This window comes from Idiomarina aminovorans (assembly GCF_023155095.1).
Lineage (GTDB): Bacteria > Pseudomonadota > Gammaproteobacteria > Enterobacterales > Alteromonadaceae > Idiomarina > Idiomarina aminovorans.
In genome coordinates this window covers 1-57671 of sequence record NZ_JAKNDA010000007.1, presented here as the reverse complement: position 1 = coordinate 57671, position 57671 = coordinate 1, and the positions used below count along the sequence as shown (strand labels likewise).

Below are 57671 nucleotides of genomic sequence, written 5' to 3'. Positions count from 1 at the left end.
TAATCCCGTATAATGTTGGTCGGCAGATAAAGTTGAGTGTTTTAGTCAAGTATTTTATACTAGTCACAGTATCGGGCGAAATTCCCATCCGCAGCTTTTAAAGTGGGTAAATCATGAGTGAACAAATTGATCAGGCGCTTGCGCGCAAATACGATGCAGGCTTCGTTTCAGAAATAGAGTCAGAAACTTTTCCAATTGGCTTGGATGAAGACGTTATTGCTCGTCTATCCGCCATCAAGGGCGAACCTGAATGGATGCTCGAATGGCGTCTAAAGGCTTATCGTACTTGGTTAAAAATGGATGAGCCGGACTGGGCACACGTTGATTATCCCAAAGTTGATTACCAGTCTATTTCCTATTACTCCGCGCCCAAGAGCATGAGTGATAAACCTCAGTCATTAGAAGAGGTAGATCCCGAGCTACTACGCACCTATGAAAAGTTGGGTATTCCTCTGCATGAACAAGAAATGCTGGCCGGTGTAGCCGTTGATGCCGTCTTTGATTCAGTTTCCGTGGTAACGACCTTCCGCGAGAAACTCGAGGAAGCCGGTGTCATATTCTGCCCGATTTCTGAAGCCCTTCATAAATACCCTGAGTTAGTAAAAAAATACTTAGGTACGGTAGTTCCCCGTGGCGATAACTTCTTTGCCGCACTAAACAGCGCAGTCTTTACTGATGGTTCCTTTGTTTATATTCCTAAGGGTGTTCGCTGCCCTATGGAGCTCTCTACGTATTTTCGTATTAATGAACAAAACACCGGTCAGTTTGAACGTACACTGATAGTTGCCGAGGAAGGCAGTCACGTCAGTTATCTGGAAGGCTGTACTGCACCGCAACGCGATGAAAACCAATTGCACGCAGCGGTAGTCGAGCTGGTCGCACTGGACGATGCTGAAATCAAATACTCTACGGTGCAAAACTGGTACCCGGGCGATGAAGACGGCAAAGGTGGTATCTACAACTTTGTAACCAAGCGTGGGCTTTGTGAAAAGAACGCTAAAATTTCCTGGACTCAGGTAGAAACCGGTTCAGCGGTCACCTGGAAGTACCCAAGCTGTATTCTAAAAGGCGACAACAGCGTCGGCGAATTCTATTCCGTAGCATTAACCCGCGGCAGACAACAAGCCGACACCGGCACCAAAATGATTCACTTAGGTAAAAATACCAAGTCGACCATCATTTCCAAAGGTATCTCCGCCGGACGCAGTGACAATGCATACCGAGGGCTGGTCCGTATGGGGCCTGGCGCTGAAGGCGCACGAAACTTTACCGAATGTGATTCGCTGCTTATTGGCGACCAGTGCGGTGCACACACATTCCCGTATATTGAAAGCAGCAATCCAACCGCGATTGTTGAGCACGAAGCCACCACCTCTAAGGTGAGTGACGATCAATTATTCTTATGTCGGCAACGAGGCCTGGACCCTGAAAAAGCAGTCTCAATGATTGTCAATGGCTTCTGTAAAGAAGTATTCCGCGAGCTGCCAATGGAGTTTGCGGTGGAAGCCGGTAAGTTGCTTGAAATCAGTCTTGAAGGTTCAGTGGGGTAAACAATGCTATCTATTAACGACCTACACGCACGTGTAGAAGACACAACAATTTTGAAAGGCCTGGATCTGGAAATAAAACCCGGCGAAGTGCACGCCATTATGGGACCTAATGGTGCTGGCAAAAGTACTTTAGGTTACGTTTTATCGGGTCGCGACGGCTACGAAGTTGAAAGCGGCAGCGTTGAAATGAACGGTAAAGACTTACTGGACATGGAAGTAGAAGAGCGCGCACAGGCAGGTATATTTCTGGCTTTCCAGTACCCGGTCGAAATTCCCGGCGTGAGCAATATGGAATTCATGAAGGAATCCGTGAATGCCATACGTGAAGCTCGTGGCGAAAACGCGCTAAGCTCTGCAGAATTTTTGAAGAAAGCCAAAGATGCCTGTAAACAAGTTGAATTACCGTTAGATTTCTTAAAACGTGGTGTCAATGAAGGCTTTTCCGGCGGTGAGAAAAAGCGTAACGAAATTATGCAGTTGATCATGCTGGAACCTAAACTGGCCATACTTGATGAGTCCGATTCCGGTCTGGACGTCGATGCGTTACAAGTTGTTGCAAAAGGCGTAAATAGCCAACGTGACGGCGAGCGCAGCTTCATTGTCGTTACCCACTATCAGCGCCTGCTGGATTACATTCAGCCGGACTATGTGCATATTATTTCAAACGGCAAAATTGTGAAAAGCGGCGGCCCTGAACTGGCTAAAGAAGTCGAAGCGTCAGGTTATGCCTGGTTAGCTGAAGCAGAAGGAGTGGATGCATGAGCCAATGGTTAAACCACGTTTTAGAGCGTGCCTCGACCGTTGACGATTGGCTATCTCCGGTCCGGGCACAAGCCTTGGACACTTTAAAACAGCAGCAATGGCCTACCCGCCGTACTGAAGCCTGGCGCTATACGTCATTGCATCCGGTCGCTGACTTAGAACTCAAGGCAGCCAGCGTTAATGCTACCGCTGAAGCCCCTTTAATTGAGGGATTGAATAGTCTGGATCTGGTCTTTGTCGATGGGCAGCTCAACACCGACATCAGTCAGCTTAAGCTGCCTGAAGGTGTCACTATTAGTGAGCTTTCAGCGCCCAGCCAAACCGCAGAAGCGCTGTTTGCACAAGTAAAACCCAGCCGCCATCTGTTTGGTCTGGTTAACGACGTGCTGGCGCAGCAAGGTGTTGTTATTGATATTGCAGCCGGTGCTAAAGTTGAGCAGCCCATTCGTATCGTTAACTTTGCCTCGGCAGGTATCGAGTCGCATCAGCGTACCCTGGTACGTGTTGGCGAAAACGCACAGGCAACCATTATCGAGCATGGCAGCGGCTCAGGTAACAGTCTGAACACAGCGTTTGCCGAGTACGACATTGCGGAAAAAGCACGTCTGGAGCATTACCGTTTTGCTTTGCACGAAGGCGAAGCCATTCATATTGGCGGCAGCCACTTTAAATTGCATGATCACGCTAAACTCAACAGTACCTTAATAGGTTATGGCAGCCAGCTAACTCGCCTGGACGTGGATATTGAACACGCTGGTGAGCATGCGTTTGCTAAGTTTAATAATGTGTATTTACTGGCACCGCGTCAGCACTTTGATTTACACAGCACTATTGAACACGCATCCCCCAACGGTACTACCGAGGAAAACGCTCGTGGCATTATTGGTGACCGGGCAAAAGCGGTATTTAACGGGCGTATTCATATTCATCGTCATGCGCAGAAAACGCTGGCTGAATTGAACAACCGCAATTTGTTATTGACTCGCGGCGCACAAATCAATACCAAACCAGAACTTGAGATATACGCGGATGACGTTCAATGCGCACACGGGGCAACCGTTGCTGAGATTGATGAAGACGCCTTGTATTACATGCTGACCCGCGGCATAGATAAGCAGCAGGCACTGGTGATGCTGAACTTTGGTTTTGTTCAGGAAATGGTCTCCCAGATGCCTAACAAAGCGTTGGCAGACTGGTTACAGCCTATTTTGAAAACTCGCTTTGAAAGTATGATGGAGCAGCAATGAACCTGAACGTTGCACAAATACGTGAGCAGTTTCCCATACTGCATCGCGAAGTTAATGGTAAACCGTTAGTTTATCTGGATAACGCTGCCACCACGCAAAAGCCACAAGCGGTCATCGATGCGCTGACGGATTACTATACTCAATGCAACGCCAACGTTCATCGAGGCGCTCATTATCTTTCCGATGAAGCAACCCGTCGTTATGAAGCGGCACGTAAAACAGTGGCTGACTACATACATGCTAACCGTCAGGAAGAAGTTATCTGGACCAGCGGTACAACCGAAGGCATTAACCGGGTCGCCAATGGCGTTGCCCAGCGACTAAAAGCCGGTGATGAAGTGCTGGTTACTGAGATGGAGCATCATGCTAACCTGGTAACCTGGCAACAGGCATGCAAGCGCTCTGGCGCGAGCCTAAAAGTTGTCCCCATAAACGAAGACGGTTCACTGAATATCGAACAGTTTCATTCTCTTTTAAGTGACAACACGGTTTTCGTTTCTATGCCGCATATTTCTAATGCGCTTGGCACCATTAACCCTGTTAAAGAGCTCACTGCAGCAGCCAAGGCCAAAGATGCATTGGTCATGATTGACGGTGCACAGGGCGTTGCGCACGGTGCTATTGATGTGCAGGACATTGGCTGTGATTTCTATGCTTTTTCCGGACACAAGCTATTTGGACCGACCGGTATTGGAGTACTCTGGGGCAGCTACGAAGTATTGCAAGACTGGCCGGTCTGGCTAGTCGGTGGTGAAATGATTGCCACCGTCAGTTATCAGGACGCCACCTGGGGTGAGTTACCGAACCGCCTGGAGGCTGGCACTCCCAATATTGCCGGCGCTATTGGTTTAGCTGCGGCAATTGATTGGTTACAACAATTTGATGCCGCCGATATTTTAGCGCACGAGCAAGCCTTGCTGGCCAAAGCAACCAAGCTGGCTGAACAAACCGACGGATTAACCATTGTTGGTCACGCCGACAATAAAATTGGCGTGCTAAGCTTTATTTTAGACGGTGCCCACCCCGCCGATATTGGTTTTTTGCTGGATAAACAAGGTATTGCCATTCGTACCGGCGACCATTGCGCCCAACCATTAATGAAACGCCTGAAGGTTCCGGGGACTGCGCGCGCGTCGTTTACCATTTACAATACATTAGACGAGGTTGATAAGCTGTTCGAAGGCATCAACAAAGCTCGTCTAATGCTAGCCTGATGGCAGGAGGAGACTCATGTCTGTAGAAACATTTGTACCATCATCGTCGTTAATTTCGATGACAGAAAGCGCCATACACTATTTTGAAACGCGCTTAAAAGATCAGCCGGGCAAATTTATTCGCCTGTCAACTAAGCAGAGCGGTTGCACCGGTTATGCCTATGTACTCGATTCAGTCGACGCGTTGGAAGACGCTGATGAAGTGGTGGACATTAACGATAACCTGAAAGTTGCTATTGCCTCTAATGCGCTGGAACTGGTGCGTAATACGGAAATCGATTACGTAAAAGAAGGCATTAACGGTATCGTTAAATTTAATAACCCCAATGTTGTCAATGAGTGTGGTTGCGGCGAAAGCTTCAACGTGCAGTAACGGAAGTTTAATCTATGCAGCAGAAAATGGTGTCCACCACCCGAGAGGTTAAAGCGCGTCGCGTGCCAACGGGTGAGCCCCAAGTTATTTCTAAAGGCGAGTTTGTGACTATTACTCAGGATTTAGGCGGTAACTATACCGTCACCTTTCAGGGGAACATGCTGCGCATAGATGGTACGGACGCGGATGCCATTGGTCGTAAGCCAGAGAAACTCGACTTCGAACCACCGGCCAACGGAAAAGTTTCGGAAGAACAAATCTGGGAAGCCTTAGAAACCGTATTCGACCCGGAAATTCCGATTAACCTGGTATCGCTGGGGCTTATCTACAAAGTTGTCGTTGATGAAGACTCTGGCACCGTTACAATTGATATGACGCTTACCGCGCCAGGCTGCGGCATGGGTCCGGTTTTAGTTGGTGATGTTGAATACCGCGTGTCATTGGTTCCGCACGTTAAAACCGTGAACGTTGATTTGGTTTTTGACCCACCCTGGTCGCGCGATATGATGAGCGAAGAAGCTCAACTTGAAGCCGGTGTCTTCTTTTAACATAAGTGACTCTTTTAACTTGTAACCAAAGGTTATTGCACAGCATGAATCTACCCAATACAGACGAAATTATCGATGACCTGGAGTTCTTAGACAACTGGGAGCAACGATACCAGTACATCATTGATTTAGGTAAAGCATTACCCGGCTTACCGGAAAGCCAGCATAAAGAAGAGTATCTGGTGCGCGGTTGCCAAAGTAATGTATGGCTCATTAGCGAAGAAAAAGACGATAAGCTGCTGTTACATGTGGATAGCGATGCAGTGATTGTTCAGGGCTTATTAACACTGGTCATGGCCGCTTACCACGACAAAACGCCCGAACAAATACTGGCGTTTGATATCGACAATTATTTTGCTCAGTTGGATTTAGAAAACCACATTACCCCAACTCGCGGCAACGGTTTGCGGGCTATTGTCGGGAAGGTTCAGCAGTTAGCCAAACACAGTCAGGCTTAAATCGTATTGAATAACTCCTGAACATTATAGGAGACCTGTCTGTAAGTTCTTAATAAGCGCGGTTCAATTTTATCGACCCGCTCTTTCATCTGAACAAACCGCTCCAGTTTAAGCGCAATATTTAAACATCGTCCCATTGGTCCGGCACAGTCGTCAACCGCCGCCTTAGTTTGTTCAGACAAGGGCAACTTTTCAAAGAAACACGCTTTGTCCACGCCCAACATAATGTCGATACCAGACAACAAACCCACGAAGTAGCATTGATCCGGGTCTAAATCGGGAGAATCTTGCCTTTTCGCTAATTCATAACACATTTGCGCCCGCACTAAGACCATTCGCGAGGCTTCCTGGCTACTGGCTGATACCGAACTAATTAACGCAATCCAACGCCTTAGATTTTCAATACCCAAGCGCATGATCACGTCCTTAACACGAGTAACAGGGCTTACCGTTGGGTATAAAGGGCTGTTCACTATTTTCAGCAAACTGACCGACAGCTTAGGATCTTCCGATATGAGGTTAGACAATTCAGTTAAGTCTGGCTCGTCTTCAAAGCAATGCGTAAGAACTTTTGTCAGCTGCAACGAGGACGGTTCCAGCCGTGTTCCATAAACCACTTTAGGCTTTGCAAAATAATAACCCTGAAACAGCTCAAAACCTAAAGCTTCGTAAGCTTCTTTAGTAACTTCATCCTCAACACGCTCGGCCAGCCATTTACCTTTAAAGCCGCTTAGCTTTTGTTTGAAAGTCTTAGCTTGTTCCAACGTTAGTGTCGATACATCCACCTTAATGTAAGACGCGTACTTAAGCAGCGGCTCCCACGCAGGGTCAAATTCAAAGTCATCCAGCGCAAAGCGAAAGCCTTTTTTATGCCAGCGCGCCACCGCATTGATTATCGCTTTGGTGGGCTTAATGCGCTCAACCAACTCAATAACCACTTTGTCAGGTTCAATCGGCAAAAAGCTTTGTGAAACCAGAAACTCGCTGGAAACGTTAATAAAAGCTGTAGCATCATATTGCTCAGTTTGCCTGGTAATGCCGGCGCATAGATTGAAGATGACTTCGCTGGTAGCTGCCGTATCACCTACCGTTTCGGCCGTTAAATTGACCGCGCTACGATAAAGCAGCTCAACCGCATAAAACTGGTTTCTAATGTCATAAATGGGCTGGGCGGCCAGCAGAGGAAAGGTTTCAGTCATTTTTTTTAGTGTCTTTAGCGGCTTCCATTGCGCTTAAAATATCCGATGATAATGAATCCAGTTGCCCGGTCGGCTGTGGTAGCATAATGACCTTGCTGGCTGCTGTATCGAAAGACCCCAGTACATCGACATAGTTGGTAAATTTCAGCAAGTCGATAACGTCTTTAGAGGTAATATCATTCGCCTGGTCTGTGACCATAGCAATAGAGTCCCGTAAACCTTCAGCAATGGCAAGGCGCTGACCGGCTATTCCCTGACCTTGTAAAATTTTAGACTCTTTATCGGCCTCGGCCTGTTTGACTAACATGATTTTCTCAGCTTCCGCTTTATGTTCAGCGGCGCGACGTTCCCTTTCCGCTGCATTAATTTGGTTCATGGAATCTTTAACCGACTGATCAGGATCGATATCCGTCACCAGTGAGGCGATGATTTCAAAACCATAGTCTTCCATAGTGTCGCGCAGTTGCCCTTTTACGTCCTTAGATATGGAGTCTTTATTATCAAATACGGCATCCAGGTTTTGCTTGGGAATTTGCGCACGCACCGTATCAAACACATAGGACTGCATTTGCCATTCGGGGTTTTCCAGCTGGTAGAACGCATTGTAAACCGAGGTTTCATTACTGACCCGATACTGCACCGAAACCCGGACAACCACAAAGACGTTGTCATTCGTCTTAGTTTCCACGTCGACATCGAGCTGCCGGGTTCTCATTGACTGTTTATGAGCAACTTGTTCAATAAGAGGAATGATAAAGTTAAGGCCCGGTGTCAGCATTCGCCGATAGCGTCCGAATAGCTCAACTAAGTACACACTTTGCTGCGGCACAATGCGCACTGATGCTATAAGCAGCAATAGAACAACCACAGCACCAACTACCCACATCATATTAAAATCGCTCGTCATCGTAGAATCCTCACTATTAGCGAATGATATAATAAAAAGATTAACGGGAAACGTGAAAAATAGCGAACGAATGACGCAAAAGTTTCGCTGTTTATAACGAAACCTTTGCGTTTTGGTGGTTATTCAGGAAGCTGTTCAAACCCCATGTGGTAGAAAGTGAACCCGAAAATATCAGAATACTGTTCAATGGTTTTTGAAACCGGTGTACCAGCACCATGACCCGCATTGGTTTCAATACGGATCAGCTGAGGGTTGTCACCGCCCGCTTTGTCCTGCAGCTCTGCTGCAAACTTAAAGGAGTGAGCAGGAACTACACGGTCATCATGATCACCCGTAGTGATCAACGTAGCCGGATAAGCAACACCTTCTTCCACGTTATGTACCGGTGAGTAACCCAGCAAGTATTCGAACATTTCTTTGCTGTCATCTGCTGTGCCGTAGTCGTATGCCCAGCCAGCGCCCGCGGTAAAGGTGTGATAACGAAGCATGTCCAGCACCCCAACCGCTGGTAAAGCAACCGCAAACAGCTCTGGCCGCTGAGTCATTACCGCACCCACTAACAAACCACCATTTGAACCGCCACGCACTGCCAATTGCTCAGACGAGGTGTATTTTTCATCAATCAAGTACTCAGCGGCGGCAATAAAGTCATCAAAAACGTTTTGTTTTTGCATTTTAGTGCCAGCCTTATGCCAGTCTTTACCGTATTCACCACCACCGCGTAAGTTAGCAACGGCATAAACACCACCCATTTCTAACCAGGCTGCATTCGCAATGCTAAACGACGGTGTCAGGCTAATATTAAAACCACCGTAACCGTACAAAATGGTTGGGTTAGAGCCGTCGAGCTCCGTGCCCTTTTTGTAGGTGATGATCATGGGCACTTTGGTGCCGTCTTTCGAGGTATAAAACACCTGCTTTGATTCATAGTTGGCGGATTCAAAATCAGCACCTGACTCAGCATAAACGTCAGAGCCGCCTTGGTCTGGATCAAACTTATAAATGGTCGATGGCGTACTATAATTAGTAAAGGTGTAATACAAATCTTCCTGTTCTTTTTTACCTGAAAAGCCACCAATACTGCCGACACCCGGAAGCTGCACTTCACGCACCATGTCACCGTTATAAGCGTATTGTTTTACCTGAGCGACAGCATCCACCATGTACTCGGCAAAAATATAGCCCGCACCGGTTGAAACGCTTAATACGTTCTCAGTTTCCGGAATAAAGTCTTCCCAGTTATCCGCTGTTGGATTACTGGCATCAACGGTGACAACGCGCTGATTTGGCGCGTCCAGATTAGTCACCAGGTAAAGTTTTGAGCCATTATTATCCAATACGCGGGTATCGGAATCGGTATGGTTCAGAACCGTGACAAGCTCACTGTTGTCTTTGCTCAGGTCTTTAATAAAGAGCTTATTACCGGAGGTAGAGTTTGCCGCTGAAATCAACAGGTATTGGTCGTCATCGGTAACGTAACCGCCAACATAACGATGTTTCTCGGCATCGGTTCCGCCAAACACCAGCTTGTCGTCTGACTGGTCTGTGCCCAGCTCGTGGTAATACAGCTTGTGCTGGTCGGTTTTTGCCGAAAGCTCGCTGCCTTCTGGCTTGTCATAGCTGGAATAGTAAAAACCTTCATTGCCAAGCCAGGAAACGCCGCTGAACTTAACGTCCACTAACGGATCTTCCAATTGTTCTTTGGTTTCGGCGTCAATGACAATGACTTTACGCCAGTCACTGCCGCCTTCAGAAATTGAATAAGCGGCTAACGAGCCATCGTCAGAGAAAGCTAACTGCGCCAGCGAGGTTGTACCGTCTTCACTAAAAGTATTGGGTTCCAGAAATACTTCCGGCTCTTCATCGTCTTTTTGACGGTAAACCACATATTGGTTCTGCAATCCGTCATTTTTATAGAAGTAAGTGTAATCACCTTCTTTAAACGGCGCGCTGATTTTTTCGTAATTCCATAACTCGGTCAGACGCTTTTCTATCTTTTCACGATATGGAATAGACTCAAGATGCGCGAAAGTCATTTCATTCTGTGCTTCAACCCAGTTTTCGGTTTCTTCACTGCGGTCATCTTCTAACCAGCGATACGGGTCTGCGACTTCAGTACCAAAATAAGTATCGACCACATCACCTTTGCGCGTTTCCGGATACGACATAGATTGCGTATTCGCCTCTTGTTCTGTTTCAGTATTTTGTGAGCAGGCGGTCAGCAAACTGACCGCAACCGCTCCCAGTAGATATTTCATTGTTATTGTCCTTATCAACGTTCTCTGGTGAGTTCTTATAAACGACTCTTTAATTTAGCAAAGTATCCAATTAGAAAGTAGCACAAATACGTATCAATATGTGTACAAACACCAACGCTTTTCAGTCAATTGCTCCAACCAAAAACGAAGCTCACCTTCTAGCGCTCGGTCTTCGTTTACCGGAGCAAACTCTTTTTCAATGTCGTTGAGCATATTTTCTACGTCTATCGATAAAGATTCCGGTGCACTCTCCATTTTTTGCCTCAGCCGACCCCCTTGGCAAGAGGCCAAAAGAGTTGCAGTGACAACCTGTGCGGTTAATTCCAAAACCCTCACACAATCCCTCGCAGCAATGGTGCCCATGCTGACTTTATCCTGATTATGGCACTCAGTAGAGCGAGAGAATACACTGGCGGGCATGGTCAGTTTCAGTGCTTCTGCGGTCCAGGCCGAACAACCAATTTGAACCGCTTTAAACCCATGATTAACCGAGGCTCTGCTGCTATCGGCTCCTGATAAGTTTGCCGGTAAACCATTATTCACTTTCTGATCCATCAACAGAGCCATTTGTCTGTCGTGTAAATCGGCCAGATTGGCGACCTGCGTTTTTAAGGTGTCCATGGCCATAGCAATATGACCACCATAAAAATGACCACCGTGCAGAACCTGTTCTCGTTCAGCATCAATAATGGGGTTGTCATTGGCACTATTTAACTCATTTTCTATTGTTTCCCGAAGCCAGGGTAAAGCATCTTTTAGGGCACCGACAATATGCGGAGCACAGCGAATAGAGTACCGGTCCTGCAAGCGCGCAGAGTTTCTTTCAGCCGGTATTTCTCCTAAATCGTGACGTATCCACTGAGCAACCTGCTGTTGTCCCGCGTGGGGTTTAACCTGAAATAAATGCTCATCAAAATGTTGGGCGTTGCCACCCAGTGCATAACACGCCAAAGACGTAATACGGCTCGACAGACGACTGAAATAATCCGCTTTATCAAAGTTCAGGCAAGCCACAGCTGTCATAACGGCGGTGCCATTCATTAAAGCCAAAGCTTCTTTGGGTCTGAGGTGATAAGGTTGGAACCCTAAGCGGTTAAACGCTTCCTGACTTGAAATAATCTGCCCGCGAAAATGCACTCTATTTTCACCCACAAGAGCACTGGCAATATAGGATAAAGGCGTTAAGTCGCCACTGGCGCCAACGCTTCCCTCCTCAGGAATAAGAGGCAATATATCCTCATTCAGCATTAGAGTCAGTCGTTCCAGCAACTCCCAGCTCACGCCCGAATACCCTTGTGCCAAAGAGCACAAGCGAACGGCCAGAATAGCTCGCACCGTAGGTTTATCAAAATGCTCGCCCAAGCCACAACCATGAAAGCGTGTCAGGTGCAGCGGCAGCTCATCAACTAAACCAGCCGGAACAGCGACTGTGCAACTGTCTCCATAACCGGTCGTGACGCCGTAAATAACACCGTCTTCCAACAGGAGTTTATCGAGAAAGTCCGCTCCTGCCTGAATTCTCTCGCGGAACAAAGGGTCTGGACTTAAATGCGCTTTCGCCTCGCGACGGGAAAGCCGGACAATATCTTCAATTCTTAAAGCGCCTGCACCAAAACATACATTTTTTTGATTCATTACAGCTCATTTACCATTGTTTGACATTTAATTTACTGGTTCTCTAGCCTGAACGATCAACGTGCCGGCTGAGTATTCTTTTATTCTCCAGTTGAACAAGAGCGCTTTTGCGCCAGTCCCAGAGGTTCTTGCTCATGGTTTCTCGGTATTGATTTTTATCGACCACAGGATACGGGTAATCTTTCCCCAGATGAAAATTAAACATAGCAGCTTCCATAGGAGTGATCTGCCAGGGCTCAATAGCTAACTCATTGGGTAGCTCAGCTAACTCCGGCAGCCAGATGCGTATAAACGTCCCGTCGGCATCCTGTTCAAGAGCCTGCTTTGTCGGGTTATAGATGCGCACGGTGTTAATTCCGGTCACTCCCGCCTGCATTTGAAACTGTGGATAATGAATGCCCGGCTCAAAATCGAGAAACAGAGACGCTAAATAATCGGCTCCCAGACGCCAGTCTATTGCCAGATGATGACACAAAAAACTCACCAACATAGCGCGCATTCTGAAGTTAATGTACCCGGTTTGAATCAGACAACGCATGCAGGCATCTACTAAGGGATAACCGGTTTTACCCTGTTTCCAGGCGTCTAAATGCTGAACAACAGACTCGTCATTGCGAAACGGTAAGGTCTCGTAACCGCGGTTGATAGGCTTGTGCTGCTGAGTGATTTCGCTTTCAAACTTCTGAATAAAATGACAATGCCAGTGCAGCCTTGAAACTAGCGCACGTAAAGGTTTTTTCCAGCCGGGCGTCTGCCAGTAGGTCAGGCAATACTGATACACCTGTCGCAAACTTAAATTACCCCAGGCTAGATAAGCCGATAGCCGACTGCAGCTTTCGCGACTGAGTTCCGGCTTGGAAATATTCATTGAATACAATTTTCCCCGGCCTTCAAAGAAAGACAATAATGTCTGCCGGGCTGCAGACTCCCCCCCTTTTTGGAACATTGGGTCATGCTTCTGCCACTGGACAGGCGCATGGTAAACATCAAAAGGACTGGCAACAATGCGGGTTAAATCGAGGGTTGCAGGCTCTGCTCGCATCGTTTTATTCCAATTTTTTCGCCAGCCGGCACGCGAACGCGCCGCCCTTATTACGGCACCGTAGGGAAATTGCTGCCAGTTTATGTGTTGCTCACGACAAAACTTCGCAACCTGCCTGTCACGCTCGTAGGTATTGATTAACCCAACTTCCTGATAGCTGTAAAGTTTAATGTTACCGAAGTGGGTCTGTATGCGTTGCAACTGCTCTATGGTGTCACCACAAGAAATATGCAATTTCGCACCATATGGTTTCAGTTGCTCGTTCATATCACACAGGCTTTGCCAGACAAACCGCCAGTGCCGGGTATCGTAATGCGGGTCATCCAGCAACATCGGTTCAACGTTATACCACAGCAAAACCGAATCGTGATTTTTCAGAGCGGCGGCTAACGCGTCGTGGTCAGACAGTCGCAAATCGCGCTTCAACCATACAACAGCAAGGCTATTGTTCATAATCAACGCACCGGCCAGTCTGCAGCATCAACACTGTCTATGGGGTGTCCGGATAAGTCACCGGCCCAGCGTTCAATAAACTCATTGTCCGGGTCGTAACGTTCCGCCTGTTTTTCCAGATTAAACTGCCGGTGACCTCTCGGGTCCGCTCCGACACCCGCCAGGTACTGCCAGTTACCCCAGTTAGAAGAAACATCATAATCCATCAATTGCTGTTCAAAATAAGCCGCGCCGTAGCGCCAGTCGAGGCTTAGTTCATGTACGAAGCAACTGGCAACCAACTGGCGGCCACGGTTGGACATATAACCGGTCGCATTAAGTTGCTTCATACAGGCGTTGACTATGGGGTAAGGCGTATTGCCTGAGCACCACTTTTGAAACCGCTCAGAATAAAAACTCGTTTTAGGCGACTTCCCGGATATCCCGGAAAATGCAAACAGACGCTTTCCGTGCTTAAGGGCGTACCAAAAAAAATACTCGCGCCACAACAACTCAAAACTTATCCAGTAGCTGGATTCATTCTCGCCAAACTGTGCTTCGTAGGCTCTTAACTCCGCCATAATTTGCCTGACAGAAAGGCAGCCCAGCGCCAGCCAGGGCGAAAACTTGGTCGAGCTTGGAAAATCATCTAAAGCGTTCCGGGTTTGTTTATAGGTACTTGCCTGTTGACCTGAAAAATAGCGCTGCAGATGTTCCGCTCCTGCTATTGCTCCTCCCTCAAAGTCAGCCGATGCGGAAACCGCGATGCTCTCATCTTTCACAATTCGGTGGTTTATCTGTTTCGGTGAAGGAGGCAGTGAATGTATCAGCTGAAGCGAAAAATTCTTATCTAGTAGCTCAACTTTTTTTCTAAATTGCGTAAAAGTATCCGGCAGATCATTCAACCGAAACGGTAATTGATGCTCTGAGAAAAGCGTGTTGTTTGAAATTTCATGAAAAGGTAAGAACGGAAACCTGCGCTGCAATAAACCCAACTGAAACTTCTCGTAATAGCCCTGATGCTGACTTAAAAATACGGCATCCACTTGTTGTTCGGAAATGAGTTCGGTTATCAATCGATCAAAAGTTCCTGTCAGAACTATCAATTTTTGACCTCGGCTTTCAAGTTCCGTGCTGAGTTGTCGCAGGCTTTGTTGCAGAAAAATAACACGCCGTTGGCTCATGGCCGGAATACCATAATGCCCATGCTTATTGTTGTCGGGGTTAAAACAAAAGCAGCAAATAAGGGTTTTACTGCGTTGCGCAGCCTGCTGCAACGCAAGGTTGTCTTCCACTCTCAAGTCGTTTCGAAATATAAATAAGCCGAGCTGATAATCTGCCATAATAACTGCTGGTTGTTGTTTAGTATTCATTACGTAAACCATTTAAAATTAGACTAAACGCAAAGCAACATTTAACGTAAAACAATAAGGAAACGTTCTGGGGAAACTCATTTTATGAATACAAGTAAAAACTGGTTAATTTACATTCTCGGTTTTCTTGGGTTAGTGCCCTTTTTAGCATCCTCTCTTGCCGCTTTGATGCATACCGGAGCTTTTTGGGGTATTCAACCACTGGAGTTTTTAATCACTTATGGCGCCATTATTCTGAGCTTCTTGGGGGGTATTTTATGGGGCCGTGCATTACATCGCGCCGAAAGTGAAAAAACCATGGGCTTGTTGCTGTTCAGTAATGTCTTTGCCCTGCTGGCATGGTTTACAATATTGATTCACGCTCCAGCCTGGTCACTTGGCTTGCAAATGGCAGGCTTTGCGTTAGTTCTGTATATTGAACAAAAGCTCGCGCGTAGCTCCGCCATGACCTCTTACATGGGGTATTATCGTATCCGCGTGTTACTCACCACCGCGGCGATTGTCTGTCAGCTTCTGGTGTTCGGTAACCATATTTTGTAACGTTATTTTTTCTGGTGATACCGGGCCAGTGTTTCGGCGTAAATATGGCGAACGTCGTCGCTGAATTTTTCTACAGAATAGTCACGCGCAAACGCCAGAGCATTTTCAGCCATGCTCTGGCGTAAAGCGTCGTCATCCAGTAATTGCTTTACCCGTTCGCACCACAACGCCTGCCTGGCGGGCGTTTTATAACCGTTATGCCCATCTTCTACTACGTCATCAATGCCGCTGGAGCGTACAGCAACCACTGGCAACCCGGCGGCCATGGCTTCCAGAATAACCATGCCCTGAGTTTCTGACTGAGAGGCGAACAAGAAGGCATCACCTAATTGATACCAGCTTGCCACCTGCTCCGGCGGCACTGCGCCGACCAGAATAATGTATTGCTGCAGTTCCATATCATTAATACGCTCCTGTAACCGATGGCGCTGATGACCGTCACCCACAATGAGCAGGCGGAATGGTTTATCGGTTTGTTCCTTCAGTTGCGCCACCGCCTCTATCATAAAGTCGATATTTTTCTCATTCGACAACCGGGACACACTGACAAACACCGTTTCATCGCCCAGATTCTGTTGCTGCCGCAGAGCTTCTAACTGCTTTCGGTCAACTTGCTGAAAGCTATCAAACTCAATACCGGTTGGCTGCACATAGGTTGGGCGCTTCACGCCTATCATGCGCAAATATTCTTCCGTGGACTGGGTCGGCACAATAACGCCATCGCACTTATTGGCAAAGCGACGCACCAAAAAGTGCGCAATAATATTGCGAAACAAGGAACCCGGTAAAAAAACGAAATGCGCATAATGCTCCAACCGGGTATGGTAAGTGTAAACCACCGGTACTTTAAGCCGGCGCGCCATAAAAACACCCAAGGAGCCTATCCAGAAAGGATGATGCACGTGAATCAGGTCTGGCTTAAAGGCTTTGACTTTCTTACGTACGGCACCGGAAAAAATATTGGCAAAACGAAACTCGCTTTTATCACCAAAAGAGAACAACGACGGCATGCGCACCACGTGCTGTTCTTTTTCTTTTTGCTTTTGATAACGTGGCGCCACAACCAGCACGGTATCTTTCAGCTTAACTAAGCCCTTACGCAAACGCTCAATGGAAATTGGAACCCCACCAATAAACGGCAGGTAGTTATTGGTAAACATAGCCACGCGCAGGCGTTTCTTAGACCAGGGGCCTGGGTCAATGTCGTAGTCGGGGTAATATTCTTTGCCCACAAAAACCGCGTTATAAAGCTTAGTGCTTATTATCAAAAACAAACTCACCAGCAGAATAAAGTTCAGGTAACCCACATAAAATAACGAATGGATAAAGAACCAAAGACTTTCCAGCTGCTTTAAAATAGGGTGTTGCCCTATTTCCAACTTTTCAACCGAATGTGCAACCGAGCCATCGGCACTGACCGTAACCTTTACATAATGATAGAAGCTTTCATCCTGATTCAGTACCAGGCCACCAGCGCCGCCGGTCGTGATGTAAGGAGTGTCGTTGTACTCGCGCTCAGAGTAAATGGAAACATTGGATGAAAAAACACCATCAACGCCGAAGTTACTCAAGGTTTTCAGCAGCGCCTGCCGGAACTCAAGAGGCTGCAAAAAATCGTCCTCCTCAGCCAAAAAGAATTCTTCTTCCGGCTCCAGCGGTGGATGCCCAATATACACAAAGCGATGCTCTGAATTATCGGTTTTCAGAATGTCCGTTAACCATCTCAACTGCCATTGCCAGGGCGTTTTACCCGTGCTGTCGAGGAAAATAAAACGGCTGGAACCTGCGGTAAAGCTGAAAAAATGTGGTCCGTAGTGGTCGTAAAAACGAAAGCTGCCAAATTCTTCGTACTCATTATTACCAAAAGTCAGCAAATACGGCATGTTTAGATGAGATAAAGTGCCTTTTATCGCACGGTATTTGTCTTCGCCACCGCTGCTAACTGCATTACCCGCCGATACTAAAAAATCGATAGTGGTGTCATTCAGCATGGGAATAATGCGGCGCTCAAATATACCCACCGAGTTATTAATATTGCCTACAACCGCAAAACTGTAGCTCTCCTGACCTTCCAGTCGCGCACTGATGGCCGCAAGCTGGTCGGTATGCTTGGCTTCAAACTCAGAAGTGACCAGATTCAAATAAATTTTGTAACCAATCAACCCGACCACAACGGCAATATTTAAGTAAAACAGAGCTTTCAGTAATTTGGTTTTATTCATTGTATGCCCTGTGTTTTAGCGGATTGAACAAGATATCGTTGTAAAATAAACAGTCCCAACAGCATACCCAAATAAATGGTCAGAAAACGCCAGCTAAAGGTCACTAGCAATAAGTGGTTATTGGCCAGAATATCGCTGAAAAAACTGCCAAATACCCCTTCAGAAATACCCGAGGCACCGGGCGTTGGCGCAAAATACATAATAAATGTTGTGACAACTAATAAGCCCAGACTTACCAGGTAGTCGACATCATAGCCCAGCCCCCACATCAGTAACGCCGGGAAGCTGAATAAACTGAGCAAAAAAATAAAGGTAAACAATACCGACAGCGCAATCGACACTTTGGAACCCCGGCAGTACGCCGAAAAACTGCGGGAGAAACGCAACATCTCGCGCCGGGTTTTATACTGCCAACGTAAATGCCGCTCCGGGCTAATCAACTGCAGCTTGTGTATGCCTTTACACAGATAACTTAACGGCCCTATCAACCAATGCGCGCGCAATAAAAACACCGCAAAAAAGAGCAAATAAAGCATAATAAAAGCCGCAATCACCGTACCAATATCACTCATAATGGCTTTATCCTGTAAAGGCTCCAGAGTCAGCAGGAACGCCGGCGTCAGTGAGAAAATAAAGAGAATAGCCAACACGGTACGAATTGTCGTTGCCGCCGTTGCTCTGCCAATGGGTACGCCATGCTCGTGCAAAAACCACACCTGAGCAAAACCGCCGCCGGTAGCCATAGGCGTAATATTGGAGAAGAAAATATTAATAAACACCAGTTTGGCCATGGCGTTTTTAGGTATTTGGTAACCCAGCGCACGCAAGGTATAATACAGGCGAAGACCATCGGCAGCGAAGTAAATCAGTAACAATAAAACGGCAGCACTAATCACTTCTGGCGCAAACAGGCGAAAATCGAAAGTTAAGCTGCGCCCGGAAAAGTGGTTGTAAATGGCGTAGAAACCGACAGCCGTAAGCAGAACAAATAACACGCTGAACAGCGTTAAGCTCTTCCATGAAGCTTTATACTGCTTATCTTCTTCCGCTGAAGCTGCCATTTTTTGCTCTTCACTCCCCGCAAAGCCTAAAGACTTCGGATTATGGAGTTGCACGCTAACGATGTCAAAACGCAATAAACTGGGTTAGACTTGATCGGTATATTTTTTGTAGTCGTAACTGTTCTTTTATTCATTTTTTAAAGGGCGCTCTTTTGGTCAAACATTGGCAGTTTCTAAGAAGTTTTCTGCGTTCTCCGAAAACCATGGGTAGCGTTATGCCCAGTTCCCGTTATTTAGTGAGTGCTTTGCTCTCGGGTATAAACTGGCAGAAAACAGATGTCATTGTTGAGCTAGGCGCAGGCACCGGAGCCGTTACAGAAAGTATCGTTAAGCAACATTCGGCTGATACGTTATTTATTTGCTTTGAATTCGACCAAGAGCTTCATCAAAGATTAGTCAAGCGCTTTCCTGAAACAGAAATGGCTTATGACGCCTTCAAACTTTTAGCGTCTTTGAAAAAGCACAATAAAACACAGTCAAACTACATTGTATCGTCTCTGCCTTTTGCTAACTTTTCAAAAACTGACCAGCAAGTTTTACTGGAGCAAATAAAGGAAGCTCTGGCAGCTGATGGGCAGTTAATTTTGTATCAGTATTCAAAACAGCTGGAACCGCTTTTAGCAAAGCATTTTCAGAAACTGGACAGACGTTATGTCTGGCAAAATATTCCACCCGCTTATGTGTATCATTGCAGTAACTAATGCGTAATATGTTCGAAAAAACACAACAACGTCTGAAAAAAAATAATCGCCAGTGGTTACGGAATAATCCTAAAAGCTTGCGTTTACTCAAGCGCTTTAACTGTTTTGATAAAGGTTTGCTGGCAATAGCGCGGGGTATCAGCATCGGTCTTTTTTTTGGCCTGACACCAACGGTCGGGTTTCAGACGTTGCTGGTGCTGCCCTGCTGTCTCGTATTTCGTGCTAATTTTCCGCTGGCATTTGCGGCAACCTGGGTCAGTAACCCATTAACCATGGGGCCTTTATATTATAGCTGGAACAGAATAGGTGACTGGCTGCTAGCCGAAACCGCAGAAACCTCCGGTTCAGATTCAACCTTAAGCTTTTTACTGGCTGAATCTGAACAGCTTATTCTCGGCAGCCTTGTTTTTGCGATACCCGCTTGTATTATTAGCTACTGGGCTGTGGTAATTATTTTCCGAAACAGAGCGCCCTAAGCAACGGCGTTTCCCCGCGCAGCATGAGTCATTTTTACCAATTGCATTCTGACTTCCCCGGCAGTCGCACACGTTGTCTCAAAAGGAATAAAGATACTGCGCGCATCGGCCATTAGATGAAACCCCTCCGGATAAACACTGATCATTTTGACTGAGCCATTAACGTGACGAAACTCCGCGAATTGTTGGCGCAAAATAAGACGACAAGCGTCGGCATGATCCTCATTCATGTGCTGTATCATCGCTAGTGCTTCGTCCGAATTCCACTCCGGCTCAGGCAGTAGCCATTCGCCCGGGTTTATCCAGAAAATTTCACCAAAACCACCAATGTAGCGAATGTGCTCAACGTCCATTTGCCAGAACTTAAAATCATGCGCGTTTCGATAACTCAGAGCATCTGGAAAGCGCAGAAAATACAATTCACTCAGCGATTCATCCTCTAGCAACCGTGCGTTACCGGTTAACGTGAGTCGCCCTTGAGTATTCTGGTCACCACGCTCTGCCGCATCAAACACCGTAATGCTTAAGCGGTTGTCTACCGATAGATTACGAGCGTGCTGCGCAATGTCAGACACATAGAAAATAACCTGACCTTCTGCAGACAGCATAAAAGGAGATACAGAGCCAAAAGGATAACCCATCAACTTTTTCGAAATCGTTGATAACACGGCAGTGTCATTACGCTGCGCTAATTCGCGCGCTTCCCGCGCTGCTGTTATTCGTTCATTCATTGTAAAACACTCCTTAACGTCTGGGCTCGGTAAAAATCATCGGCTTTAAAAAGCTCGGATGCGAGCTGACATAAACCGGGGTATGGTAAGTTCGCTCAAGCACATCCTCCCGAAACACGCTTTCCGGGGTGTCGATATGCTGAATACAACCATTTCCTAAAACGATCACTTTATCAGCATACAAAGAGGCCAAGTTTAGATCATGCATTATCGACAAAACCAAATTGCCTTTTTTACTAAACGACTTAATTTCATGCAATACCGCGTGTTGGTGATAAACATCCAGTGCAGAAGTTGGCTCATCCAACAACAGGAGTTGCTCGCCGGGTAAGTCTTTATCTAACTGACATAAGCAACGCGCCAGATGCGCCCGCTGCTGCTCACCACCCGATAAACTTTCGATACTGCGTCTACCCATCGACACTAAGTCGAACCGCTCTAACCAACCGTTTGCGCGCTTTTCAGCGTCGGCATCTGACTCGCGTGACCAGTAACGGCCCATAGCAACCAGTTCCTGAACCGATAGACCTTCCGGTGCGGTTAGCTGTTGCTCCATAACTGCCCTGATTGGTGCCAGCTTTAGCGCTTCCCAGGAATTTAGCTCTTTACCATTTAAATAGACCCAGCCGAGGTATGGAAGCTCTCCGGCCAACATATTAAGAAAAGTCGATTTACCCGCACCATTTTCACCCACAATAGCAACAAACTGGTTTGCCTCTACACTCAGGTTAAGCGACGATAACACTTGTTGTCGGCCAATGGATAAATTCGACACATCAATATCAAGCATAAAACCTCCGACGTTGCTTCATAAGCAAGTAAATAAAAAATGGTGCGCCAATAGCTGCGGTAATAATGCCAATGGGTAACTCTGCGGGTGCAACCAGGGTCTTGGCCAACCAGTCGGTAAGCACCAGAATAGCCGCTCCGAACAACATGGATACCGGCATGAGCCAGCGCACGTTGGCACCAACCAGCATGCGCGCAATATGAGGAATAATAAGTCCGATAAAACCGATCATGCCGGTTAAGGCGACCGCACCGCCCACGCCCAGCGCGACAAAGAAGATAAGCTGACGTTTTAACGAAGCAACATTAACGCCCAGGTAACGTGCCTGTCGCTCACCCAAAAGTAGAGTATTGATTGCCCGGCGCTGCATGAACAACACAATGGAGCTAACGCCCATAAACAGAAAACCAAGTGGTAACTGCTGCCAGTCAGCCCCCGCCAGAGAGCCCATCTGCCAAAAACTCATTAGCCTCAAGGCATCGTCGTTCGCGTAATAACTGAGTAAGCCGAGGACTGAGCCCGCCAGCGCATTAATAGCAACCCCGGCCAGCAGTAACGTTGCGACATGAACCCCGGCGCGGCCACCGGCCAAGTGATAAACCACAAAAGTGGTCAGTAAAGCACCGATAAAAGCGGCGCCAGAAACCCACAATTGCCCCTGCAACCCAAATTGTGGGCCCAGTGCAATAACCGCCAGCGCAAATACTGCCGCTCCGCCGGAAATGCCAATTAGACCCGGATCGGCCAGCGGGTTGCGGCACAAGGTCTGCATAGCTGTACCACTTTGCGCCAACACGGCCCCAACCATCAAACCTAACACCAGCCTCGGTAACCGAATATCAATTAAAACCGTTTTTTGAATGTCCGTAACGTCCGACAATACGCCGGGCAACCAGATAAAGGGTAACCGCCAGTCGGACATCACCGGTCCGCTGGAAAGTAACAAAATGCTGCTAACCGCAATACCCATCATCCCGGCTAATAGCCAGTAACGACGCTCGACAGGCATGGTCTTACTCCTTGCCTACGGCTATTTTACGGGCAAACTCAGCGACCACTTGCTGAGCTTCAGCAACGCGAGTCGTCATACCTAATGCCAGCAATGAATCCATAACCAGAACCCGGCAGCTTTTCCCGGCTTCCAGTAACTTAAGCGCCTGCGCCTGACAGAACGCTTCTTTGCTGCCATGGCTTTGAACGACATGCTCAGGAGCCACTAGAAAATCAGGCTGTTCTACCAGTAAATACTCGGTGGATACGGTTTTAAAGCCCGAGTGAGAGAATACATTGCCAATATTGGAATAGCTGAAAAGAAGATCCGGCACGGTGTCCTTTCCGGCTGCCACCACACCTCTTTCTGACGCCTGCAGAACAAACAGCCCCGTTAACGATTGCTCACCTGTAGTGGTAGTTAAATCGGCCTGAATTCGGGCGATAACGTCTTGCCCTTCAGTTTCAGCTTCCAGACGAACAGCAATGTCTTCAATTAACTGATAAAGCCCCTGCAATGAAGTCGGTTTATCAAATAGCACGACCGAAACGCCCACCCGCTCAATTTGATTCAGTACTCTGTCGCTACCGCCGCCTTCTAATACCCAAAGGTGCTCAGGCTCAAAACTCAAAACACCTTCGGCTGATAAATTACGGTAGTAACCGACTTTCGGTAACCGCTTTACAGCCGCAGGCGAAGTACTGGACGTATCGACGCCAATCAGTCTGTCGTCTCTATTTAACGCAAATACAATGTCGGTTAAGGTTCCGCCGGCAGTAATAAGTTTGCTGACGTCTTCCTCCAATTTATCCTCGGCCTGACCGGAAAAGGAAACCAACAATAGAAAAGTGGTTCCGGCATGAACCAAAAACTGCCGTGCTGTCATCACAATAAAACTCCTGAATTACGCTTTACTTTTTTGCCCTAAATCAAAAATAGTAACTTTAACTTGCAAATGCAAATCGTTTTCGTTTAGATCGTATCGGTTTTTTCATGAACGTGTCAATTCAGGATTGGAGATGAAAAGTGAATACAGGAAATAAAATAACTCACGGTTTTTCGAAAAACCTATTAGCGGCAGCCATTTTCGCTACCTTGCAGTCTGCTGCGTACGCCGATGAGCTGCCAAAACCTTCCTTAGAAACCGATGAAATACTGGTGGTTACTGGTTCCCGCAGCGAAGAAAAACTTGAAGATGTGGCCGGCGCGGTCAGTGTCATCACCGCTGAAGAAATTGATATTCAGGTCAGCAATAGTCTATCGGATATTTTCCGTTACGACCCCAGTATCAGTTCGACCGGAAGCCAGGGGCAGGCGCAAACTCTTTCAGTCAGGGGCATTGGTGGCAACCGGGTGGTTTATATTAAAGACGGTCGCCGTCTAAATGATGCCTACGCCGGTGGTGGTGGCTTCTTAGTCGGTCGCGGTTATCTGGATGTGTCACAAGTTAGCCAGGTTGAAGTGGCAAAAGCCGCAGCGTCGCCATTGTTCGGTTCGGATGGACTGGGTGGGGTTATTGTTCTGACTACGCCCGACCCGGATGATATTCTCCAGGGACAGGTCAATGCGCTCTCGCTTCAGGCCGGTGCTGATAGCGTTGCAGACGAACGCAGTTTAGGTATTCAGGCAGCAAAGCAATTTTCGGGTTCACAGGCCTCTATTCAACTGACGGGCCGCAAGGGCAATGAAACTCAAAACTTTGACGAGTCACTACCAGAATTTGACTACGACAGTACCGCGGTGCTGGCAAAATGGGCCATTCCACTGGCTAGTAAAAACCAGTTAAAATTCACCCTGGACCATTACCAGCAGACTAATGAGCAGTTCCGGGAGGCTCCGGAGCAGACTGAAAACAAAGATAAACAAACGGCTTTTTCCGTCGATTTTCTCAACAACCACAGTAACTGGCTGACAGACACTCAGCACTGGCAGTTTTACATCAGTGATTATGAGCAGCGCAGTGACCAGGTGGTGCAAGGCGCGGGCCGTACGGGTCCTTATATCGATAATAATGACTACCGATTTGAGCAACGTATTCTGGGCGCTCGCTGGCAGGGGCAGACGCAGTTAACAAACGACAGTTTTCAACAGGACGTTGTGTTTGGACTGGATGTCGACCATTACGACACCAAGCGGCCACGCTTTAAAACCCGCACCGCGATGGATGGCACCGTATTACAGGATAATGAGCCGCAAAAGGCGTTTCCGGGTGCAGAGACCTGGCTAGCGGGCTTATTTCTGCAGGACAATATTCAGCTGAAAAATGCCCCGCTCAAGTTCATAGCGGGTGTCCGCGTCGATCACTACCGAATGACAGCTCAGGATAACGAGCTCTATGATATGGCGCTGTTAAGTGATATTCGCGAAACCGCACTGTCGCCGAAACTCGCTGCTATTTATTCCTTCTCAAATAATGTTCGTGTTTATGCTCAATATGCTGAAGGCTTTAAAATACCGCCTCATGACCAGGCGTACCAGAACCATGGTATCGAGCCTTTCTACGCTATATTGCCTAACCCCGATTTAGACCCTGAAAGCAGCCGTTCATTAGAAGCAGGCTTTAAATTCAACAATAATGATACGCGCTGGGACCTTTCAGCTTTTTACAGCAAATTTGACGACTTTATTGATACCGAAGTGGTCGACACCAGCCCGACTTATATCCCTGGCGTTGAGCGAGTCGAATATCAGTACGTCAACAAGGAAGAAGTGACCATAAAAGGCGTTGAGGCCTCAGTTTCCCATTGGTTTAATGACAGTGTGCAAGTACTCACATCCGTTGCTTACACCACGGGTAAAGACGAAACAACGGACAACTATTTGACCACTTTATCGCCCCTCTCCGGCAGCACCTCGCTGGGCTATCACAGCGACAACTGGTATATTCGTGGCGTTTTAACGGCGGTTGATAGCATGAGTAAAGTGCCGGCGGATGACTCTATTCAAACCCCCGGTTATGCAACCGTTGATCTGCTCGCAGGGATAACACTGGCAGACTGGCAAATCAACCTGGCTGCCCGCAACCTGACCGATAAGTATTATGTTCCTTATCAGAGCGTTGCAGGTCTGAAAAGTGATGCGTTAACCGAACAATACAGCCAACCCGGGCGTTCAGTTGGGGTGCAGGTAAACTATCGTTTTTAGACAAAAAAAAGCCCCCAAAATTTGGGGGCTGAAAAACTTAACCAGGGAGTATAACCAATTCAGATGTTAAGTTGAGCGATATACTAGCGATCAAATATGACAGTTTTTAGATAGCTCCATTTTATTTTTATGACGCTTGACGTTTAAACAGTACAAATACCAGAATCAGATACACGAATTGCGCACTTAAACTTTCCCAATTGGCGTAAATGCCCAGCCAGTCAAAGGTTACGTCTAACGGAAATTGGGTATGGCTGAACCAGGCGGCTTCCTGCAAAGCACTCATTCCCTTGCCCAGCAGAATAAAGACCAGCGCCAGAATAATATAAGTGGTTGCTTTAAAGAAGGTGTTCATTGGCAGTTTAACGGAGTACTTAATAACCACCCAGGCCACTATCGCCAACACCACCAGAGCAAAGACAAAACCGTAGGCAACGCTCGTACCTTTATCCTGTGCCTGCAATAGCAAAGACTGATAAAACAATACGGTTTCAAACACTTCGCGGTACACAGCCAGAAAGGCTAAACCCGCTAAGCCCCATAACGCGCCTTGTTTTAACTGAGTCTGCACTTTTTCCTGAATAAAACGCTGCCACTGCTGTGACTGGGTTTTGCTGTGCATCCAGTAACCCACGTAAAACAGTATTACCGCTGCCAACAATGCGGCTCCGCCTTCGATAATTTCACGGCTGGCACCACTAATGCTAATAAAGTATTCCGCTACCAACCAAGTGCCAACACCCGCAATTAAAGCCGTGATCCAACCGGCATGCACATAACGCAGGCCATCTTTGCGACCGGAACGTGCCAATACCGTGCCTATTGCCAGCACAATCAGTAACGCCTCAAGCCCTTCGCGTAACAAAATAACGGCGCTTGCGGCAAATAATGCAGACTCCGACAATTCGTTTTCCGATAACGTATTAGCGGCTGTCTCAAATTCCTGCTGCAATCGCTCTGTTCTTTCCTCAACCTGAGGCAATTGATCCGGTTCACTGATAACACTACGCAACGCCATCATGTCACGCTCTATAGTGCGCATCAGTTCAGGGGCTTTTGAATTCAATGCGTTTTCAGCTAACTCAAAACCGTCAAGATAGGCCGAAATAGCTAACCGCTTAGCTTCGCTGTAGTTACCCTGTTGATACGCCAGCAGCGCCTGGTCAAGGGTGACGCGGGCAATAGTGATGGGATCTTTACCCGAGCTGCCAGCAAAGTAATCTCTGGCGTGAGTGCGCGAATAATCAATAGCATTAGATGAAATACTACGCTGCAATAAGGTATTGGGGCTGTAATTAATGAGCTCGCTCAGGGCCACTTTTTGCTCAGCATCAACACCGTCATTAAACGCCATACTGCCCACGTAAAAAGTTAATGCCCAGCGCTCTTCTTCGCTTAAATGACTAAAAGACGCCATTGCCGTGCCGTCGATACCATCGGATACAGCATCAAATAAACCCAGAAGCGAGCGGTTATTCGCACGCTCCCGGTCGGTGAAATTTGTCGGAGCGGGTTCTAACCCAACGGCGGCAAGTCCGTCGCCCTGCCCACTAGCACCGTGACAGGCGGCACAGGTTTGTTGAAATAACTGTTTAACCCGTTTTTCGCTAGCCAGTTTTGACGGCAGACTTAACTTTGGCAGCGCCGACAACAAGGTGTCTCTGAGCATGCTGGTTAACGCAACCACCGCTTCCGGGTCGGCTTTGTTATTAATCAGCTGTTTGAGCTTATCCACCAAGTGTTGCATTTCTGAGCGCACAGATTCAGGTGCCTGTTCGGTCTTTTCGCCAATAAGTCCGGCGAACTCGGTCATTTCGCTGTATTCACCGGGGTTGATAACTTCGCCGTTGGCTACCGCTTCGGAATAATCTACGCCAACATATTCTGCCAGTTGCAATAACTGACGCATGTCAGAACTTTGAGTATCCGCCGAAGAATTGGCCAAAACCTGGCCGGAAAAAAGTAATGTGCTTATTAAAACGATATGGAAAAAGAGTCGGGAAAACACGAGTACTCCTCAAGGCTCATGTCATAATCAGGTGCAAAATTATACAGGAGCCCGGAAGAGCATTAAATGATAACGATTATTGTTTATCTTAAATCTCTATTAATCTGAGCTGAATCAGTTCGCCGGCATTAAGAACACTTCGCGTACACAATTACGCGGATTCGCATTGATTGAATACAGCACGGCGTCCGCAACATCATCCGGGTCTAATTTGTCTGGCTTAGGCTCATCGAAGAATGGGGTATTAACCATACCCGGTGCTATAGTTGTGCAGCGACCGTTCCACTCTTTCATTTCTTCGGCCAGATTCTGTGCAAAGCCGTGAACAAACCATTTAGTCGCACCATAAACTGAGCCTTTTAAGGTAATACGCCCGGCGGCAGAGCCTGTCATTAAAAAGTGACCGGTGGTTTTACGCAAATGCGGTAAAGTCAGTTTGGCCGTGTAAAGAAGCCCATTAATGTTCACATCAATCATAGACTTCCACTCGTCGGGGTCGCCTTCTTCGGTTCCGGCTGTCGAAACGCCCGTACCGGCATTGGCAAATACCGCATCCAGTTGCCCGAATTTTTCAACGCCCTGCTTCACGGCTTCAGCTAACTCGTCATAACTTCCGGCATCCGCAGCAACGCCAATGGCGTTATCGGCACCAAATTCTTCAACCAGCGCATCCAGTTTTTCTTTCCGGCGCGCCGTTAATATGAGTTTTAATCTGTCTTTCGCCGCTTTGCGAGCAGTGGCTTCGCCAATGCCGCTTGAGGCACCGGTAATCAATAATACTTTAGACATGCTTCCTCCTGGAATTTGTTTAGATACTTTCTTGTACTCGTCGACTGAGTATAGCGATCAACCCATACCAACACTTTCATTTATTTCAGTTCCAGATTACCTATATTGCGCATTGATAACAATTCGCATTTGTATTAAAGTAAACATCTTATAATTGCCGACTCATAAGGAAGCCAAAAGTATGAAGAATCATAAAGTAACTGAAAAAAACAGAGATGTAATGACAGGTCTATGTGCATTCATTCTTGTTGGTGCTGTTTTTACCCCTATCCTGGCCCTGGCAGAGGAACCTATTGACCAGTCCAAACAAGACGGTTTAGAAGTCATTAAAGTTCAGGGCGAAAAACGCGAACGTTCACTCTCTGAAACCACCAGCAGTGTCGCGGTAACAACGGTTCAAAAAATTGAGCAGGAAAACCTACTCGACCTCAGCGATATTATTACTCGTACCGCAAACGTTTCGGAAACTTACGGCGGCTCTGGTTTTACGATTCGCGGTATTCGCGATGAGAATGCTTCTGCCAACCCATTAGCGACCGTTTATGTTGATGGTGTTGCCATACCCAGTCAGGTGAATGATGCTGGCCCAACCGACTTATGGGATGTTGCACAGGTTGAAATTCTGCGCGGCTCGCAGTCAACGGTGCAGGGTGAAAACTCCTTAGCCGGTGCCATCATTATCAGTACTCAGGATCCGACCATGGACTGGACCTGGAAAACCCGGGCAATCTGGTCAGATCCAAACGACAGACGCCTGGCTTTTGCCGGTGGTGGTCCAATCATAGATGACGAACTGGCCTTTCGGGTTGCTGTAGAAAAACGGGATTTTGACGGCTTTACAAAAAATATTACACGCAACGGAATGGAAGACTCGGTCGACTCTCTGGTTACTCGCCTTAAGCTGCTCTGGAACCCGGCCGGGCTGAGAAATTTCACCGCTAAACTAAACTTTATGCGTGACGACCGCGAAGACCCTTATCAATATACTTACAGCCGCACCGATGTAGAAGATTATTATGATAACCGGGTGAACCTTTCCAACCGCGAAAATGTAACCGATATTACAACGGACATTGTGTCATTAGATTTAAGTTACGAGATAAACGAACATTGGTCACTGGCATCCGTTACCTCGCAGTCAGAGTCCGACTCCCTGCGTTTGTATGACATTGATTTAATAGCAAAAGATGAACGTTACGGCGAGATGAACCACGATTATAAAAACCAGTCACAAGAAGTACGGCTGAATTTTGATTACCCGAACTTTCATGGCCTGGTCGGCGGTTACTGGTCTAATCGTGAGAAAGACGCCATGGATAACCAAATGGCTGGCGTTGCGACTCCGGTAGCCACTATTGTCAGCGCATTACAAAGCATGGGACTGGATGAAACCACGGCCACTCAGTTTGCCGACAGCTACTCTCAGGAGCTGCCGCTCATTCCTGTCGATTATGATAGTGATGTTTACGATCGCTCGACCAACCGCGCCATATTTGCTGATGTAGAATACGCTTTAGCGGACGATGTCGCTCTTATTGCCGGCTTTCGTTACGACACCGAGCGTTATACCTACGAGTCACTCACCGAAACAGCCTTTGCCGGTACCTTACCTGACCCCACCAATTACGGCGAAGCGGGCACAGGCCCATATAACATCGTCACTGGTATCAATCAGGAAGTACTGAACCTGGTTGATAACGCAGGTAGCAGTGTGCCAAAGAGTACTCGCGACTTTAACGCCTTTTTACCAAAATTGGCCCTACGCTGGGACTATGATAGCAACGATTCGCTGGCATTGACGGTACAGCGTGCTTACCGCTCCGGTGGCAGCTCCTACAATATTGCCCGCGCAGAAGTCTTCGCCTATGACCCTGAATTCACCACAAACTACGAATTGGCGTGGCGCAGTAAGCTGTTAGACAACAAGCTCTTTGTCAGCAGCAACCTCTATTATATTGACTGGGAAGACAAACAGACTATCGCTGAATTCGGCCTAAACAGTTTTGATAGTCACACAGTTAATGCTGGTAAAGCGCATTTGTATGGAATGGAGCTGGAAGCCCGTCAATATGTAAATAACTACATGGATTGGTACGGCTCGTATTCTTATTCCAGAACTCAATACGACCAGTTTGAAGCCATTGCCGATGCTCAAGTCAGAAATTTTTCAGGAACCGAGTTTATCTTTGCGCCCAAACATACCGCTGCACTCGGTGTGAACTTATATCCTGCCCGCGACTGGACGGTGAACGTTAACGCGAATTACCGCGACTCAGTACTGATGACGACCCGCGCTACAGATAACAGAGTGTCATCAAGAACCTTATTTAACGCAAAAATCAGTTACGATAAGTTCGACTGGTCAGCCTATATTTTCGCCAATAATATCTTTGACAAAGGTTACACCGAATACGCACGCAATGACATCCCCTATGCGATATTTGGCGCACCAAGAGTGGTTGGTATTGGGTTCGAGGCGGAGTTTTAAGCGGTTAAAAACTGAAATAATTAAAAGAAAAAGGCGCTTGATGTTATCAAGCGCCCTTTTTATTCGCCGACAGATCAGCTTAGTATTAAGCTAAATCAAAACGGTCTGCATTCATGACTTTCGTCCAGGCTTTCACAAAGTCTTTTACAAATTTTTCCTCGTTGTCGTCCTGAGCGTACAGCTCTGAATACGAGCGCAGAATAGAGTTTGAACCGAAGACTAAGTCAATGCGGCTTGCTGTCCACTTCAGTTCATTGGTTTTACGGTCACGAACTTCGTAATGGTCATCCGCTTTCTTCCAGACATTGTTCATGTCCGTCAGGTTGACGAAAAAGTCATTGGTTAACGTGCCTGCACGGTCAGTAAATACGCCATGCTTAGACTCACCGTAGTTTGCACCTAAAGCACGCATACCACCGACAAGAACCGTCATTTCCGGTGCCGTTAGGCCCATCAAATGAGTTCTGTCCAGCATCAGTTCTTCAGCCGGTACTGCGTAATCTTTCTTCAGGTAGTTACGATAACCGTCGTGCAGCGGTTCTAGTGGCTCAAAGCTCTCTACATCGGTCTGCTCGTCTGTGGCATCGCCGCGACCCGGGGCAAAAGGAACCGTCACGTTATACCCGGCGCTCTTAGCTGCCTTTTCCACTGCTGCCGTGCCGCCTAAAACAATCAAGTCGGCAATGCTGACTTTCTTATCCAGTGTTGACTGCAGTTCTTCCAGTATACGAAGGACTTTCTGCAGTTTCTCTGGCTCGTTACCGTGCCATTCTTTTTGCGGTACCAAGCGAATGCGTGCGCCATTGGCACCACCACGGAAATCGGAACCGCGGAAAGTGCGGGCACTGTCCCATGCAGTAGATATCAACTCGTAAGCGGTCAAGTCCGTGTTTAACAGCTTTTCTTTTAAGTCGGCAATTTCCTGCTCGTTTAAGCTGTAATCCACTTTTGGAATAGGATCCTGCCAAATTAGGTCTTCCTGCGGGACATCAGCACCTAAATAGCGATCTTTTGGACCTAAGTCGCGGTGCGTCAGTTTAAACCAGGCGCGTGCGAACACATCGGAAAAATACTCAGGGTCGTTGTAAAACTTCTCGGCAATTTTTCGGTAGTCCGGGTCCATCTTCATCGCCATATCGGCATCAGTCATAATGGGGTTGTGACGAATAGAAGGGTCTTCCACATCAACCGGTTTATCTTCCTCTTTAATGTCAATAGGCTCCCACTGCCAAGCACCCGCCGGGCTTTTCTTCAATTCCCACTCGTAGTTGAACAGCAGATAAAAGTAACCATTGTCCCACTGCGTTGGGTTAGTGGTCCAGGCACCTTCAATACCACTGCTCATGGTATCGCGACCAACACCTTTGCCGTCACTGTTGCGCCAGCCCATGCCCTGCTCTTCAACATCCGCAGCTTCCGGCTCTGGGCCTAAGTTCTCTTCTTTACCATTACCATGGCACTTACCTACCGTATGCCCGCCCGCAGTCAACGCACAAGTTTCTTCGTCATTCATTGCCATGCGTTTAAAGGTTTCGCGCACGTCTTTTGCGGTCTTGAGCGGGTCAGGCTGTCCGTCAACGCCTTCCGGGTTCACATAAATCAGACCCATTTGCACCGCCGCTAAAGGATTCTCCAGCGACTCACGCTCTTCATCCGAGTTGTACCGGTTTTTGGTTTCCGCCAGCCACTCTTTCTCGCTACCCCAGTAAGTATCCTCTTCCGGATGCCAAATATCTTCACGACCACCGGCAAAACCAAAGGTTTTCAGACCCATAGACTCATACGCTATATTACCGGCCAAAATGAATAAGTCCGCCCAGGACAGTTTATTGCCATATTTCTGCTTAATAGGCCACAACAAACGACGCGCTTTATCTAAGCTTACGTTGTCCGGCCAGCTGTTCAGCGGCGCAAAACGCTGGTTGCCGCTACCGCCGCCGCCGCGACCATCAGCCAAACGGTAAGAACCTGCCGAGTGCCAGGCCATACGAATCATTAAGCCACCATAATGCCCCCAGTCTGCCGGCCACCAGTCCTGGCTGTCGGTCATAAAGTTTTTCAGGTCTTGTTTTAATTCTTCCAGATTAATTTTTTTGAATTCTTCTGCGTAATTAAAGTCCTCATCCATTGGGTTGGCTTTAGTATCATGCTGACGCAGAATTTCCAGCTTCAGTGAATTTGGCCACCAATGGGTGTTTGTTTTCTTTTCAGACGTCATGCTGCCGTGCATGATAGGGCATTTTCCGCCACCACTTGATTTAGTCATTTATCCTTCCTTACTCTCTGTGATTAAATTTTACGCTTTCTTATGTGTAGTTATAGCAGTAACTTCTAATCGATTCAAAGGTAAGATACCGTTTGATTTGATAGATTTTATAGATACAGGTTAAAGTAGGGGAAGAATCGAGATGCAGCGAACCCCGCACTCAGAGTTTATCCTTTTCAAAAACTAGCTTACGCGAGAGCGGTAAGGTAGCATACTCCCTATGCTGTGTACTCTATGCAACTCAACATCAACACCCTTTTGTGAAGACAAAAAGCGTCCGTATTTTCGTTGTTTGGAATGCGACCTTATTTTTGCTGATCCCAAAACCTATCTTTCGCAGGAAGATGAAAAAACCAATTACGAATTTCACGAAAATGACCCCAGCGACACTCGCTACCGTGAGTTTTTAAGTCGGCTGTCAGTTCCACTAATGAAAAAGCTGTCGCCCGGTATGCAGGGGCTGGATTTTGGCTCCGGTCCCGGTCCAACGCTCAATTTAATGCTGGAAGAGCAAGGTATGACCATGTCGGTGTACGACATCTACTACGCTCCGAACAAAGGGCAGCTGAACCGCCAGTACGACTTTGTGACCTGTACCGAAGTTGCCGAACATTTTGGCAACCCCGGCAAAAGCTGGCCTGAGTTAGTGAGTCTGGTAAAGCCCGGCGGCTGGCTGGGTGTTATGACCTGGATGTTCACAAAAGCAACGGCCGAAGAATTTAACCGCTGGGGTTACAAAGGCGACCCGACCCATATCAGTTTTTACACCCCGGAAACCATGAAGTGGATAGCTCAGCACTTCCAGTTAGAACTTGAAATAGTCAGTGACCGTGTCATTTTGTTCAGGAAAATCTGATTATTTGAAGATGACACCCGCATCCTTGAGCTCTGCCCTGGTTTTTTCAGCATCAGCTCTGTCAATAAAGCGGGTTCCGTCTTCCACTAAAAGAGTTTCATAATCATTTTTTACGGCATCAAGGGCGGTAGCTTTTACACACACTTCTAAAGCCAGCCCGACCACCCATACACGTTTAACATTCATATGAACCAGCTCGGAAACCAGTCCTGTTTTATCGAATGCAGAATACTGATCAATATCAAATCGCGCGCCTTTGGAAACCAAACGAGCATTATCAGGAACACTGAGATCAGGATGAAACTCAGCACCTTTGGTACCTTGAACACAATGTTCCGGCCAGGATCCGCCCCGTTCATCGAAGCTCACGTGGTGGCGCGGGTGCCAATCCCTTGAAACAAAAACAGGAATATCGGATTCCTGAGCCTGTGCGATCATCGCATTGATAACAGGCACAACCTCGTCACCTTCATCCAGAGCCAATTTACCGCCGGGACAAAAGTCGTTTTGAACATCGACAACAATGAGTACATCATTTGGTTGAAAAGTTACTTTCATGATCATCCTCCTTGTTTAATTCGGTCACTTATCTCGTTCTGATAACTTGAGAGCTTCTCGCTGATAATAACCGGATAAGGCTTTTCACCCGCTTTTAGGGCAGAAACATCATTAGGTAATAACGCTAACTGCTGTTTTGCATAAGCCCGAATCTTTTCAATGTCGCGCTGATGAGAAGGCAGGCGTTTGCCATTTTGCATCACCTTCTTTAACAGCGGCTGCCCCGGCAATTGTTCGCTTTCTCTGGCTATAGTATCGCGGACAAGATAATCATCGGTTTCGCGGAATACTTGCTTCTCTCCCGGCAGCACTGGCTTACCGCTGGATAACTTCAAGCGTCCTTTGTCGGCGTAATGCACCAATTTATACGCCATATCCAGCGCTGGGGCATCAGCGGAAACCCCCATACCTGTGCCGACCCCAAAACCATCTATAGGGGCACTGTCTTCAATAAGCTTTGCAATTTTGTGTTCATCAAGGCCGCCGCTGGCAATAATCTTTAAATGGCTCAGATCATTGTCATCAAGCAAAGCTCTGGCTTGCTTTGCAAGCTGGCCTAAGTCACCTGAATCCAAACGAATACCTTTAACTTTAAAATCATCACCCAGCTCTTTTGCCAGCTGAATGACTTTTTCAACACCCTTAATGGTATCCACGGTATCAACCAGCAATACCGTTTCAGGAAAGCGTTTGAGAAACTGCTGAAAGGCTTCATATTCACAGTCGTGAGCCTGAATGTAACTGTGCGCCATAGTGCCGGCGACAGGTAGCCCATACCGACGCCCGGCCAACATGTTTGAAGTGGCTGCAATACCGCTTAAATAGAGCGCCCGGCTGCCTTTTACGCCAGCATCAACACCGTGAACTCTGCGCGCACCAAAATCTAGTACGGCCCTCTTCCCGGCAGCTAACGCTACCCGCGCACCTTTAGACGCTAACAAAGTTTGAACATGCAACTGATTCATAACCTGTGTTTCAATGATTTGAGCCTGTGGCAACGGCGCTTTTACTTCTACAATAGGTTCATTTTCAAAAAAAACCGTTCCTTCTGGCAACGCTCTGACCTGACCGGTAAATTCAAAATTCCGTAAATACTCAATCAGTTCTTTAGAAAAGTTCTGCGATTCAAGATAACGGAGATCGCCCTCACTAAAAGACAGGTTTTCCAGGATTTAGAGCAAAGGATCAAGACCCGCAGCCATAAGAAACTGCCTATTCTCCGGCAGTCGGCGGACAAACAAAGTGAATACAGCTTCTTCATGCATATCCTCGTTCAAATACGCATCCAGCATGGTCAACTGATATAAATCGGTGAACAGTCCAAAATCTTGTCGCTCAGTACCTGTCATAGCTTTCCTTTACGTCATGTCTTTGCTGCACAGTCTAGCTAAGATAAACGGCTTTATGTAGCCGCAGTGAAGAAGTCACTTAGAAGTATCCAACATAATTTTATCGGCGTTGTTGGCTAAAGCAATGAGCATCGTCACAGCCGAGGAGCTCATAATCCAAACACTGGACTACCCAGCGACTAGCGAGCACTGAGCTTTCTCGTCTAACTTCAATAAAACGGACTGTTTATTTTTCGCTCATAGTTTGTATTTTTAGCCCGATACAGCTATATAATCTTAATAACATACTGTCTGGGTCGTTTTATGCGAACAGCGTCATTGCGCTTTAAACTAATATTTGGTGCCGCTTGCCTGCTTATACTCAGCATGGGCTCACTGACACTTTATAGCTGGTACTCCATGAACCAGGCAGGACAAAATGCCATTGAACAAATCAGTGAGCCACTGGAAAAACAAGTAATAACCTCTTTGAATGACACCGCATTGCGCTTTGCTGGTAATACTGAAGCTTTATTAAACCGCAGCTTTGATTTTCCCGCCAGCTTAGCCTCTATTATGAGACATACCGCCGTTGGCAGTGACGGCGAGCCTTATACGCGTGACGAAGCGCAACTTTTAACAAGAAACATGCTGTTTGCCTACTCCACTATTTCCTCTGTCTACAACCAATATGAACCTAATGGTTATGATGGCCTTGATGACGAGTACAGCTCCAGTGAGCCTCACACCTCAAACCAAGGGACTTTGGATATTTATTGGGTGTCCAAGGGAAAGAACCAAGCCGAGTTTGTTGGAACCGACGATACCGACGAAAAATACCTTACGAACCTTAATGACCAAGGGTTCCGGGAGTCTGAGTGGTATTTATGCAGTATGGACAGTTTAAAACCCTGTTTGATAGAGCCGTACTTATTTGAATTAACTTCCGGTGAAGAAATGTTGATGACTTCATTGGTTTACCCGGTTGTTGTTAACAACGAGTTTCGCGGAGTAGCTGGAGTCGATATTAACCTACCAGTGCTGCAGCGTCGGGTGGAACAGCAATCTACTGAATTTTATAACGGTCAGGCTGACATGTTTTTAGTCAGTAGTAACGGCTTTCTGGTTGCAAGTAACCGTTATCCCGAGCGTCTTGGCCAGTCTTTGCAATCGGTAAATCCAGATTTAGCAGAGCTACTGTTAAAACCCGGACAGAATCAATTTAATGTTGGTGACAATATCGTGGTCAAACAACCTGTCTACACCGAAGCCTCTGATACCACCTGGTGGATCATGGTTTCAGTACCACGAGAATTAGCTTTTGCAACAGTTGCTGAGTTGTCTGAGAGTCTGGCGGAAGATACCGCCACTACGGTATGGGGGTTACTCGTTATTGCGGTTTTACTACTTGTTGTTTTTGTCACCGTGGTATTTTTCTGGGTCAGCGCATCCACGAAACCGCTTAATAATCTTAGCGTACTGATGAAGGAATTAGCCGGTGCCGAGGGCGATCTTACCCGTCAATTAGCGCAAACCTCGCACAGTGAGCTGAATAACTTAGCCGATGGATTTAACCAATTTACCGCCAAACTTCGTGATTTAGTAAGAGCCTTAAAAAAAGTGGCCGAAAATGTTGCCCTGGAAAGCAGGCACATGCTGGATAGCTCGAAGCAGGCATCCAGCGCCACCGAAATACAGGTCGACCAAGTGCAACAAGTGGCTACTGCTATGAACGAAATGACCGCAACGGCGAACCAGGTTGCATCACTAGCCAGCGACACAGCACAGGGCGCGGAAGAATCGAGTAAGTCTCTAACGAAGGCAAATGATTTGGTCAATCAAACCCTTATGGCCTTCCAGCAAGTGGCTGAAGAATTCGACCAGGCTCGTCATCAGTTTACCGAAGTTGCTGCCCGCAGTGACGAGGTCACCGGCATTACGCAAACCATTGATGGCATTGCTGAACAAACGAACCTGCTGGCATTAAATGCCGCTATTGAAGCCGCTAGGGCGGGTGATCAGGGCAGAGGGTTTGCGGTAGTAGCTGATGAGGTTCGAACTCTGGCACAGCGCACCCGTCATTCTACCGAAGAAATCAATGGCTTGATTTTAGGGCTACAGAAGCAGGTTCAGGCAAGTGTTCAACAAATGGAAAGCAGTGCCGTAAAAGTCACGCAGACACTTGACGGTGCAAAACAAGCATCCGGGCAACTTAATTCCGCCACGGAACAAGTACAGTCTATTAATGACAACGCGTTTCAGGTGGCCTCAGCCGCTGAGGAACAAAATCAGGTCAGTGAAGAAATCAGTCGAAACATCAGCGCTATCAGTGACGCCACCCACGATTTAGAAAAATTGTCGGGGCAGATTACTCAGATTAGCAGTGCGCTGGATAACGCTTCAGGCGAAATGGAGGAGCAACTCAATGCACTTAAAAGCGATTAATATAGCCTTGTTTACCGGTTTCATATTCAGTGGCACGGCACAGGCGTCCTGGGATTTAACCGCAACAGCAACTAACGATTATCTGTTTAACGGAGTCACGCAGACGGACGGAGACCCTGCGTTACAGTTCATTGCCAATAAAAACTTCGACAGTGGGTGGTATGCCGGCGGTTTTGCTTCCAATGTTGATTTCGGCGACGACACCTGGTTGGAGTACAACGCCTATGGTGGACGTTACTGGCAAATTAACGACGATATTGGCGTCGAACTGGGTGCGATATATTATGGTTATTCTGGTGAAGGCAGCGACATCAATTACGCAGAAACCACGGCCGCTATTGATGTCAGCGATTTTCGCTTTCAGCTCTGGTACGCCTGGGATTACGTCGGCGCCGACGCCAAACACCTGGTTGCCGCGGTTTCTTATCAGGTTTACAACGATGGAGAAAATGGCGTCAATATAGGATTTAACCAGTCGCGCTCTTTAGATTCCGAGGATCTTCAGTGGGATACACGTGATCACTATAACCATGCCTGGATAGCTTATGACCGAAACTGGCAGCAATGGAACTTCATGGTTTCCTATAACCACACCACTTTAAGCAGTGACTGGGGTGGCGGCAATACCTTGGCTGCCAATGTGACTTATACGTTTTAGAGTTTTCGACTCATTGCAGATTTCACAAAAGCTTAAATGAACTGTCAGCGGCGGTTCATTTAAGCAGAGGAGTATGGACGAAACCCACAGTGGACGATTGTTATGCCCCAGGCTCGTCTGAATGCAAGAACCCTGTTTATTTCCGATGTACACCCTGGCTCCAGAGACTGCAAAGCCGACTTTAAGTACTTCAACAGTTGCTGGCTATCGCGCAGCAGCATTTAGAGAAACCAAGCAACGTGGAGTCGCCTCCGCAAGCGACGTCGTGCTTTTAATAACGCGGCCTGAAGCCCCCTTAGGCTCAGTTATTGAACCTGGGGGTAATGACAGAGGGCTTTTGATATTTTACACTCCGCACGCCAAGTGTTATGTTATAACATAACTATAAAAGGGAGTTCACCATGCAATCATCAAAGTTACCCGTTACTGTATTATCCGGTTTTCTGGGTGCCGGCAAGACGACCATTTTGAAGCACCTGCTAAGTAACAGAGACAACCTGCGTATCGCACTCATTGTCAACGATATGAGTGAGCTGAATATTGATGCGGACTCACTCAAGAACAATGTGGAATTGCGCCGGGCAGATGAAAAGCTGGTGGAGCTGAGTAACGGCTGCATTTGCTGTACGTTGCGGGAAGACCTTCTGACAGAAGTCGCTTCTTTAGCTGAAAGCGGCAATTACGACTACCTCATTATTGAAAGTACGGGTATTTCGGAGCCTTTACCTGTTGCAGAAACCTTCACTTTTGAAGATGAAGACGGGCAAAGCCTCTCAAACATGGCAGCTCTGGACACGATGGTCACCGTAGTGGATGCTGCCAACTTTCTGACCGACTACGAAGAGGCCGATTCTTTACAGCAGCGCGGCGAACATTTAGGTGAAGAAGACGAACGCAGTGTGTCCGACTTGCTGGTCGATCAGGTTGAGTTTTCGAATGTTGTCGTCATTTCAAAATCTGATTTGGTATCAGAAGATCAACTGAAAAAGGTTCGTGGTGTGGTTACCAGCCTGAATCCCGAAGCCCGGGTTTACACGATAAAAAATGGTGAAATTGCACCAGAACTCATTCTGAATACCGGTTTGTTTGACTTTGACAAGGCAGCACAGTCACCGGGCTGGTTAAAAGAACTGCGCGGCGAGCATACACCAGAAACCGAAGAATACGGAATAAGCAGTTTTGTTTACCAGGCCCGGCGCCCTTTTCACCCCGAAAAATTCTACAATTTTCTGCATCAGGATTGGGAGTCCGGCCACCTTATTCGTTCCAAAGGTTTTTTCTGGATTGCGGCCATGCCCCATCACGCGCTCCAGTGGAATCAGGCGGGCGGTATCGCACGATACGGCGTCGCTGGTTATTTTTGGAAAGCCATACCGGAAAAAGATTGGCCAACTGACCCGGAAAGTCAGGAGTTTATCTATGAAAAGTGGGAAGAACCCTTTGGCGACATGCGTCAGGAGCTGGTGTTTATTGGCCAGGGCATTGACCAACAAAGCATTACGGCTCAACTGGAGTCCTGCCTACTAACCGATGAAGAACTGTTAGCCGGCGTGCCATTCTGGCAACAAATGACAAACCCCTTTGAGGCAGTTTAAGTGCTAATGAGCCCTATATCAAAACAGGATTTGCTCGCAATGAGTGAAGACGAGTACATGAATCAGACCCAGCTTAACTACTTTGCGGGTCTGATTCGCGAGCAAAAAGCTGAAACCATGGAAGAAATTGAAGAGGCCAAAGCGCGTCTTGGCGCGCCGCCAGAGTCTAATGATGAAGCCGACCGAGCACAGTATGAAGAGGAATCGGCTCTGCTAATTCGTCTGATAGATCGTAAACGACGTTTATTGCCCAAGTTTGACGAAGCACTAAAGCGCATACGAACCGGTGACTATGGGTACTGTCTGGAAACCGGTGAGCCGATTGGCCTGCCAAGACTCCTGATCAGACCCACTGCTGAGTACTCTACTGACGCTAAAACCATTAATGAATTTAAAGAAAAACACTATAAGTCATGAAATCATCTAACCTGGTAATAAAAAATGCCACCCTTGTTAATGAAGGGCATAAAAGCATTGCCGATGTGCAAATTTCACAAGGGCGGATAGAACGAATTGATGCCTCTATTGATACGCCAATAGCTTATGAAGAATACGATGCCTCGGGGTTATTCTTAATACCCGGCATGATTGATGATCAAGTTCATTTCCGCGAGCCCGGACTGACCCGTAAAGCGGATATTGGATCAGAATCAAGAGTCACCAGATGCTTTATAGCGCATATTTAAAGAGTGTCCGACATTAATCGCAACACATTGCGAAAGCGGCCCTGTTATTCGTCAGAACCGATTGCAGTTACCAAAACCCATGACAATTTTTGATCATCCAAAACTACGTGATGAGCATGCCTGCTTTGCATCCTCTGCTTATGCCGTTGCTCTGGCTGATAAACATCAGGCCGACCTGCATGTACTGCATTTAACGACAGCCAAAGAGCTGTCTCTTTTTGATGCAGAACCCATTGCCACAAAAAAGGTAACGGCAGAAGCCTGCGTACATCATCTATGGTTTGATGACCGTGATTATGAAGAATATGGCAATCTCATCAAATGCAACCCTGCCATTAAATCACAACAGGACAGAACGGCGCTGCTTAAAGCTATACGCAATGATACCCTGGATATTATTGCAACGGACCATGCCCCACACCTTTTGAAAGAAAAAGAGCAGCATTACGAAAAAGCGCCAGCCGGTATTCCATTAGTACAACATGCCTTATTAATACTATTTGAACTGGTTAAACAAGATGAGCTAACTATTGAAACCCTGGTTGAGAAAACAGCACACAACCCAGCCATCCGTTTCAAAGTTAAGGACAGAGGTTTTATTCGTGAGGGATATTTCGCTGACCTGGTTTTAGTTGATATGAACCACGCAACACAAGTCAGCAACCAAAATGTTTTCTACAAGTGCCAATGGACACCCTTTCATGAAGAAGAATTTTCGGCCACCATCAAATCAACTTGGGTTAACGGCATACAAATGTACAGCGATACCAAAGGCATTCTTTCAGAACCCAGCGGCAAAGCTCTGGAGTTTGAACGCAGCAACTACTCATAACAGTCTATTGTCTTATTCACCCACCTCGCCTTGCTCAGGCTTTATCCGGGTCTTTAACAGCAAGTACCGCAATGCCGTTAAATGAGGAAATTCAACCAACATACCGATAACCAGCGCAGCATAAATTAAAGGGAGTTCGGGTAAAGCGGCCATCGTCACAGAATATTTGCCAATATTGTGTCAATTTCTAAAAATATGCTAACTTCTCTAGCAAATAGTTATGTTATAACATAACTATTTGCATTCTAACAAAAATACAGAGGAAGCTATGAACACTTTAATTGAAGATATCAATCAACCTGACAGCGCCGCTCTGGGAGAAAGAGCTAGTGTATTAACCGATATTTATGACGATAAAAAAAATATCGCCGTTTGGAGACGCTCCTTACCTGAAACACTGGAAACCTATTTTGACCGAACTCTCGAACAACAGAAGCTTGTCAATGTCGCTCGAGAAATTGGCGCAGGCTCAATGGTGTCAGATATTGGTTACGCTTTAAGCCGTTTTCCTGAAAATACTCAGTTTAGTCAGCACGTAGAAGAACTGGTTGATATGTTCAGCTGCCTCTTTGACCTGTCGCGAGTCGGCTTGCGGATAAGAACACTGGATACAGCAATGTGCCCGAAGTTCCACGTCGACAGAGTCCCCTGTCGCTTGGTGACAACATTTTCAGGCAGCGGTACGCAATGGTTGCCTCATGAAAGCGTTGATCGTTCAGGAGGTCATTTTGAGCCTATTGAACGCTTAATAAGAAACTTAAATTGTGGGGATGTCGGCTTACTTAAAGGTGAACTATGGCAGGGCAATGAAAACCGAGGGCTGGTACACCGTTCTCCCACTCTAGCGACAGGTGAAAATCAGCGATTACTGCTGACACTGGATTTTTTGTAGCGTGCAAAGCACTCATACCTTTTATAACGCTAAAAGAAATTGAGTAAAATCAAAGCAATGGGGTTCATTCTTTGCAGTCAGACAGGAATGCATCGATGCTCTGTTCAACCGAACCATGTTCGCACCATGCCATGTTGACACCAACGCTTCAAACAACTGGAGACACGCTACTCCCCAACCCGAGCAGCATATTAGCAACCTAACTCCAAACCCTGAACTTTGTTTGTCAGCTAACTTTGCGTATCATTGAGACAAACAACACGGGAGCGACACATGGCAAACGATGATAACGGTAATAAAGCACTTAAGCTGGACAACCAGCTTTGCTTTGCGTTGTATTCAACCTCGCTTGCTATGAACAAGCTCTACAAACCGTTGCTCTCAAAACTCGATTTAACCTACCCGCAATACCTTATCTTGCTGCTATTGTGGGAACGAGATGGCGTGACGGTTACCGAAATAAGCCGCAAATTATTCCAGGAGAAAGGGGCATTAAGCCCGGTTATAAAACGCCTGGAGCAACGCGGGCTAATTACACGTAAACGCAGCAGCGAAGATGAGCGCCAGCTCCATCTATACCTCACCGAACAAGGCCATAAATTAAAGCAATCGGCCAGCGATGTGCCAGAGCAGGTTTTTTGCGCAACTCAGCTTGAACCAAGTGAAGCCCTCGCTTTAAAACAAACTCTTGAATCGCTGCGAGCACAACTGCAGGCAAAATCTTAACGCTGACCTCTCTTTTGTATCGATAACTTCGATAAGAGCATTCGGAAAATACTGTTATCGCGACAACGGTTATTGCGATAACATTAATGCCGTTAGTTTCCGACACACTAAACAATGAGGTAATCGTTATGGATATTCTGTACAAAGCAATAGCAACATCAACCGGCGGTCGCGATGGTCAGTCCGAGTCTAGCGACGGTCAGCTCAAAGTGAAATTGACAACTCCTAAAGAACTTGGAGGCACAGGTGGTGACGGTACTAACCCGGAACAATTGTTTGCCGCAGGTTACTCAGCATGCTTTATTGGTGCCCTGAAGTTCACTGCGGGTCAGAAAAAAATTAAACTGCCGAAAGACACCGAAGTTAAAGCCGAAATAGGCATTGGTCAAATTGAAGGTGGGTTTGGCATTGATGCTACGCTGAATATTTCTCTGCCGGGTATGAGCCAGGATGAATCAGAATCACTTGCTGAAAAAGCGCACCAGGTTTGCCCTTATTCAAACGCAACGCGTAATAATATCGACGTGCGTCTGAACGTCACTGTGTAACCGCAGTTAACGATAAAAGCATTGAAGACGTGAGCCGACTGGCTTAGCGCATCGGCTCCCGCCCTTATGCTTTGATAACCCCAAAGAGCGAAACATTCACAAAAGACTCAATACTACGGCACTTGATCATCCACTCCTAGTTGAGTCGCTCTATTCCCTTTACCCTTATAATTGGTAAACCAGGTAATAAAAATATCAGTCACCCCGGGAAACTCCGCCTGTAACTGCGTCGCAGAAGAAATATGACCAAAAGGCGGCTGCTCTGGTACAACTGCGATAAATTTATTATCGCGCTCATTATTATCCAGCATGGTCATACGCCCAATAATCCTAACGGGTATTTCAATAACTCTGGGCAAAGCATCGCCTAATATCAGCACATCAAGTAGATCGCCATCTCCACCGGATTTTTATCCGATAAAGTGCCGGGAATAGCTCCGTAATTTGCCCAGTAAAACTCTAAAAACGGTATGGGGTTCTCAGGTTTTCCCAGCTTCCCGGAATACGGGCTAGATAACCTTGGCGATGAGATAAGCAAAGAATCTTATCTGGATTACTATTATCAAAACCCCGAGCTTGACCCATACGAATCAATGATATTACAGAGAGTTTGCGCTTTTATCTCCAACCTATTAAATTGGTAACGTTGGTATCGTATTGCGAGCCTATGCGCACGGGGCAGGTAAATAACGTGGCATCTACTGCTGATTTATATGCGATTACCAATATAGTGCCACAAAACCCTCCTAAGGCTTGATGTTTTGAAGTCAAACAAACGACGACATCCAAATCAGCTAATAAAAAGGGTTAAACATACTTAAGCAAACATAAAAAGCAGTGATCACTTAAGTTTTAAATGTTAAAATTTATAACTTCCTTTCCTTAGTTTTATAGTAACAATGTAATTTATCGAATCTTTAGAGTATCTTTGTTATTAAGTGAGCATCATGTCTAAATTGAGAATACATAAAAGTTATTTCATCATCGATGACAGTGGTCACATCAAAGGGCACTCTAATGACATTCCAGCCGATCTGCTCAACAACGAATCATCAACGTTTAACTTGTATTTAAACTTACCAGATCGGCAATTTGATATCGAAGTATCGTCTATATCAGTCGAGCAGGCTTCGTGCTGTCTTGTCGAATTCATTAACAACGAATCAGGCGACAATAGCTATCTATCACTTTCCAGCTCCCAACGACTTAATACCATCATTGAAAGTACAGACGCGGGTACTTGGGAGTGGAATTTTCAAACAGATGAAATCATTATCAATGAGCGATGGGCATCCATGCTGGGATACACTATCGATGAACTGACTCCTACCACGACTGAAACCTGGCTAACTATTCTGCATAAAGATAATCATGAAAAATTTCATCAGGCCTTCAACTTACATTTTCAAGGAAAAGAGCCTTTTTATCGTGCGGAGTTGAAGCTCAAACATAAACAGGGGTATAACATATGGGTAAGAGATTATGGAAAAATTGTAACGCGCACTGAAAATGGTGAGCCAGAATGGGTCTCGGGAACGCACATCGACATTACTCACCAGAAAGAGTTAGAGCTCCAGTTACTTAAGTTATCTCGTATCGACTCGTTAACCGGTCTTGCAAATCGTCGTTACTTTATCGAGCAAGTTGAGCGAACAATAGCGCGAGCAGAGAGAGCTTCGAGTAAGCTATCTCTACTGATCATCGATATCGATTTATTTAAGCAAATAAACGACAAGTTCGGTCACCAAGTAGGCGATGAAGTGTTAGAAAAGTTAGCTCGAATAATGAGTGAAAGAATCAGATCCTCCGATTTTATTGCCCGAATTGGCGGTGAGGAGTTTGCAGTGCTGCTGCCGAATACATCGCTTAATGCAGCCGCGGTGCTTGCTGAAGAACTAAAAGAGGCGATAAACACTCAGCCTATACAAGTTCAGGAAGGTCAGCTGAATGTTTCCGTTACTATTGGTCTTAGTACCTTGTCAGATAAGACCCCGAATTGGTCTTTACTCTATAGCTCAGCCGATAAAGCATTGTTCCAGGGGAAAAAGCAAGGTAGAAATAGAGTATTTATTACCTAATTAGGAAGGTATTTTCTCCCTATGAAATAGCGGATAAAATAACCCGATGAAACAAACATATTTATGGTTCATTATTTGCTTAGTCTTTATTCCCTTATGGCTTAAAGCCGGTGATTCGTGGCAGATCGATAAAAAATCTTTTAGTCAGGCAATATCAACTTATCAACCAAATAATTCCGACCGGATAGCACAGCAATGGTTCAGGTTATTGGCAGAACTGACTGACGACCTGAATGCGGATAATAAAACAAAAGAAGTCCGCGTAATAAAAAAAATGAATCGATTCATTCACAATAACGTCAGTTATAAAACCGACAGCGTTTTATATGATACCCCTGATTACTGGGCTTCTGTCGCTCAAACTCTTGGGCAGGGATTCGGCGACTGTGAAGATTTTGCAATTGCGCAATACAGTACGTTAAGAAGCCTGGGCATACCCGATGAAAAATTACGACTCATTTACGTCAAGGCTCAAATAGGTAACGCTTACCGATCAAAAACTCAGGCTCACATGGTTTTGGGATACTATTCATCACCAGACGCTGAGCCACTTATTATTGATAGCTTAATTGAAAAAGTATTGCCGGCGTCAAAGCGAAATGACCTTACCCCTGTATTTAGTTTCAATTCTGCGGGGCTTTGGGCCGGAAGCAGTGAGCGCCGCGCAAAATCAAACCCACTTGATAGATTATCACGCTGGCGAGATGTTTTATCTCGTTTAGAGCAAGAAGGTATTTCCTGGAGGAACAATTAATGACACTTAACCGACAGATTTGGTACGTCCTTGTTGCTGTTGTGCTTATTAGCTTTTTTACAAGCTTTGTCGTCACCAGTTTGTCAGCAACTCGATTTATTGAACAACAGCTAACAACGGAAAATACCAACAGTGCCAACATGCTCGCACAAACACTCAGCAATAACAGTAAAGATCCGGCGTTATTAGAGCTCACCATTAGCGCCCAGTTTGACACTGGCTTTTACGAGTCCATTACGCTGACCAACGCTCAGGGAGACGTTATTGTCGAACGTTCTTTTGACGACACACGCGCCGGCAACGTACCTCGTTGGTTCGCTAACTGGTTTGAGCTGGAGGTTCCGGCAGGCGAGGCGCTAGTCCAGGAAGGCTGGAATCAGTTTGGAATGGTTTCCGTGCAAAGCCAGAAACGCCACGCATTGGAAACGTTATGGTCTAGAGCGATTACTTTGTTCGTTATCGCCCTATCAACGGCTGTATTAGCCGGGCTGTGCGGCCGGGCTTTACTTAGAAATGTGACCCGGCCTCTAAACTTGGTGGTTCAGCAAGCCGAAGCCATAGGTTTGGGAAGATATATCACCAACAAAAACTTACCGAAAACGAATGACTTAAAGCAACTTGTTCAAGCTATGAATAAAATGTCCGAACAAATTCGTATTCAATTTCAAAAAGAGCTGCGTAAGCTGAACCAGCTGCAAGCACATTTATATAAAGACCAGGATACCGACGTTTACAACCGCCAGTTTGTTTTAGAACGTTTATCGGCACATTTCGGTGTCCGCGAAAAACGCTTACCGGCAGTCATGCTGATGCTTCATCTGGATAAGTTAGCCGACTTAAATAAGAGCTTCGGCCGCAAAAACGTTGATAACTATATCAAAGCCATTGCAAGTAAATTGTCTGCTCAAGCTCAGTTGGTAGAACAGGAACTATCATGTAAAGCAACCGTGGCTCGTATGAATGCGTCTGACTTCGGACTGCTTTTTGAGAGTGTTGCAGACATAAAACAATTAGAACGTAAAATTAATGACTGCGTGTCTACTATACAAATTTATGAAAAGAACCAACTTAATGCACAAGCTAATTGGTACGCTTCCGCTGACTTTACCGTCGCGGATGAAACTGTCGGCCAACTGCTCATGCGACTGGATGAAAAAATCACCAATGTCGAAGCGCGTCCCAATGACAATAAAGCGGCTCTTATCTTAAGTCATACAAAAGACAACGCTCCGCTTTTCACAAACAAACAAGATTGGTCTCAAACATTTCAAGAAGCGCTTGAGAACGACAACGTTCAGCTTAATTTTCGGTCAACCAGAGACAAAGCGGGTAACTTAGTTCACTTGGAAAACAGCTTATGTCTGGCGGTTAACGAGCAGATTCTAAGCGGGCATCAATTTATTCCCTGGGCCCAGCGGCTTGGGTTTTTGTCGGCTTTAGAGCTAAAAGCAATAGAAAAAGCCATGCTGTTTAGTGTCGAAAATGACAGTCATATGGCAATGAACCTTTCCATCAACTTTTTGCAATCGGTACCGGCTCGAGCTCAGTTAATGAAGTCTATTCAAAAATATAAAACGACTTGTAATCCCGCTAATCTTTGGTTCGAGCTTAATGAGTTTGAAGTCCACTCTCATCAAAAATTATTTGCAGACTTCTGCTTCTCTATGAAACGCATGGGCTGTCATGTTGGCTTGCAAGGTTGTACGCATATTTTCGACTATATGTACGACATTGAAACTTTCGGACTCGATTATTTAAAGGTTGATCGTTCTATTACTCAGGCAATACCAGAATCCCCAGAGGACGTTGAAAGCTCAATACCAGCAAGAATGTGTCAGCTTGGCCAGTCTCTGGGTATAGAGATGTATGCCGAGGGTGTCGATGATGACGCAGATATTGAGCGTGTATTAGCGGCAGGTTTTGATGGCTATATAAGAAAAACCTAGCGTTTTAATCAGAGGTCTTAATATCAACAGTCTCGTCATCACTCCAGGCTAAATCCGATAAGTCATTGATAGCGCGACGCATTGATAGGCGTCGCATCAACTTATTCTGTGCTTCATCAGGCAGTTCGGTGAACTGAATAACACCTTTGTCTGACAGCAACATGATCAAATCTTCCAGGACTCGAATAATTGACTGGTCAGAAGCTTGGAGCGCTGAGTTTTGTTGGGGAGTCACCATTTGTTGTTGCAGGAAAGCTTGTAACTCGGAGCTGTTATCCTCTAAATACTCATTAAATCCAGCCTCTTCAGTCACGCTAAAGGCTACAATACGGTTATTTTCATCGCGTTTTAAGTAAGGCATCTTATTCACCGTGGTTAAGCTCTGCGCTTTCTTCCTTTCTTGCTTTCAGTACCAGCTGCAGGCGGTCTTTGACGCCTAACTTCCTGAAGCTTTTGGTCAAATGCTCTTTCACTGTACGTTCAGAAATAAACAGAGCATCAGCTATCTTTTGATTCGTCAGACCCGCAAGTACTTTTTCACAAACCTGTCGCTCACGTTCACTGAGTATAGCAAAACTGCTCGGAAGCTCTTGACCATTGTTCACTTTCTTTTGCGACAGCCCGGTTAAATTGGCTAAAAACTGCTCTGGTATCCAGAGTCCACCCTGGTGAATAACAGCCGTAATCCGCTCCATAACAGAGGTTGAAGCCGCAAGGCTGGTGTAGCCTCTGGCTCCAAAGCTTAATAGCGTAACTAAATTTTCTGCTTCCGGCTTTGAATATAAAACAACAAATTTACCGTTTTCTTTCGCTATGTAAGCGGCAACCGAAACTGTACTGTTATGCTCAGCCGCTAACCAGAAAGTCAGTTCAGAGGTTCCCTTTTTTTCTACCAGCTGTTTAAGTTCGTCTGCGCTTTCGGTTATATGAACGGTACCGGAGAGCTTTTCCCAACGCGGGGAGCGAAAATTATCAGTCAGAAAAACATGTTCCATCAGTTTACCTCTCCGTAAGAGCTTCTGCTTTCGCTCTCATCAACGGCTTTAACAAATAATTCAATATCGTCCTTTCACCCGTTTTTATATCGACCTGAGCAACCATTCCCGGGATAATTTGAAGTTCTTCTGAAAATTCAGATTTCCTGGTTTTTAAGCGAACGATGTAATAGGTTACGTCGTTGTCATCCGTAACCGTATCGGCACTAATGTGAGAAACCGTTGCTTTAGCACCGCCAAAAACAGAAAAGTCATAAGACGTGAATTTTATCATCGCTTCCTGCCCCTTCTTAATGAAGGCAATATCTTTAGGCAAAATACGTGCCTGAATAATTAATTCGTCATTTACCGGAACAATGTCGACCACCGGCTGCCCTGTCGTCACAACACCACCCACCGTATTCACGTGAAGCTTTTGGACAATACCGCCGACCGGTGAACGCAGTGTACTTTGCTGAACTTTATCGGACAGCCGTGATTTTACGCTCGCAAATGCGGCAAGGTCTGCAGAAATTTCAGAAAGTTCACGGCGCCATTCGTTAATTTTTTCCAGGCGAACTTCCTTAAGTCGATTTTCTGACTCATCAATCGCGGCTTTTGCGTTCTCGATAGCCGCTAAAGTCTGGTTAATCTGACCTCTGAACTGCGCTTGGTCGCGCTCGAGTCGAATGATATCCACTTCTGAAACCGCGCCGGATTGTTTTAAAGGCCTTGTGACCGCAAGCTCACGTTCAACCAATGAAAGTGACTCTCTGTATTGCTTTAATGCAGCCTGTAATTCGTTTAAGTCTTCTTTTCTCTGACGCAGCTGAGCCGCAGCAGACTGTGTTCTGCTTTGTAAAGACTCCAAATTACTCTCATAGGCAGATATCGTGTCTTTAACCAGCACTGGTGCGTTTTCTGAGAGCGGCTCTGGAAACTCAAGCTCGCCCCCATCAACCAAAGCCCTTAAACGCACATTGTCAGCCTGTAACGCCCACATTCGTGACTGGTTTTCATTAAACTCCGAAAAAAATCGGGTTGAATCGAGCTCGACCAGTACATCTCCTTCTCTAACCAACTGTCCCTCACTCACGTGAATTTTTTCAATCAAACCGCCATCGAAGGTTTCAATTGTCTGTAGCTGGCTGGAAGGAACAACTTTTCCGTCCCCTCTGGCTATTGTCGCCACTTCCGCAAAAGCTGCCCAGGTCAATAAAATAAGCACCGAGCCAATAACGGTATATAGAAGCCGGGTTGTTTTTATCGGCTTCTGCTGAATTTTTGCCCACTCAGCGTCAACAACCCAGTCTTTACTCCCGGGAACATTTATCCAGCGACCAAATAAGCGATCGATAAGCCCTTTACCGGCCTCACTCCTGTTACTTATTTTGCCAAGTTTGTCGAACCCTCGTTGCTCGGTTGTCCGTTTTTTGGGCTCAGTCACGCTGGCTTCCTCCAACACGACCTTGTTTTAACGCTTCAAGTACTTGTGTTTTAGGACCATCGGCAACAATTTTACCACTGTCCATGACCACAACACGGTCAACTAAATCCAGCATGGTCATCTTGTGAGTTACCATTAACAGTGTCTTTTCGGCAGTCACTTGTTTTAAATACGCTTTTATTTTAGCTTCACTGGCATGATCGAGCATGCCTGTAGGCTCGTCCAGCAGTAAAACGGAAGGGTCATTAACCAGCGCCCGGGCAAGTGCTACCGCCTGACGCTGACCACCGGATAGATTGCCCCCCCGCTCTCCTACTTGCATATTAAAGCCATCGGGATGTTCTTTTACGAACGAGCTTAACCCCATATCATTGGTTACTCTGACCAAGTCATTATCGTCGCGGGTCACGCTGGCTAACAAAATATTATCGCGCAAGGTACCAAACAGCAGCCCCGGCTCCTGCGGGACATAAGCGATATGCCGGCGCACTAAATTCGGGTTTAACTGGTTAATATCCACATTATCAATTAAAACGTGCCCTCTTTCGGGCTGATAAAGTCCTAAAATAAGACGGGCCAGCGTGCTTTTCCCGGAGCCATTACGCCCCAGGATCGCAACTTTTTCACCCGCTTTAATCGATAAATTAACGTGATTGAGCACCTCAGTATCCACATCTGGGTAACGGAACCCGACATTTTTGAATTCAACATTTCCGTCAATACGGGCTTTACTGACCGTATTGGCGTCATCGTAGCGTTCGGTGTCGCGATCCATGATATTTTCCAGCGACTCCATAGCCGTGGAGCTGTGGTGATACTGAGACAAAAGCCCCGCAGCCTGACTGACCGGCGACAAGGCTCTTGCACTTAGCAAGTAAGCCGCTATGAGTGCCCCCTGACTTATCATCTGTTCTGAAATTAAATAAACACCAATAACAATCACACTGATAGAGGCGAGCTGCTGCATCCAGCTTGCCATGTTAGTGATAGAAGACGCCAGTAAACGCATACGGGCTGCATTGCGGCTAATGAATATAGTGCTCTTTTCCCACTGGTTTTGTACCCGATGCTGCGCATTAAAACTTTTAATAGTTTCTAAAGAGCTTAACGATTCATAGACATTGGCATTGCGGACTGCGCCGGCCTGCATTCCATGATCAGACAATTCTTTTAGCTTTGCCTGAGAAAATAACGAGTAAAGTAAAACTAAAATAGCAGCGATTAAGACCGGTATCGCCAAATAAATATTAATGAACGAAACCACCAGTAAAAACAACAACACGAAAGGTATGTCGACCATAGTGACAACACTTAGAGAGCCAATGAAACCTCGGATACTTTCAAAAGACTGGACGTTTGAAACAAAAGAACCTGAAGCCTGGGGTTTATCTTTCATTTTCATTCCCAGAATACGCTGCATAATGTTGCTGGAAATCTTTACATCGGCACGGTTTGCAGCTAGGTCAATAAACCACACTCGCATTATTTTTAGTACCAACTCAATTGTCAGCACTAAAAAAATGCCCGTTGCCAACGCAAATAACGACGAGAAAGCTTCATTGGGAACAACTCGGTCATAAACGTTCATAACAAAAATAGGCATGGCTAACGCAAAGGAGTTGATTAATAGCGATGCCAATATAACCGAACGGTACGTGCCTCTATTTTCTTTTATAACTGACCAAAACCAATGGCCATTCTTTCTTTTTATCGTGTCATCGGCACGCTTATCCGTATTAAATTCAGGTCGAACGTAGAATAAGGTGCCGCTATACTGTTGCTCTAACTCATCCAGTTTAAGATTGGTCTCGCCGTGCTCCAGCTCTGGCTCTACTATGACCGCCGCATCATCGTCGACAGACATCAAAACACAAGCTTTGTTGTCGTTAAGTAGTAAGATGACCGGCAGTAAATTTTTATTAATATCTCTGAGCGAACGCTCATATATTTTTGCTGAAAGTTCAAAGCGCTTGGCAGACGTCGCCAGCGATGAAGGGGTTAAATCACCGTCTTGTTGAGCTAACCCCGCCGTGGCCGCATCGAATGAAAACGGCAACTGATGATAGTTGGCGATAATACTCAGGCAAGTCGCCAATGGGCGCTTGCCTGACTGCGTATTACTCATAATAGGCTGTGTTTACTCGCTTTAGAGGGCAGGCAAAATCTAAGTTAACTTCTAAATCAGGAACTTCAAAGTCTTTACTTGAGTTTAGTTTACTTGAATCAATATTTAACGAATTCAATAATAACCCCATACTCGCCAGCAACTTAGCTTTTGCCTGTTCTAAATCAGTTTCGGCCTCAGCAAGAGCAATACTCGCTTCAAAATACTCGTTTTCAGAATCCAGTACATCCAGTAATGACCGTTGTCCAAGGTCGAATTGATCTTTATAAGCAGTGCGTACTTTCCCTGACGATAGTTTGTGTTGACGCAGTGTGGGAATTCGGTCCCGCAAGCTTTCAATTTGGTTCATTTCAACCTGAATGGTTTGGTTGATATTGCGGCACACTAAATTTCTTTGTTGTTCTGCAGAGTTCACCTGAGAAACCGTACGACGGATTTCAGCGTAATCGCGACCACCGTTTAAAATATTGAAGCGTAACTGCAGACCAATCTGAGTATCATTTTGGCGATTATTAAAACCATTATCATCCAGCTCAGAGTAACTACGATTTGCGACTAAACTCAGTTTAGGCGAGTAAGCACCGCGCTTATTTGACGTTAATTGCTTTCTCTCTGCACGGATGTTTCTGAGCGCGGCATGCAGTTCAGGGTTGGTTCTATTTGCCAGGGTCATGGCTTCTTCAGTCCCTGCCGGAAGAAAAGCTTCGGAAACAACTGCGTTAGACGTTTGTTGCGGCGGTAATTCACCGACAATACGCAGGTAGCGCGTAATAACGTCATGCAAGTTTGAGCGTTGGGTTTCTAAGTTATTTGATGCCAGTGCCAGACGTCCACTAATTTGTTCTAAGTCAGCGTTTCGGGCAACACCTGCTGAAGCACTTTCTTCAATTTGCTCATAGACATCGCGGTGTTTTTCAACGTTGTCGCGCGCTAATTTTACCAGTTCGCGGTTCGTTGCTACATCAAGGTAAGCTTCAAAAGCTGCATAGCCGACATTTTCCGCAACCGTTTTCAACTCATAATAACGAACTAACTGAAGTTCTTGAAAATGCTCAATTAAGTTAGATGTCTCAAAACCATCAAATAACAGTTGCCGATAGTCTAAACTGACGCGGTTACCGCTAAACTCCTCGTTTAACGAATAGTCTCTTTTTGTATAGTTATATGAAGTAGAAACATCCAACTGGGGGCCATAGGAACCACGAGCCTGAGCCACATCACTGCTAACCGCCCGCATTTCATACCACTGTTTTAATACTTCCGGGTTTTTTTCAACAGCCTGCATAACCGCGTTTAACACTTTCGTATCATTCGGTGGCATTTCCTGAGCGTATGCAGCAGATGCAAAAAAGCCAGCAAGCAGACAGCCAGACAACCGTCTAACCAATAGTTTCACGAGATTCTCCTAATACAAGTTAATATAACTATAACAGTTAATCTTCGAAATATTATAACACTTAACAGTAGATCAAAAAATAGACGAGGTAGAGATCTGACCAGTCTTAATCAGTCTTAGCCTCGTCTGCAGTAAGCTCTTTGAACTACTCTAAGCCAGATAGCTTATTAGTTTGATGTAAATCAATGGAAGTTCCTTCGCTGCTGCTTTGTGTGGAAGCAGAGCTCCCACTGTCTATCAACAATTGACCATCGTTTAACATTTGTTGAATAAAGTCGCTCGATGACTGGCCATCCGCCATTTGCGCGTCCTGAAGTGTCACCACCTGGTCGGCGTTATCACTGCCGCTGAGGTTACCCTCAGAATTAATGTGCAACACGGTATTACCGTTACCATCGTCTTCTGCGTACAAGTAATTATCGATAGAGCCTGTGCTCTCACCTTGCAGTAAGTCCGAAAGATCTAAGCGATCAGCCTCTTCGTCACTGGCGAAGTTACCTAAAGCGAAGTCCTGAATCGTATCAGCCTCAGGAATATTAACGGTTCCTTCGTCATCGGCTTTCCAGACGAAGGTATCGTTACCGCCACCGCCAATGAGGACATCAGAATCTTGTCCACCAGTAATGCTATCGTCTTCCAGACCACCGACAATAAGATCACTGCTACCTGACCCTTCCAAAGTATTCTCGTTATTCGTCTCACCGAATAAGAAGTTTTTCTCGTCGACGGATTCATTGCCGTATTGGTCGGTAGAAGTTACTTTAAGAATGCCAGAGCGTCCTTCTAATTGACCGACATCATAGCTCCACTGACCGTTTGCGTCACTGGTGACAGTAGCGGAGTCTATGACATTACCATTCTCATCAACCTGTTCGATAATGACCGTTGAGTTGCTAGCTGCTTCACCATTGACTGTGAATTCTCTGAAGCCAACGTCAGTGTCGAACTTATCATTAACATAAAAGCTGTAAAAATTATCAATCTCTCCCGAAGCCATTACCAGAGTGACATCCTCTCCACTAGGTAAGGTTCCAGTTAATACAAGTATATCGGTATCTTCACCGTTAAAGCCCTGAACATCAGAGCGCGTTACGGTCATCTCTAATTCTACGGTTTGCCACCCCCGCCTAGTGAGTGTTAGATAAGATACGGTGTAAGTATCACCTACCGCGAATAAATAGGTTTCGTTGCTACCATCTTTAGATGTGATCTCTAGATTTCGTGTCCATCTATCATTTATTCGATAACTTTCTACGATATCACCCGGGTTATTCTCATTTACGGAATAATTCGAAATGATACCGAACTGGTTATTCGATACTCCACCGTCCCAAATCGAGTCAGTAACATTAACGTCTACTTCTGAATTCAGCTCAAAATCAACAATAGTAACCGATGGTTCAATCGTGCCTTCGCTCTGGCTTGCCTGAGCCTGGTTACCGACGTCATCAGATATTGTCGCGCTAACAGTGTACTCACCCACCGCTAACGGAATTTCAGTATCAACCTGCCAGTTACCATTGTTATCAACCGTTGCTTCAAGTTGCTGTTCATTACCGTCCGCATCCGTCACCACTAAGTAGACTGTGCCACCAATTTCATCGGAAGTTCCGCTTATGGTTGGTGTGGTATCGTTCACGTTAGTTGGCACTTCCAGGGTCAAAGTAGGAGCCGTTAAATCAATTTCGCCCTGGGTATTAGCTACCGCTTCATTACCCGCATCGTCTTCAACCGACGCCTGCACCGTGTACGTACCTTCTGCCAGTTCATCCGCTACATCGACAGCCCAGCTGCCGTCTGCAGCCACAACCGCCGTTAAGGTCTGTGTTTCATTATTAGCGTCGGTTACCGTCACACTGATTGTTGCACCAATTTCATCCGACGTACCACTTAGTGTCGGTGTTGTGTCGTTGGTGTCCGGGGCATCGATCGTCAACGTTGGAGCGCTCGTATCGAGCGTGAACGTCAGTTCGCTCTCATCCGAGACGTTTCCGGCTTCGTCCGTTTGACGTACCCGGATGGTGTTTTCACCTTCAACCGCCTCCGGTGCGTCTCTCATCCAGATCTCACCGCCGTCCGTGCTGTATTCCACCGTCGCGCCAGCCTCGACGTCGCCAACGCTGTAGCTTCCATCGCTCGTGACACCATCACTATCGTCTGAGCCCGTGTCGTTGTCCAGGCTGATGCTTGGCGCAACCACATTCGTATCGAGCGTGAACGTCAGTTCGCTCTCATCCGAGACGTTTCCGGCCTCATCCGTTTGACGAACCTGGATGATGTTTTCACCTTCCACCGCCTCCGGTGCTTCGCTCATCCAGGTCTCACCGCCGTCCGTGCTGTATTCCACCGTCGCGCCAGCCTCGACGTCGCCAACGCTGTAGCTTCCATCGCTCGTGACACCGTCACTATCGTCTAAGCCCGTGTCGTTGTCCAGGCTGATGCCCGGCGCACCCGGTGCCATTTGGTCAACGGTGTGCGTCGAGGCCGCGGTACTGTTAACCGTATTACCGGCCTCGTCGCTGGAGTTAACCACCACATCAAATTCAGTATCTGCAGCTAAATCGCTGCCGGCAACATCCACGCTCCAGGTGCCGTCAGCATTTACAACGGTGTTGTATTCGG

The 57671-nt window shown here is 46.5% G+C and carries 48 protein-coding genes and 2 pseudogenes; 25 read left to right on the top strand and 25 right to left on the bottom strand.

Annotated elements, in window-relative coordinates; all coding sequences use genetic code 11:
- Positions 1 to 113: 113 nt before the first annotated feature.
- Genes sufB through L8G48_RS12295 form a run of 7 tightly spaced genes read left to right on the top strand, consistent with a single transcriptional unit; the run spans position 114 to position 6152 of the window.
- Complete coding sequence (gene sufB / locus L8G48_RS12325) at positions 114 to 1550, top strand: Fe-S cluster assembly protein SufB (protein WP_248264916.1); 1437 nt, start codon at positions 114 to 116, stop codon at positions 1548 to 1550.
- A gap of 3 nt (positions 1551 to 1553) precedes the next feature.
- Positions 1554 to 2312 carry a Fe-S cluster assembly ATPase SufC gene (sufC, locus tag L8G48_RS12320; protein WP_248264915.1) on the top strand — a complete coding sequence of 253 codons (759 nt, stop codon included), beginning with the start codon at positions 1554 to 1556 and terminating at the stop codon, positions 2310 to 2312.
- A complete protein-coding gene (gene sufD, locus L8G48_RS12315) occupies positions 2309 to 3559 on the top strand; it encodes a Fe-S cluster assembly protein SufD (protein WP_248264914.1) in 1251 nt (416 codons plus the stop codon). Before sufC ends, sufD begins: the two co-directional genes overlap by 4 nt.
- Positions 3556 to 4773 carry an aminotransferase class V-fold PLP-dependent enzyme gene (locus tag L8G48_RS12310; RefSeq protein WP_248264913.1) on the top strand — a complete coding sequence of 406 codons (1218 nt, stop codon included), beginning with the start codon at positions 3556 to 3558 and terminating at the stop codon, positions 4771 to 4773. The genes sufD and L8G48_RS12310 overlap by 4 nt, the downstream gene beginning before the upstream one ends.
- Positions 4774 to 4789: 16 nt before the next feature.
- Positions 4790 to 5146: a HesB/IscA family protein gene (locus tag L8G48_RS12305; protein WP_248264912.1), complete on the top strand. Its 357-nt coding sequence runs from the start codon at positions 4790 to 4792 to the stop codon at positions 5144 to 5146.
- Positions 5147 to 5160: 14 nt separating this feature from the next.
- Positions 5161 to 5694: a putative Fe-S cluster assembly protein SufT gene (sufT, locus tag L8G48_RS12300; protein ID WP_248264911.1), complete on the top strand. Its 534-nt coding sequence runs from the start codon at positions 5161 to 5163 to the stop codon at positions 5692 to 5694.
- 44 nt (positions 5695 to 5738) lie between these two features.
- Complete coding sequence (locus tag L8G48_RS12295) at positions 5739 to 6152, top strand: SufE family protein (protein ID WP_248264910.1); 414 nt, start codon at positions 5739 to 5741, stop codon at positions 6150 to 6152.
- On the opposite strand, the gene L8G48_RS12290 is transcribed toward L8G48_RS12295, so the two are convergent.
- The 6 genes from L8G48_RS12290 to L8G48_RS12265 all read right to left on the bottom strand — a co-directional run bounded on the left by L8G48_RS12290 (position 6149) and on the right by L8G48_RS12265 (position 14998).
- Complete coding sequence (locus tag L8G48_RS12290) at positions 6149 to 7351, bottom strand: EAL and HDOD domain-containing protein (protein WP_248264909.1); 1203 nt, start codon at positions 7349 to 7351, stop codon at positions 6149 to 6151. The two genes, L8G48_RS12295 and L8G48_RS12290, sit on opposite strands and share 4 nt — an antisense overlap.
- A complete protein-coding gene (locus L8G48_RS12285; protein ID WP_248264908.1) occupies positions 7344 to 8258 on the bottom strand; it encodes an SPFH domain-containing protein in 915 nt (304 codons plus the stop codon). The genes L8G48_RS12290 and L8G48_RS12285 overlap by 8 nt, the downstream gene beginning before the upstream one ends.
- A 119-nt stretch (positions 8259 to 8377) precedes the next feature.
- Positions 8378 to 10516 carry a prolyl oligopeptidase family serine peptidase gene (locus tag L8G48_RS12280; protein ID WP_248264907.1) on the bottom strand — a complete coding sequence of 713 codons (2139 nt, stop codon included), beginning with the start codon at positions 10514 to 10516 and terminating at the stop codon, positions 8378 to 8380.
- Between the two features lie 93 nt (positions 10517 to 10609).
- Positions 10610 to 12151 carry an HAL/PAL/TAL family ammonia-lyase gene (locus L8G48_RS12275; protein ID WP_248264906.1) on the bottom strand — a complete coding sequence of 514 codons (1542 nt, stop codon included), beginning with the start codon at positions 12149 to 12151 and terminating at the stop codon, positions 10610 to 10612.
- 43 nt (positions 12152 to 12194) lie between these two features.
- Positions 12195 to 13646, bottom strand: a complete 1452-nt coding sequence (locus L8G48_RS12270) for an FAD-binding domain-containing protein (protein WP_248264905.1) — start codon at positions 13644 to 13646, stop codon at positions 12195 to 12197.
- Between the two features lie 2 nt (positions 13647 to 13648).
- Positions 13649 to 14998 (bottom strand): DASH family cryptochrome, encoded by a 1350-nt coding sequence (locus L8G48_RS12265; RefSeq protein WP_248264904.1) that lies wholly within the window; start codon positions 14996 to 14998, stop codon positions 13649 to 13651.
- Positions 14999 to 15082: 84 nt separating this feature from the next.
- Between L8G48_RS12265 and L8G48_RS12260 the strand changes: the two genes are divergently transcribed.
- Positions 15083 to 15538 carry a DUF3429 domain-containing protein gene (locus L8G48_RS12260; protein WP_248264903.1) on the top strand — a complete coding sequence of 152 codons (456 nt, stop codon included), beginning with the start codon at positions 15083 to 15085 and terminating at the stop codon, positions 15536 to 15538.
- Between the two features lie 2 nt (positions 15539 to 15540).
- Here L8G48_RS12260 and L8G48_RS12255 read toward each other — a convergent pair whose 3' ends face one another.
- Entirely contained in the window at positions 15541 to 17760 is a 2220-nt protein-coding gene (locus L8G48_RS12255) for a glycosyltransferase (protein ID WP_248264902.1), read from the bottom strand.
- Entirely contained in the window at positions 17757 to 18821 is a 1065-nt protein-coding gene (locus tag L8G48_RS12250; protein WP_248264901.1) for a lysylphosphatidylglycerol synthase transmembrane domain-containing protein, read from the bottom strand. Before L8G48_RS12250 ends, L8G48_RS12255 begins: the two co-directional genes overlap by 4 nt.
- A gap of 215 nt (positions 18822 to 19036) precedes the next feature.
- On the opposite strand from L8G48_RS12250, the gene L8G48_RS12245 reads away from it, so the two are divergent.
- Both L8G48_RS12245 and L8G48_RS12240 read left to right on the top strand, forming a co-directional pair.
- Positions 19037 to 19522 carry a class I SAM-dependent methyltransferase gene (locus L8G48_RS12245; protein WP_248264900.1) on the top strand — a complete coding sequence of 162 codons (486 nt, stop codon included), beginning with the start codon at positions 19037 to 19039 and terminating at the stop codon, positions 19520 to 19522.
- Positions 19522 to 19998: a DUF2062 domain-containing protein gene (locus L8G48_RS12240; protein WP_248264899.1), complete on the top strand. Its 477-nt coding sequence runs from the start codon at positions 19522 to 19524 to the stop codon at positions 19996 to 19998. The genes L8G48_RS12245 and L8G48_RS12240 overlap by 1 nt, the downstream gene beginning before the upstream one ends.
- Here L8G48_RS12240 and L8G48_RS12235 read toward each other — a convergent pair.
- From L8G48_RS12235 to L8G48_RS12220, 4 genes are read right to left on the bottom strand one after another with little or no spacing between them, the layout of a single operon-like run.
- On the bottom strand, positions 19995 to 20729 hold the full coding sequence (locus L8G48_RS12235; protein WP_248264898.1) for a HugZ family pyridoxamine 5'-phosphate oxidase: 735 nt from the start codon (positions 20727 to 20729) through the stop codon (positions 19995 to 19997). The two genes, L8G48_RS12240 and L8G48_RS12235, sit on opposite strands and share 4 nt — an antisense overlap.
- A gap of 13 nt (positions 20730 to 20742) precedes the next feature.
- Entirely contained in the window at positions 20743 to 21519 is a 777-nt protein-coding gene (locus L8G48_RS12230; protein WP_248264897.1) for an ATP-binding cassette domain-containing protein, read from the bottom strand.
- Positions 21512 to 22528 (bottom strand): FecCD family ABC transporter permease, encoded by a 1017-nt coding sequence (locus L8G48_RS12225; protein WP_248264896.1) that lies wholly within the window; start codon positions 22526 to 22528, stop codon positions 21512 to 21514. The genes L8G48_RS12230 and L8G48_RS12225 overlap by 8 nt, the downstream gene beginning before the upstream one ends.
- Before the next feature lie 4 nt (positions 22529 to 22532).
- The gene (locus L8G48_RS12220) at positions 22533 to 23396 is read right to left on the bottom strand and encodes a heme/hemin ABC transporter substrate-binding protein (protein ID WP_248264948.1); all 864 of its coding nucleotides are present in this window, start codon (positions 23394 to 23396) and stop codon (positions 22533 to 22535) included.
- A gap of 140 nt (positions 23397 to 23536) precedes the next feature.
- Between L8G48_RS12220 and L8G48_RS12215 the strand changes: the two genes are divergently transcribed.
- On the top strand, positions 23537 to 25654 hold the full coding sequence (locus L8G48_RS12215) for a TonB-dependent receptor domain-containing protein (RefSeq protein WP_248264895.1): 2118 nt from the start codon (positions 23537 to 23539) through the stop codon (positions 25652 to 25654).
- Positions 25655 to 25781: 127 nt separating this feature from the next.
- Here L8G48_RS12215 and L8G48_RS12210 read toward each other — a convergent pair whose 3' ends face one another.
- On the bottom strand, positions 25782 to 27599 hold the full coding sequence (locus tag L8G48_RS12210) for a cytochrome c/FTR1 family iron permease (RefSeq protein ID WP_248264894.1): 1818 nt from the start codon (positions 27597 to 27599) through the stop codon (positions 25782 to 25784).
- 177 nt (positions 27600 to 27776) lie between these two features.
- Complete coding sequence (locus L8G48_RS12205) at positions 27777 to 28451, bottom strand: SDR family oxidoreductase (RefSeq protein WP_248264893.1); 675 nt, start codon at positions 28449 to 28451, stop codon at positions 27777 to 27779.
- A 181-nt stretch (positions 28452 to 28632) separates the two neighbouring features.
- Here L8G48_RS12205 and L8G48_RS12200 point away from each other — a divergent pair, with 181 nt between their 5' ends.
- A complete protein-coding gene (locus L8G48_RS12200) occupies positions 28633 to 30939 on the top strand; it encodes a TonB-dependent receptor (protein WP_248264892.1) in 2307 nt (768 codons plus the stop codon).
- Positions 30940 to 31024: 85 nt separating this feature from the next.
- Here L8G48_RS12200 and katG read toward each other — a convergent pair whose 3' ends face one another.
- Complete coding sequence (gene katG, locus L8G48_RS12195) at positions 31025 to 33205, bottom strand: catalase/peroxidase HPI (RefSeq protein ID WP_248264891.1); 2181 nt, start codon at positions 33203 to 33205, stop codon at positions 31025 to 31027.
- A 220-nt stretch (positions 33206 to 33425) separates the two neighbouring features.
- Between katG and L8G48_RS12190 the strand changes: the two genes are divergently transcribed.
- Entirely contained in the window at positions 33426 to 34061 is a 636-nt protein-coding gene (locus tag L8G48_RS12190; protein ID WP_248264890.1) for a class I SAM-dependent methyltransferase, read from the top strand.
- Here L8G48_RS12190 and L8G48_RS12185 read toward each other — a convergent pair whose 3' ends face one another.
- Together L8G48_RS12185 and L8G48_RS12180 are read right to left on the bottom strand one after the other, a co-directional pair.
- Positions 34062 to 34619 (bottom strand): nicotinamidase, encoded by a 558-nt coding sequence (locus L8G48_RS12185; RefSeq protein WP_248264889.1) that lies wholly within the window; start codon positions 34617 to 34619, stop codon positions 34062 to 34064. It lies immediately after the preceding gene.
- Positions 34620 to 34621: 2 nt separating this feature from the next.
- A pseudogene (locus L8G48_RS12180) lies at positions 34622 to 35968 on the bottom strand (nicotinate phosphoribosyltransferase).
- Positions 35969 to 36271: 303 nt separating this feature from the next.
- Here L8G48_RS12180 and L8G48_RS12175 point away from each other — a divergent pair.
- From L8G48_RS12175 to L8G48_RS12155, 6 genes are all read left to right on the top strand, one after another.
- Positions 36272 to 38392: a methyl-accepting chemotaxis protein gene (locus tag L8G48_RS12175; protein ID WP_248264888.1), complete on the top strand. Its 2121-nt coding sequence runs from the start codon at positions 36272 to 36274 to the stop codon at positions 38390 to 38392.
- Positions 38373 to 39050, top strand: a complete 678-nt coding sequence (locus tag L8G48_RS12170) for a TorF family putative porin (protein WP_248264887.1) — start codon at positions 38373 to 38375, stop codon at positions 39048 to 39050. The genes L8G48_RS12175 and L8G48_RS12170 overlap by 20 nt, the downstream gene beginning before the upstream one ends.
- Before the next feature lie 401 nt (positions 39051 to 39451).
- Positions 39452 to 40645: a zinc metallochaperone GTPase ZigA gene (zigA, locus tag L8G48_RS12165; protein WP_248264886.1), complete on the top strand. Its 1194-nt coding sequence runs from the start codon at positions 39452 to 39454 to the stop codon at positions 40643 to 40645.
- A 6-nt stretch (positions 40646 to 40651) separates the two neighbouring features.
- The gene (locus L8G48_RS12160; RefSeq protein WP_248264885.1) at positions 40652 to 41062 is read left to right on the top strand and encodes a TraR/DksA family transcriptional regulator; all 411 of its coding nucleotides are present in this window, start codon (positions 40652 to 40654) and stop codon (positions 41060 to 41062) included.
- A complete protein-coding gene (locus tag L8G48_RS13550; RefSeq protein WP_348983658.1) occupies positions 41059 to 41331 on the top strand; it encodes a hypothetical protein in 273 nt (90 codons plus the stop codon). Before L8G48_RS12160 ends, L8G48_RS13550 begins: the two co-directional genes overlap by 4 nt.
- A 79-nt stretch (positions 41332 to 41410) precedes the next feature.
- Complete coding sequence (locus L8G48_RS12155; protein WP_348983657.1) at positions 41411 to 42163, top strand: amidohydrolase family protein; 753 nt, start codon at positions 41411 to 41413, stop codon at positions 42161 to 42163.
- Between the two features lie 12 nt (positions 42164 to 42175).
- Here the strand turns inward: L8G48_RS12155 and L8G48_RS12150 are convergent, their stop codons facing one another.
- Positions 42176 to 42322 (bottom strand): hypothetical protein, encoded by a 147-nt coding sequence (locus L8G48_RS12150; RefSeq protein ID WP_248264884.1) that lies wholly within the window; start codon positions 42320 to 42322, stop codon positions 42176 to 42178.
- Positions 42323 to 42431: 109 nt separating this feature from the next.
- On the opposite strand from L8G48_RS12150, the gene L8G48_RS12145 reads away from it, so the two are divergent.
- From L8G48_RS12145 to L8G48_RS12135, 3 genes are all read left to right on the top strand, one after another.
- Entirely contained in the window at positions 42432 to 43055 is a 624-nt protein-coding gene (locus L8G48_RS12145; protein ID WP_248264883.1) for a DUF1826 domain-containing protein, read from the top strand.
- 273 nt (positions 43056 to 43328) lie between these two features.
- Positions 43329 to 43781, top strand: a complete 453-nt coding sequence (locus tag L8G48_RS12140) for a MarR family winged helix-turn-helix transcriptional regulator (protein WP_248264882.1) — start codon at positions 43329 to 43331, stop codon at positions 43779 to 43781.
- Positions 43782 to 43909: 128 nt separating this feature from the next.
- The gene (locus tag L8G48_RS12135) at positions 43910 to 44329 is read left to right on the top strand and encodes an organic hydroperoxide resistance protein (RefSeq protein ID WP_248264881.1); all 420 of its coding nucleotides are present in this window, start codon (positions 43910 to 43912) and stop codon (positions 44327 to 44329) included.
- A 113-nt stretch (positions 44330 to 44442) separates the two neighbouring features.
- Here L8G48_RS12135 and L8G48_RS12130 read toward each other — a convergent pair.
- Positions 44443 to 44718, bottom strand: a pseudogene (locus L8G48_RS12130) (inorganic diphosphatase); the annotation flags it as partial.
- A gap of 558 nt (positions 44719 to 45276) precedes the next feature.
- On the opposite strand from L8G48_RS12130, the gene L8G48_RS12125 reads away from it, so the two are divergent.
- The 3 genes from L8G48_RS12125 to L8G48_RS12115 are packed head-to-tail and all read left to right on the top strand — an operon-like array spanning position 45277 to position 49107.
- The gene (locus L8G48_RS12125; RefSeq protein ID WP_248264879.1) at positions 45277 to 46407 is read left to right on the top strand and encodes a sensor domain-containing diguanylate cyclase; all 1131 of its coding nucleotides are present in this window, start codon (positions 45277 to 45279) and stop codon (positions 46405 to 46407) included.
- 46 nt (positions 46408 to 46453) lie between these two features.
- On the top strand, positions 46454 to 47161 hold the full coding sequence (locus L8G48_RS12120; RefSeq protein WP_248264878.1) for a transglutaminase-like cysteine peptidase: 708 nt from the start codon (positions 46454 to 46456) through the stop codon (positions 47159 to 47161).
- Positions 47161 to 49107, top strand: a complete 1947-nt coding sequence (locus tag L8G48_RS12115) for a bifunctional diguanylate cyclase/phosphodiesterase (protein ID WP_248264877.1) — start codon at positions 47161 to 47163, stop codon at positions 49105 to 49107. Before L8G48_RS12120 ends, L8G48_RS12115 begins: the two co-directional genes overlap by 1 nt.
- Before the next feature lie 4 nt (positions 49108 to 49111).
- On the opposite strand, the gene L8G48_RS12110 is transcribed toward L8G48_RS12115, so the two are convergent.
- The 6 genes from L8G48_RS12110 to L8G48_RS12085 all read right to left on the bottom strand — a co-directional run.
- Positions 49112 to 49468 (bottom strand): hypothetical protein, encoded by a 357-nt coding sequence (locus tag L8G48_RS12110; RefSeq protein ID WP_248264876.1) that lies wholly within the window; start codon positions 49466 to 49468, stop codon positions 49112 to 49114.
- A gap of 1 nt (position 49469) precedes the next feature.
- Positions 49470 to 50102 carry a response regulator transcription factor gene (locus tag L8G48_RS12105; RefSeq protein WP_248264875.1) on the bottom strand — a complete coding sequence of 211 codons (633 nt, stop codon included), beginning with the start codon at positions 50100 to 50102 and terminating at the stop codon, positions 49470 to 49472.
- Between the two features lie 4 nt (positions 50103 to 50106).
- Positions 50107 to 51528, bottom strand: a complete 1422-nt coding sequence (locus L8G48_RS12100) for an HlyD family type I secretion periplasmic adaptor subunit (RefSeq protein ID WP_248264874.1) — start codon at positions 51526 to 51528, stop codon at positions 50107 to 50109.
- The gene (locus L8G48_RS12095) at positions 51521 to 53653 is read right to left on the bottom strand and encodes a type I secretion system permease/ATPase (protein ID WP_248264873.1); all 2133 of its coding nucleotides are present in this window, start codon (positions 53651 to 53653) and stop codon (positions 51521 to 51523) included. The genes L8G48_RS12100 and L8G48_RS12095 overlap by 8 nt, the downstream gene beginning before the upstream one ends.
- The gene (locus L8G48_RS12090) at positions 53646 to 55049 is read right to left on the bottom strand and encodes a TolC family outer membrane protein (RefSeq protein WP_248264872.1); all 1404 of its coding nucleotides are present in this window, start codon (positions 55047 to 55049) and stop codon (positions 53646 to 53648) included. The genes L8G48_RS12095 and L8G48_RS12090 overlap by 8 nt, the downstream gene beginning before the upstream one ends.
- A gap of 145 nt (positions 55050 to 55194) precedes the next feature.
- A partial coding sequence (locus L8G48_RS12085; RefSeq protein WP_248264871.1) for an Ig-like domain-containing protein occupies positions 55195 to 57671 on the bottom strand: 2477 nt, incomplete at its 5' end.

Bases quoted from the DNA above. Each gene is read 5' to 3' on its own strand.
- L8G48_RS12225 (WP_248264896.1), bottom strand. From the start codon at position 22,528: ATGCCTGTCGAGCGTCGTTACTGGCTATTAGCCGGGATGATGGGTATT.
- L8G48_RS12175 (WP_248264888.1), top strand. From the start codon at position 36,272: ATGCGAACAGCGTCATTGCGCTTTAAACTAATATTTGGTGCCGCTTGC.
- L8G48_RS12295 (WP_248264910.1), top strand. From the start codon at position 5,739: ATGAATCTACCCAATACAGACGAAATTATCGATGACCTGGAGTTCTTA.
- L8G48_RS12250 (WP_248264901.1), bottom strand. From the start codon at position 18,821: ATGGCAGCTTCAGCGGAAGAAGATAAGCAGTATAAAGCTTCATGGAAG.
- L8G48_RS12185 (WP_248264889.1), bottom strand. From the start codon at position 34,619: ATGAAAGTAACTTTTCAACCAAATGATGTACTCATTGTTGTCGATGTT.
- L8G48_RS12220 (WP_248264948.1), bottom strand. From the start codon at position 23,396: ATGACAGCACGGCAGTTTTTGGTTCATGCCGGAACCACTTTTCTATTG.
- L8G48_RS12235 (WP_248264898.1), bottom strand. From the start codon at position 20,729: ATGAATGAACGAATAACAGCAGCGCGGGAAGCGCGCGAATTAGCGCAG.
- L8G48_RS12285 (WP_248264908.1), bottom strand. From the start codon at position 8,258: ATGACGAGCGATTTTAATATGATGTGGGTAGTTGGTGCTGTGGTTGTT.
- L8G48_RS12205 (WP_248264893.1), bottom strand. From the start codon at position 28,451: ATGTCTAAAGTATTATTGATTACCGGTGCCTCAAGCGGCATTGGCGAA.
- L8G48_RS12265 (WP_248264904.1), bottom strand. From the start codon at position 14,998: ATGAATACTAAACAACAACCAGCAGTTATTATGGCAGATTATCAGCTC.
- L8G48_RS12190 (WP_248264890.1), top strand. From the start codon at position 33,426: ATGCTGTGTACTCTATGCAACTCAACATCAACACCCTTTTGTGAAGAC.
- L8G48_RS12280 (WP_248264907.1), bottom strand. From the start codon at position 10,516: ATGAAATATCTACTGGGAGCGGTTGCGGTCAGTTTGCTGACCGCCTGC.
- L8G48_RS12125 (WP_248264879.1), top strand. From the start codon at position 45,277: ATGTCTAAATTGAGAATACATAAAAGTTATTTCATCATCGATGACAGT.
- sufD (WP_248264914.1), top strand. From the start codon at position 2,309: ATGAGCCAATGGTTAAACCACGTTTTAGAGCGTGCCTCGACCGTTGAC.
- L8G48_RS12115 (WP_248264877.1), top strand. From the start codon at position 47,161: ATGACACTTAACCGACAGATTTGGTACGTCCTTGTTGCTGTTGTGCTT.
- L8G48_RS12200 (WP_248264892.1), top strand. From the start codon at position 28,633: ATGAAGAATCATAAAGTAACTGAAAAAAACAGAGATGTAATGACAGGT.
- L8G48_RS12120 (WP_248264878.1), top strand. From the start codon at position 46,454: ATGAAACAAACATATTTATGGTTCATTATTTGCTTAGTCTTTATTCCC.
- L8G48_RS12230 (WP_248264897.1), bottom strand. From the start codon at position 21,519: ATGCTTGATATTGATGTGTCGAATTTATCCATTGGCCGACAACAAGTG.
- L8G48_RS12305 (WP_248264912.1), top strand. From the start codon at position 4,790: ATGTCTGTAGAAACATTTGTACCATCATCGTCGTTAATTTCGATGACA.
- L8G48_RS12275 (WP_248264906.1), bottom strand. From the start codon at position 12,151: ATGAATCAAAAAAATGTATGTTTTGGTGCAGGCGCTTTAAGAATTGAA.
- L8G48_RS12095 (WP_248264873.1), bottom strand. From the start codon at position 53,653: ATGAGTAATACGCAGTCAGGCAAGCGCCCATTGGCGACTTGCCTGAGT.
- L8G48_RS12310 (WP_248264913.1), top strand. From the start codon at position 3,556: ATGAACCTGAACGTTGCACAAATACGTGAGCAGTTTCCCATACTGCAT.
- L8G48_RS13550 (WP_348983658.1), top strand. From the start codon at position 41,059: ATGAAATCATCTAACCTGGTAATAAAAAATGCCACCCTTGTTAATGAA.
- sufT (WP_248264911.1), top strand. From the start codon at position 5,161: ATGCAGCAGAAAATGGTGTCCACCACCCGAGAGGTTAAAGCGCGTCGC.
- L8G48_RS12245 (WP_248264900.1), top strand. From the start codon at position 19,037: ATGCCCAGTTCCCGTTATTTAGTGAGTGCTTTGCTCTCGGGTATAAAC.
- L8G48_RS12145 (WP_248264883.1), top strand. From the start codon at position 42,432: ATGAACACTTTAATTGAAGATATCAATCAACCTGACAGCGCCGCTCTG.
- L8G48_RS12105 (WP_248264875.1), bottom strand. From the start codon at position 50,102: ATGGAACATGTTTTTCTGACTGATAATTTTCGCTCCCCGCGTTGGGAA.
- katG (WP_248264891.1), bottom strand. From the start codon at position 33,205: ATGACTAAATCAAGTGGTGGCGGAAAATGCCCTATCATGCACGGCAGC.
- L8G48_RS12135 (WP_248264881.1), top strand. From the start codon at position 43,910: ATGGATATTCTGTACAAAGCAATAGCAACATCAACCGGCGGTCGCGAT.
- L8G48_RS12155 (WP_348983657.1), top strand. From the start codon at position 41,411: ATGACAATTTTTGATCATCCAAAACTACGTGATGAGCATGCCTGCTTT.
- L8G48_RS12140 (WP_248264882.1), top strand. From the start codon at position 43,329: ATGGCAAACGATGATAACGGTAATAAAGCACTTAAGCTGGACAACCAG.
- L8G48_RS12160 (WP_248264885.1), top strand. From the start codon at position 40,652: ATGAGCCCTATATCAAAACAGGATTTGCTCGCAATGAGTGAAGACGAG.
- zigA (WP_248264886.1), top strand. From the start codon at position 39,452: ATGCAATCATCAAAGTTACCCGTTACTGTATTATCCGGTTTTCTGGGT.
- L8G48_RS12270 (WP_248264905.1), bottom strand. From the start codon at position 13,646: ATGAACAATAGCCTTGCTGTTGTATGGTTGAAGCGCGATTTGCGACTG.
- L8G48_RS12255 (WP_248264902.1), bottom strand. From the start codon at position 17,760: ATGAATAAAACCAAATTACTGAAAGCTCTGTTTTACTTAAATATTGCC.
- L8G48_RS12110 (WP_248264876.1), bottom strand. From the start codon at position 49,468: ATGCCTTACTTAAAACGCGATGAAAATAACCGTATTGTAGCCTTTAGC.
- sufC (WP_248264915.1), top strand. From the start codon at position 1,554: ATGCTATCTATTAACGACCTACACGCACGTGTAGAAGACACAACAATT.
- L8G48_RS12240 (WP_248264899.1), top strand. From the start codon at position 19,522: ATGCGTAATATGTTCGAAAAAACACAACAACGTCTGAAAAAAAATAAT.
- L8G48_RS12260 (WP_248264903.1), top strand. From the start codon at position 15,083: ATGAATACAAGTAAAAACTGGTTAATTTACATTCTCGGTTTTCTTGGG.
- L8G48_RS12290 (WP_248264909.1), bottom strand. From the start codon at position 7,351: ATGACTGAAACCTTTCCTCTGCTGGCCGCCCAGCCCATTTATGACATT.
- L8G48_RS12170 (WP_248264887.1), top strand. From the start codon at position 38,373: ATGCACTTAAAAGCGATTAATATAGCCTTGTTTACCGGTTTCATATTC.
- sufB (WP_248264916.1), top strand. From the start codon at position 114: ATGAGTGAACAAATTGATCAGGCGCTTGCGCGCAAATACGATGCAGGC.